Annotated in this window: 44 protein-coding genes and 1 tRNA gene (2 of these 45 only partly in view); 42 read left to right on the top strand and 3 right to left on the bottom strand. The window is 59.7% G+C overall.

The genetic code is table 11. From position 1 onward, the window contains the following. The 38 genes from V3C40_RS10695 to V3C40_RS10510 form a co-directional block, all read left to right on the top strand. On the top strand, positions 1 to 3,632 hold the 3' portion of the coding sequence (locus V3C40_RS10695) for a hybrid sensor histidine kinase/response regulator (RefSeq protein ID WP_331777403.1). Its footprint begins 532 nt before the window's first position; the window shows 3,632 of its 4,164 coding nt (coding positions 533-4,164); its start codon lies beyond the left edge, outside the window; its stop codon occupies positions 3,630 to 3,632. A gap of 86 nt (positions 3,633 to 3,718) precedes the next feature. Next, on the top strand, positions 3,719 to 4,429 hold the full coding sequence (locus tag V3C40_RS10690; RefSeq protein ID WP_331777402.1) for a response regulator: 711 nt from the start codon (positions 3,719 to 3,721) through the stop codon (positions 4,427 to 4,429). A gap of 93 nt (positions 4,430 to 4,522) precedes the next feature. Next, entirely contained in the window at positions 4,523 to 6,139 is a 1,617-nt protein-coding gene (locus V3C40_RS10685) for an AMP-binding protein (RefSeq protein WP_331777401.1), read from the top strand. After that, a complete protein-coding gene (locus V3C40_RS10680) occupies positions 6,136 to 8,517 on the top strand; it encodes a bifunctional salicylyl-CoA 5-hydroxylase/oxidoreductase (RefSeq protein WP_331777400.1) in 2,382 nt (793 codons plus the stop codon). The genes V3C40_RS10685 and V3C40_RS10680 overlap by 4 nt, the downstream gene beginning before the upstream one ends. A gap of 1 nt (position 8,518) precedes the next feature. Next, positions 8,519 to 9,319 carry an SDR family NAD(P)-dependent oxidoreductase gene (locus V3C40_RS10675; RefSeq protein WP_331777399.1) on the top strand — a complete coding sequence of 267 codons (801 nt, stop codon included), beginning with the start codon at positions 8,519 to 8,521 and terminating at the stop codon, positions 9,317 to 9,319. 13 nt (positions 9,320 to 9,332) lie between these two features. Further along, entirely contained in the window at positions 9,333 to 9,845 is a 513-nt protein-coding gene (locus tag V3C40_RS10670) for a MarR family winged helix-turn-helix transcriptional regulator (RefSeq protein WP_034751704.1), read from the top strand. A 2-nt stretch (positions 9,846 to 9,847) separates the two neighbouring features. Further along, positions 9,848 to 10,702 (top strand): enoyl-CoA hydratase family protein, encoded by an 855-nt coding sequence (locus V3C40_RS10665; RefSeq protein ID WP_331777398.1) that lies wholly within the window; start codon positions 9,848 to 9,850, stop codon positions 10,700 to 10,702. Between the two features lies 1 nt (position 10,703). Continuing rightward, positions 10,704 to 11,855 (top strand): acyl-CoA dehydrogenase family protein, encoded by a 1,152-nt coding sequence (locus tag V3C40_RS10660; RefSeq protein ID WP_331777397.1) that lies wholly within the window; start codon positions 10,704 to 10,706, stop codon positions 11,853 to 11,855. A gap of 35 nt (positions 11,856 to 11,890) precedes the next feature. Further along, entirely contained in the window at positions 11,891 to 12,283 is a 393-nt protein-coding gene (locus tag V3C40_RS10655) for a RidA family protein (RefSeq protein ID WP_070303994.1), read from the top strand. A gap of 123 nt (positions 12,284 to 12,406) precedes the next feature. Next, entirely contained in the window at positions 12,407 to 13,141 is a 735-nt protein-coding gene (locus V3C40_RS10650) for a PEP_CTERM-anchored TLD domain-containing protein (protein WP_331777396.1), read from the top strand. A 65-nt stretch (positions 13,142 to 13,206) separates the two neighbouring features. After that, positions 13,207 to 13,281: transfer RNA gene (locus tag V3C40_RS10645), tRNA-Arg, on the top strand. Between the two features lie 172 nt (positions 13,282 to 13,453). Next, positions 13,454 to 15,346 (top strand): ATP-binding cassette domain-containing protein, encoded by a 1,893-nt coding sequence (locus tag V3C40_RS10640; RefSeq protein ID WP_034751693.1) that lies wholly within the window; start codon positions 13,454 to 13,456, stop codon positions 15,344 to 15,346. 151 nt (positions 15,347 to 15,497) lie between these two features. Further along, positions 15,498 to 16,187 carry a CAAX prenyl protease-related protein gene (locus V3C40_RS10635; protein WP_235194221.1) on the top strand — a complete coding sequence of 230 codons (690 nt, stop codon included), beginning with the start codon at positions 15,498 to 15,500 and terminating at the stop codon, positions 16,185 to 16,187. Positions 16,188 to 16,275: 88 nt separating this feature from the next. Beyond that, positions 16,276 to 17,499 (top strand): XrtB/PEP-CTERM-associated polysaccharide biosynthesis outer membrane protein EpsL, encoded by a 1,224-nt coding sequence (gene epsL, locus V3C40_RS10630; RefSeq protein ID WP_331777395.1) that lies wholly within the window; start codon positions 16,276 to 16,278, stop codon positions 17,497 to 17,499. 8 nt (positions 17,500 to 17,507) lie between these two features. Further along, on the top strand, positions 17,508 to 18,890 hold the full coding sequence (locus V3C40_RS10625) for an undecaprenyl-phosphate glucose phosphotransferase (RefSeq protein ID WP_034751688.1): 1,383 nt from the start codon (positions 17,508 to 17,510) through the stop codon (positions 18,888 to 18,890). A 618-nt stretch (positions 18,891 to 19,508) separates the two neighbouring features. Beyond that, positions 19,509 to 20,492: an EpsD family peptidyl-prolyl cis-trans isomerase gene (locus V3C40_RS10620; RefSeq protein ID WP_419177876.1), complete on the top strand. Its 984-nt coding sequence runs from the start codon at positions 19,509 to 19,511 to the stop codon at positions 20,490 to 20,492. Between the two features lie 55 nt (positions 20,493 to 20,547). Continuing rightward, positions 20,548 to 21,336, top strand: a complete 789-nt coding sequence (gene epsE / locus V3C40_RS10615) for a polysaccharide export protein EpsE (protein WP_034751685.1) — start codon at positions 20,548 to 20,550, stop codon at positions 21,334 to 21,336. A gap of 59 nt (positions 21,337 to 21,395) precedes the next feature. Further along, complete coding sequence (gene epsF, locus V3C40_RS10610; RefSeq protein WP_034751682.1) at positions 21,396 to 22,805, top strand: chain length determinant protein EpsF; 1,410 nt, start codon at positions 21,396 to 21,398, stop codon at positions 22,803 to 22,805. Between the two features lie 14 nt (positions 22,806 to 22,819). After that, on the top strand, positions 22,820 to 23,692 hold the full coding sequence (gene epsG, locus V3C40_RS10605) for a chain length determinant protein tyrosine kinase EpsG (protein ID WP_034751679.1): 873 nt from the start codon (positions 22,820 to 22,822) through the stop codon (positions 23,690 to 23,692). After that, a complete protein-coding gene (gene xrtB / locus V3C40_RS10600; RefSeq protein WP_034751676.1) occupies positions 23,692 to 24,588 on the top strand; it encodes an exosortase B in 897 nt (298 codons plus the stop codon). Before epsG ends, xrtB begins: the two co-directional genes overlap by 1 nt. Next, positions 24,585 to 25,268 (top strand): exosortase-associated protein EpsI, B-type, encoded by a 684-nt coding sequence (gene epsI / locus V3C40_RS10595; protein WP_034751674.1) that lies wholly within the window; start codon positions 24,585 to 24,587, stop codon positions 25,266 to 25,268. The genes xrtB and epsI overlap by 4 nt, the downstream gene beginning before the upstream one ends. 118 nt (positions 25,269 to 25,386) lie before the next feature. Further along, positions 25,387 to 26,982: a hypothetical protein gene (locus tag V3C40_RS10590; protein ID WP_331777394.1), complete on the top strand. Its 1,596-nt coding sequence runs from the start codon at positions 25,387 to 25,389 to the stop codon at positions 26,980 to 26,982. Then, positions 26,979 to 28,247 (top strand): lipopolysaccharide biosynthesis protein, encoded by a 1,269-nt coding sequence (locus tag V3C40_RS10585; RefSeq protein WP_034751668.1) that lies wholly within the window; start codon positions 26,979 to 26,981, stop codon positions 28,245 to 28,247. Before V3C40_RS10590 ends, V3C40_RS10585 begins: the two co-directional genes overlap by 4 nt. Further along, on the top strand, positions 28,244 to 28,990 hold the full coding sequence (locus tag V3C40_RS10580) for a glycosyltransferase family 32 protein (protein ID WP_072454473.1): 747 nt from the start codon (positions 28,244 to 28,246) through the stop codon (positions 28,988 to 28,990). Before V3C40_RS10585 ends, V3C40_RS10580 begins: the two co-directional genes overlap by 4 nt. 41 nt (positions 28,991 to 29,031) lie before the next feature. Beyond that, entirely contained in the window at positions 29,032 to 30,225 is a 1,194-nt protein-coding gene (locus V3C40_RS10575; protein ID WP_331777393.1) for an acyltransferase family protein, read from the top strand. Between the two features lie 202 nt (positions 30,226 to 30,427). Beyond that, complete coding sequence (locus V3C40_RS10570) at positions 30,428 to 31,570, top strand: acyltransferase family protein (protein WP_331777392.1); 1,143 nt, start codon at positions 30,428 to 30,430, stop codon at positions 31,568 to 31,570. A gap of 412 nt (positions 31,571 to 31,982) precedes the next feature. Next, on the top strand, positions 31,983 to 34,241 hold the full coding sequence (locus V3C40_RS10565; RefSeq protein ID WP_331777391.1) for a DUF4962 domain-containing protein: 2,259 nt from the start codon (positions 31,983 to 31,985) through the stop codon (positions 34,239 to 34,241). A 266-nt stretch (positions 34,242 to 34,507) separates the two neighbouring features. Then, positions 34,508 to 35,731, top strand: a complete 1,224-nt coding sequence (locus tag V3C40_RS10560; RefSeq protein WP_331777390.1) for a glycosyltransferase — start codon at positions 34,508 to 34,510, stop codon at positions 35,729 to 35,731. An 85-nt stretch (positions 35,732 to 35,816) separates the two neighbouring features. Beyond that, positions 35,817 to 36,806, top strand: coding sequence for a hypothetical protein (locus V3C40_RS10555; RefSeq protein WP_331777389.1), 990 nt, complete (start codon positions 35,817 to 35,819; stop codon positions 36,804 to 36,806). Between the two features lie 46 nt (positions 36,807 to 36,852). Beyond that, the gene (locus V3C40_RS10550) at positions 36,853 to 38,202 is read left to right on the top strand and encodes a phenylacetate--CoA ligase family protein (protein WP_331777388.1); all 1,350 of its coding nucleotides are present in this window, start codon (positions 36,853 to 36,855) and stop codon (positions 38,200 to 38,202) included. Between the two features lie 44 nt (positions 38,203 to 38,246). Then, a complete protein-coding gene (locus V3C40_RS10545; protein ID WP_331777387.1) occupies positions 38,247 to 39,317 on the top strand; it encodes a glycosyltransferase family 4 protein in 1,071 nt (356 codons plus the stop codon). Then, complete coding sequence (locus V3C40_RS10540; protein WP_331777386.1) at positions 39,314 to 41,323, top strand: heparinase II/III family protein; 2,010 nt, start codon at positions 39,314 to 39,316, stop codon at positions 41,321 to 41,323. Before V3C40_RS10545 ends, V3C40_RS10540 begins: the two co-directional genes overlap by 4 nt. Positions 41,324 to 41,334: 11 nt before the next feature. Beyond that, positions 41,335 to 42,645 carry a UDP-glucose/GDP-mannose dehydrogenase family protein gene (locus V3C40_RS10535; protein ID WP_331777385.1) on the top strand — a complete coding sequence of 437 codons (1,311 nt, stop codon included), beginning with the start codon at positions 41,335 to 41,337 and terminating at the stop codon, positions 42,643 to 42,645. Next, positions 42,626 to 43,888, top strand: a complete 1,263-nt coding sequence (locus tag V3C40_RS10530; protein WP_331777384.1) for a glycosyltransferase family 4 protein — start codon at positions 42,626 to 42,628, stop codon at positions 43,886 to 43,888. The genes V3C40_RS10535 and V3C40_RS10530 overlap by 20 nt, the downstream gene beginning before the upstream one ends. Positions 43,889 to 44,000: 112 nt before the next feature. Beyond that, positions 44,001 to 45,455 (top strand): mannose-1-phosphate guanylyltransferase/mannose-6-phosphate isomerase, encoded by a 1,455-nt coding sequence (locus V3C40_RS10525; protein ID WP_331777383.1) that lies wholly within the window; start codon positions 44,001 to 44,003, stop codon positions 45,453 to 45,455. A gap of 180 nt (positions 45,456 to 45,635) precedes the next feature. Then, positions 45,636 to 46,193, top strand: a complete 558-nt coding sequence (locus V3C40_RS10520; protein ID WP_331777382.1) for an FxDxF family PEP-CTERM protein — start codon at positions 45,636 to 45,638, stop codon at positions 46,191 to 46,193. A gap of 87 nt (positions 46,194 to 46,280) precedes the next feature. Next, a complete protein-coding gene (locus V3C40_RS10515) occupies positions 46,281 to 46,859 on the top strand; it encodes an FxDxF family PEP-CTERM protein (RefSeq protein ID WP_331777381.1) in 579 nt (192 codons plus the stop codon). 132 nt (positions 46,860 to 46,991) lie between these two features. After that, positions 46,992 to 48,020: a TIGR03790 family protein gene (locus V3C40_RS10510; protein ID WP_442907242.1), complete on the top strand. Its 1,029-nt coding sequence runs from the start codon at positions 46,992 to 46,994 to the stop codon at positions 48,018 to 48,020. Between the two features lie 60 nt (positions 48,021 to 48,080). Here V3C40_RS10510 and V3C40_RS10505 read toward each other — a convergent pair whose 3' ends face one another. Further along, complete coding sequence (locus tag V3C40_RS10505; protein ID WP_034751634.1) at positions 48,081 to 48,809, bottom strand: PEP-CTERM sorting domain-containing protein; 729 nt, start codon at positions 48,807 to 48,809, stop codon at positions 48,081 to 48,083. A 453-nt stretch (positions 48,810 to 49,262) separates the two neighbouring features. Here V3C40_RS10505 and V3C40_RS10500 point away from each other — a divergent pair, with 453 nt between their 5' ends. From V3C40_RS10500 to V3C40_RS10485, 4 genes are all read left to right on the top strand, one after another. Then, positions 49,263 to 52,256, top strand: a complete 2,994-nt coding sequence (locus tag V3C40_RS10500) for an ExeM/NucH family extracellular endonuclease (RefSeq protein ID WP_331777379.1) — start codon at positions 49,263 to 49,265, stop codon at positions 52,254 to 52,256. A 10-nt stretch (positions 52,257 to 52,266) separates the two neighbouring features. Then, positions 52,267 to 52,905 (top strand): NF038129 family PEP-CTERM protein, encoded by a 639-nt coding sequence (locus V3C40_RS10495; protein ID WP_331777378.1) that lies wholly within the window; start codon positions 52,267 to 52,269, stop codon positions 52,903 to 52,905. Positions 52,906 to 53,094: 189 nt separating this feature from the next. Beyond that, positions 53,095 to 53,808, top strand: coding sequence for a winged helix-turn-helix domain-containing protein (locus tag V3C40_RS10490; RefSeq protein WP_331777377.1), 714 nt, complete (start codon positions 53,095 to 53,097; stop codon positions 53,806 to 53,808). Continuing rightward, positions 53,805 to 54,476, top strand: coding sequence for a LuxR C-terminal-related transcriptional regulator (locus tag V3C40_RS10485; protein ID WP_331777376.1), 672 nt, complete (start codon positions 53,805 to 53,807; stop codon positions 54,474 to 54,476). The genes V3C40_RS10490 and V3C40_RS10485 overlap by 4 nt, the downstream gene beginning before the upstream one ends. On the opposite strand, the gene V3C40_RS10480 is transcribed toward V3C40_RS10485, so the two are convergent. Beyond that, a complete protein-coding gene (locus V3C40_RS10480; protein ID WP_331777375.1) occupies positions 54,473 to 54,889 on the bottom strand; it encodes a protease inhibitor I9 family protein in 417 nt (138 codons plus the stop codon). The two genes, V3C40_RS10485 and V3C40_RS10480, sit on opposite strands and share 4 nt — an antisense overlap. Positions 54,890 to 54,965: 76 nt before the next feature. Further along, positions 54,966 to 57,671 carry the 3' portion of a S8 family serine peptidase gene (locus tag V3C40_RS10475; RefSeq protein WP_331777374.1) on the bottom strand. It continues 447 nt past the right edge of the window, so the window shows 2,706 of its 3,153 coding nt (coding positions 448-3,153); its start codon lies off the right edge, out of view; it ends in the stop codon at positions 54,966 to 54,968.

Genomic DNA, 57,671 nt, shown 5'->3' with positions numbered 1-57,671 from the left:
CGGTGACGGGCCTGGACATGCTGGCGCCGGGCAGCGAGCGCTTCGAGCATTTCGCCGTCGATGCGACGCCCGGCTCGAAGTACAACGTGATCCAGTCGCTGCTGATCGACCGCCAGCAGAACCTGTGGATCGGCACCATGGCCGGTGCCGAGCGCTGGCGCCTGGGCGCGGCCGGCCAGCCGCCGCAATCGAGAGTGCGCTTAGGCGAGAAACATGGCTTCTCCGCCATCCGCGTGGCCAGCCTGTACCAGGATGTCGACGCCACCGTCTGGCTGGGCAGCAATGCCGATGGCCTGTTCCGCTGGCTGCCCGAAAGCGACACCTTCCTGCAATACCGCCACCAGACGGGCGACAAGTTCAGCGTGGCCGACAACCAGCTGTCGTCGTTGTACCGCGACCGCGCCGGCACCTTCTGGGTCGGCTCCTGGTACAACGGCGTGAGCCGGGTCGACCTGGGCAGCGGCGGCTTTTCGCGCATGGCGCGCGCGCCCGGCGACGTGGGCGCGCTGGCGGACAAGAAAGTGCGCGCCGTGGCCGACGCGGGCAATGGCAAGCTGTGGCTGGCCACCAAGGGCGGCCTGAAACTGTACGACACGCGCGACGGTAGCTCACGCCTGTTCGACCTGCGCAGCGCGCCCGGCATGTCGCGCGACGAGCAAGTCACGACCCTGTACAAGGCGCCGGACGGCGTGCTGTGGGTGGGCGGCTCGACGGGCTTGCACCGATTCGATCCGGCCTTGGGGCGTTTCTTCACCATGCGCTTTGCCGCCGGCGATCCGAACAGCGACACCATCCGCAATATCGTCAGCGACCGCAGCGGCATGCTGTGGGTCTCGACGCGGGGTGGCGTGCACCGCTTCGACCCGGCCAGCAAGCGTTTTACCACGTACCGCCACGACCCGGCCGACCCGAACAGCCTGTCCGACAACATGGTGCGGCCCGTGCTGGAAGACGGCAAGGGGCGGCTGTGGATAGGTTCCTTCCACGGCCTGGACTTGCTGGACCGCGCCAGCGGCCGCTTCCGCCATTTCCGCCACGACCCGCAAAACCCGCAGAGTCTGAGCCACGACGAAGTGCATTTCCTGCACGAGGACAAGCGCGGCGTGCTGTGGGTGGGCACGGCCAATGGCCTGAACCGCATGGACATCGACGCCAAGGGCGAGATCCGTTTCCGCCGTTTCCTGCGCAAGGATGGCATGGCCGACGATGCCGTCGCCAGCATCCTCGGCGACGACAACGAGCAGCTGTGGCTGAGCACGAATAGCGGCATCACGCGGCTCGACATGCGCAGCGGCCTGTTTCGCAACTACGACAGCGCCGACGGCACGGTGGAAGGCTCGTACTTCGATGGCGCGGCCCTGCGCGCGTCGGACGGCACCATGTATTTCGGCGGCTTCAACGGCATGACGGCGTTCATACCGCAGGATATCCACGACAACCGCGTGCCGCCGCTGGTGGCTGTCACGGAACTGCAGATCTTCAACAAGCCGGTGGGCATCGGCCGCGGCGAGTTCGCGCATGTGCTCAAGACGGCCATCGACCATACGCGCGAGCTGGTGCTGACCAGCCGCGAAAGCGTCTTTTCGCTGGAATTCGCGGCCCTGCATTTCGCCGCGCCCCAGCGCAATATGTTCGCCTACCGGCTTGAAGGCTTCGACCAGGACTGGGTCATGACCGATGCGGGGCGGCGCTTTGCCACCTACACCAACCTCGATGCGGGCAACTATGTGTTTCGCGTCAAGGCGGCCAACAAGGACGGCGTGTGGAACGAGAGCGGCACCACTTTGGCCATCACGATCTTGCCGCCGTTCTGGAAAACCTGGTGGTTCCGCACCCTGATGGCGGCGCTGCTGCTGGGCGCCGTGTATGGCGCCTACCGCCAGCGCGTGCGCACGCTGCGGCGCCAGCAGAACGAACTGGAAAAACTGGTCGGCGAACGCACGGCCGAGTTGCAGAGCAAGGAAATCGAAGTGCTGGCCCAGTCGGAAAAGCTGGCGCAGGTGAACAGCAGCCTGACGAAAAACGAGGAAAGCCTGCGCCAGGCCAAGCGCAAGGCCGAGGATGCGACGCGCCAGAAGTCGGAATTTTTGGCCAACATGAGCCACGAGATGCGCACGCCGCTGGCCGGCGTGATCGGCATGCTGGGTTTTGCCCTGCGCGACGAGCAGCTGCACGACGCCACGCGCGAACAGATCCTGCGCGGCCAGGCCAATGCCCAGTCGCTGCTGGTGATCATCAACGACTTGCTCGATTTCTCGAAGATCGAGGCGGGCAAGCTGAGTATCGAAAACATCGACTTCGCGCTCGGCGCGGCGATCGAGACGGTCGTCACCCTGTTCGAAGAGCAGGCGGCCGCGCGCAGCATCGGTTTCTCCATCGATTTCGCGCCCGACCTGCCGCCCTTCGTCGTGGGCGACCCGACCCGTTTGCGCCAGGTGCTGGTCAACCTGGTCGGCAATGCCTTCAAGTTCACCCAGCGCGGCGGCGTCAGCGTGTGCGTCGAGCGGGCCGGCGTGGCCAGCGGCAGGGGCGGGCGCCGTGTCAACCTGATCCGCTTTACCGTCAGCGACAGCGGCATCGGCATCGATGCCGATGCGATGGCGCGCCTGTTCCAGAAGTTCGAGCAGGCCGACGCCAGCACCACGCGGCGCTACGGCGGCACGGGGCTGGGCCTGGCCATCTGCCGCCAGCTGGTCGAACTGATGGATGGCGAAATCGAGGTGGCCAGCACGCCGGGGCAGGGCAGCACGTTTGCCTTCACCTTGCCCCTGGCCGATGGTGTGGCGCCGCCGCTGGTGCCGCAGGTGGCGCTGGCGCCGCACAGCCACCAGCTGCGCGTGCTGTGCGCGGAAGACTTCCCCACCAACCAGATCATCATCCGCGTCATGCTCGAGGAACTGGGACACCGGGTCGACGTGGTCGCCAACGGCGTGCTGGCGGTGGCGGCCTGCGTGCATACGCGCTATGACCTGATCCTGATGGACGGGCGCATGCCGGAGATGGACGGCGCCACGGCGACGCGATTGATCCGCGTGGGCGGCTGGCCGGACCAGCCCGTGCGCGACCAGGAGCTGATGATCGTGGCCCTGACGGCGAACGCCAGCGAAGAAGACCGCAGCCGCTATCTTGGCGTCGGCATGGATGATTTCCTCAGCAAGCCGGTGGACGAGGCGGCGCTGCATGGCTTGCTGGCGCGCGCCATCGAGCGCCAGCTGCAGCGCGGTTTCATGCTGCCGCGCATGCCGTCGAACGCGCCGCGCGGCGCCGCGCGGGGGCAGGCCGAACTCGATGCCCTGTTCGGCATCGCGCCGGCAGTTCCTGTTCCGGCGCCTTCCCAGTCCATCCGCAGCGGCGAGCTGCAACGGCGCATCCGTGTCGCCTTCGTCGCCGACCTGGAAGGGCGCTTGCGCGAACTCGACGACGCCCTGGCGGCGCAGGACCGCGATAACGCCGGGCGCCTGCTGCACGGCTTGAAGGGCAGCGCCGCCTATCTCGATGAAACGCAGCTGCACATGCTGTGCACGGAAATGGAAGAGGCGGCGGATGGCGGGCGCTGGACGCAGGTGGCCCTGCATTTGCCGCAATTGCGCGCACTGTTGGCGCAAATAGCCGTTTCGGGTCAAGAAATGTAAAATAGGCAATGCCGGCCTTCGGGCGCGCGGCGAAACTGGGTAGAATACGGCCAGGCACCTTGACGCTGCCGCCAATGGAGAAAGCAATGAAAGTACTGGTGGTTGACGATGATGTCGTGTCGCGCATGGTATTGATGCATTTGATCGACAGCTGCGGCGTGCACGATATCGTGGAAGCCGAGGATGGCGCGGCGGCGTGGGAGCAGCTCGAAGGCGGCTTGCGTCCCTCGCTGTGCTTTTGCGACTTGCGCATGCCGCGCCTGTCCGGCATGGAGCTGCTGCAAAAAGTCCGCTCCGACAGTGCACTCGACGCCATGCCGCTGGTGCTGGTCTCGTCGGCCAATGACCAGGACACGGTGCGCGACGCCGTGCAGGCCGGCGCCGCCGGCTACATCGTGAAACCCTTCCAGCCGGAGCAGGTGCGCCAGCATATCGACGCTTGCTTCGACGTTTCCGCCTTGCCGGCCGAGGCGCCGCGCGATACCTTGCAGCGGCTGGGCATCGACGGCGAACGCCTGCTGGCCTACTTGACGGGCTTTCAGGGACAGATCGGCGCCGCCAGCGAACAGGTCGACGCCTTGCTGGCACGCGGCGAACCGGCCCAGGCGCGCCAGCAGCTGGAACGGCTGCACCTCGGTTGCCGCACCTTGGGACTGCATGGCGCGGAAGCCGGTATGAGCGCGCTGCTGCAATCGGCGGTGCTTGACGGCGGCCAGATGCAAACGGCCCTGGCCGCGCTGGCGCGCAGCGTGGCACAGCAGGCGCGTTTGCTGCAGCAACAGGACAGAGGCGACTGAATCTGCTGTTTTTCGCTTGCCGGAAAAATACTTTAGGTTTAAAGTATCTGCTTCCGGGCCTTGTGCACGCGCCCGCTACCCGCCAGGATGAGCATGAGCAGCGACCCTTCGCCTACCACAGCATCTCCCCAGGACGACTTTGCGCGCACGCATTTGCCGCCGCGCGCACTCTGGCCGCAGCTGTGCCTTGATTTGCCCGAGCTCCAGTATCCGGCGCGCCTCAATTGCGTCGCCGCGCTGCTCGATGCGGCCGTGCTCAACGGCAGCGAGCGTACCGCCATCCTTGCCGACGGCCAGCGCTGGAGCTACGCCGAGCTCGCGCGGCAAGTCGACCGCATCGCCCACGTGCTGCGCAGCGAGTTACGTCTGATCCCCGGCAACCGCGTGCTGCTGCGCGGCGCGAATACTCCCATGATGGCCGCCTGCCTGCTCGCCGTGCTGAAAGCCGGCTGCATCGCCGTGCCCACCATGCCGCTGCTGCGCGCACGCGAACTGTCCATCATCCTGTCCAAAGCTGAAGTGAATGCCGTGCTGTGCGCGCAGAGCTTGCGCGCGGAACTCGATGGCGTGCCCGGCTTGCCGCCCATGCTGTGCTTTGGCGCCGCCGACGCGGAACTGGAACGGCGCATGGCGGCCCACGCTGCGCCATTTTCCGCATGCGACACGGCGGCTGACGACGTCTGTCTGATCAGCTTTACCTCGGGCACGACGGGCATCCCCAAAGGCACCATGCACATGCACCGCGATCTGCTGGCCATCTGCGACTGCTTCCCCCGCTCCATGCTGCAGGTACGTGCCGGCGACATCTTCATCGGCACGCCGCCGCTGGCGTTCACCTTCGGCCTCGGTGGCTTGCTGCTGTTCCCCCTGCGCTTTGGCGCGGCCACCGTGCTGCTGGAAAAACTCACGCCCGACGGCCTGCTGCGCGCCATCGGCGCCTATCAAGCCACGATCTGCTTCACGGCGCCCACCTTTTACCGCCAGATGGCACCCCTGGCAGCCAGCCACGACTTGCGCAGCCTGCGCTTGTCCGTGTCGGCCGGCGAAGCGCTGCCGCTGGCCACGCGCGACGCTTGGCAGGCGGCGACCGGGCTGGCCATGACGGACGGCATCGGCGCGACCGAGATGCTGCACATCTTCATTTCCGCCACGGGCGAGGGCATCCGCCGCGGCGCCATCGGCAAGGCCATTCCCGGCTACCAGGCATGCATCGTCGACGATGCGGGCGTGCCGCAGCCGCCCGGCGTGACGGGCCGCCTGGCCGTGAAAGGCCCCACCGGTTGCCGCTATCTGTCCGACCCGCGCCAGCGCGATTACGTGCAGAACGGCTGGAATCTGACGGGCGACACCTTCGAGATGGATGCGGACGGCTATTTTTATTACCGCTCGCGCAGCGACGACATGATCGTCTCGGCCGGCTACAACATCGCCGGCCCGGAAGTGGAAGAGGCGCTGCTGCGCCACCCTGCCGTGGCCGAATGCGGCGTGGTCGGGCGCGCCGATGCCGAGCGTGGCCAGATCGTCGAGGCGCACGTGGTGCTGAAAGACGACAGCCAGGCCAGCGCTGCGCTGGCGGCCGAACTGCAGGACTTCGTGCGCCAGCAGATCGCCCCGTATAAATATCCGCGCGCCATCCGCTTCCTGCCTTCGCTGCCGCGCACGGAAACGGGCAAGCTGCAGCGCTTCAAACTTCGCACGGACACCCCATGAATATTGTCTGCATCGGCGGCGGCCCCGCCGGCCTGTATTTCAGTCTGCTCATGAAAAAGCAGAACCCCGATCACCGCATCACCGTCATCGAGCGCAACCGCCCGTACGACACGTTTGGCTGGGGCGTCGTGTTTTCCGACCAGACTCTGGGCAACCTGGCCAACGCGGACGAGCCGACTGCGCGCGCCATCCTGCAGGCGTTCAACCATTGGGACGATATCGAAATCCACTTCAAGGGCCAGACCGTGCGTTCCGGCGGCCATGGCTTTTGCGGCATCGGCCGCAAGCGCCTGCTCAACATCCTGCAGGCGCGCTGCGAGGAGCTTGGCGTACAGCTGGTGTTCGAGACGGAAGTGCAGGACGATCAGGCCATCGCGAAGCAGTACGGCGCCGACCTGGTGATCGCCAGCGATGGCTTGAACAGCCGCATCCGCATGCGCTATGCGGCCAGCTACCAGCCCGAGATCGACCAGCGCCATTGCCGCTTTATCTGGCTGGGCACGCGCAAGAAATTCGAGGCGTTCACGTTTGCCTTCCGCCAGACGCCGCACGGCTGGTTCCAGGCGCATATCTATCAATACGATGGCGACACTTCCACCTTCATCGTCGAGACGCCCGAACACGTGTGGCGCGCCGCGGGCTTGGACAGCATGAGCCAGGAAGCAGGCATCGCCTTTTGCGAAGCCCTGTTTGCCGAGGAACTCGACGGCCAGGGTTTGCTGAGCAATTCGCCGCACTTGCGCGGCTCGGCGCAGTGGATCACCTTCCCGCGCATCGTCTGCCGGCAATGGGTGCACCGGCAGGATGGCGTACCCGTCGTGCTGATGGGCGACGCTGCCCACACGGCCCATTATTCGATCGGCTCCGGCACCAAGCTGGCGCTGGAAGACGCGATCGAGCTGGCGCGCTGCTTCGGCCAGCATGGGGATAGCGACACTGCGCTAGCCGCCTACCAGCAGCTGCGCGCCATCGAAGTGCTGAAAATCCAGAGCGCGGCGCGCAATTCCATGGAGTGGTTTGAAAACGTCGAGCGTTACAGCGCCATGGAAGCGCCGCAGTTCGCCTATTCCATGCTCACGCGCAGCCAGCGCATTTCGCATGAAAACCTGCGCCTGCGCGACCCCGCGTATGTGGCCGATTATGAACAGTGGCTGGCGCGGCGCGCGGGCGAGCAGGCCGGCGTGGAGATGGGGGCCGAAGCCTTGCCGCCCATGCTCACGCCCTTCCGGCTGCGCGGCGTGCTGCTGAAAAACCGCATCGCCGTCTCGCCGATGGCGCAGTACAGCGCCGTCGATGGCGTGGCGGGCGACTACCATTTGATGCACCTGGGCGCGCGCGCCATGGGCGGTGCGGGCCTCGTGTTTGCCGAGATGACGTGCGTGTCGGCCGATGCGCGCATCACGCCCGCCTGTCCCGGCATGTACAGCGAAGCGCACACGCAGGCGTGGCGCCGCATCGTCGATTTCGTGCATGCGAACAGCGATGCGAAGATCGCCCTGCAACTGGGCCACGCGGGCGCGAAAGGCTCGACGCGGCCCATGTGGGACGGCATCGACCTGCCGCTCAGCGAGGGCAACTGGCCCTTGATCTCGGCCTCGGAACAGCAATACCTGGCCGGTGTGTCGCAGGTGGCGCGCGCGGCCACGGAAAGCGACCTGGCGCGCATCGAGCAGGACTTCGTGCGCGCCACCCTGGCCGCGGCCGTCGCCGGTTTCGACTGGCTGGAACTGCATTGCGCGCACGGCTATCTGCTGTCGAGTTTTATCTCGCCGCTGACGAACCGCCGCACGGACGAATATGGCGGCAGTCTGGAAAACCGCTGCCGTTATCCGCTGCGCGTGTTCCGCGCCATGCGCGCCGCCTGGCCGCAGGATAAACCAATGAGCGTGCGCATCTCGGCCCACGACTGGGTCGAAGGCGGCATCACGCCCGACGATGCAGTCGTCATCGCGCGCCTGTTCAAGCAGGCCGGCGCCGATCTGATTGACTGTTCCTCGGGCCAGGTCAGCAAACTCGAACAACCCGTGTACGGGCGCATGTTCCAGGCGCCGTTCGCCGACCGCGTGCGCAACGAGGCGGGCATCGCCAGCATGGCCGTCGGCTCGATCTTCGAAGCCGACCACGCCAACAGCATCATCGCCGCCGGGCGCGCCGACCTGTGCGCCGTGGGCCGCCCGCATCTGGCCAACCCGGCCTGGACCTTGACGGAAATGGCGCGCATCGGCTACAGCGGCGCCGGGGCAGGCGCAGCGTGGCCGAAACAGTACCGCCCTGGCCAGCAGCAGCTGGAACGCAATCTGCAGCGCGAACGCCAGCTGGCCGCCGCCAATACGGGCCTCACCCCGCAACAGGTGGCCGCGCGGCTGCTGGAAGGATGACATGAGCAAGGATCAACTGGATGGCGCATTGGCCGACAAACATGCGCTGGTGACGGGCGCCGGCAGCGGCATTGGCCTCGCTTGCGCGGGCGCCTTGCTGGACGCGGGCGCCAGGGTTACCCTGGCCGGGCGCGATGGCGCGCGGCTGGCGCGCGCGCGCATGCAGCTGGAAGAGGCGGGCCACGCGGGCAGGGTGGCCATCTGCGTGCTCGACGTGGCCGTGGAAGCGTCCGTGCAGGCAGGGTTTGCGCAGGCGGCCGCGCATTTCGGCCGCGTCGATATTCTGGTCAATAACGCGGGCCAGGCGCATGCGGCGCCTTTCGGCAAGACGGACGCCGCCATCTGGCTGCAGATGCTGGCCGTGAACCTGACGGGTGTGTACCACTGCTGCCAGGCGGCCATGCCGGCCATGCTGGAAGCGGGCTGGGGGCGCATCGTCAACGTGGCGTCGACGGCGGGCTTGAAAGGCTATCGCTATGTCAGCGCCTATGTCGCGGCCAAGCATGGCGTGATCGGCCTGACGCGCGCACTGGCGCTGGAAGTGGCGCCGCGCGGCGTCACCGTCAACGCTGTCTGCCCCGGCTACACGGAAACGGACATGGTGGCGCAGGCCGTGCAGAACATCGTGCGCAAGACGGGGCGCGGCGAAGAGGCGGCGCGCGCGGAACTGGCGGCTGGCAATCCGCAGCAGCGGCTGGTGCAGCCGCAGGAAGTGGCCGATGCGGTGGCGTGGCTATGCCTGCCCGCGTCGTCCGCCATGAATGGACAATCGATCGCCGTCGCCGGCGGCGAAGTCATGTAACTGAATGAAGACCATGGATAAAGAACCCGAAAATTTGCACGACGAACCCGTGCTGGACCTGGCCAGCCGGCTGACGCAGGACCACCACCAGTCGCTGAAATTGTGGCTGCGTATGCTCTCGTGTACGGTCAAGATTGAAAACGAGGTGCGCACGCGCTTGCGCGCCACCTTCGGCATCACCTTGCCCCGCTTCGACTTGATGGCGCAGCTCGAGCGCTTTCCCGATGGTTTGCGCATGGGCGAACTGTCCAAGCGCATGATGGTCACGGGCGGCAATATCACGGGCATCACCGACCAGCTGGAGCAGGAAAAACTCGTGGTGCGCGTGGTCGATCCGAAGGACCGCCGTTCGTACAGCGTCAAGCTGACGCCAGCGGGCCGGCGCGCCTTCGACGAGATGGCGCGCGTGCACGAAGGCTGGATCGCCGAACTGCTGCACGGCGTGACGCCGGACGACAAAACCCAGCTGATTGACCTGCTGTCGCACATGAAGCAGCAACTGAATGACACCTCGATAAAGGACTGACCATGCGCCATCTACCCGGCCAGCCGCAAGACCTGCCAGGCAACCGCGCCAGCCTGGCCCATTACGCCGCGCGGCATTTTCTGTTTGCCGTCGACGCAGGCGTTGCCACACTGACCCTGCACCGCCCCGAGCGCAAGAATCCGCTCACTTTTGACTCGTATGCGGAATTGCGCGAGCTGTTTCGCGCGCTGGCCCATGCGGACGACGTCAAGGCCGTCATCATCACGGGCAGCGGCGGCAATTTCTGCTCGGGCGGCGACGTGCACGACATCATCGGCCCGCTGACGAAGCTCGACATGCCTGGCCTGCTGGCGTTTACCCGCATGACGGGCGACGTGGTGAAAGCCATGCGCGCCTGTCCGCAGCCCATCATCGCCGCCATCGACGGCATATGCGCGGGCGCCGGCGCCATGCTGGCGCTGGCTTCCGATATCCGCATCGGCACGGCGCGCAGCAAGACGGCCTTTTTGTTTACCCGCGTGGGCCTGGCCGGCTGCGACATGGGCGCCTGCGCCTTGCTGCCGCGCGTGATTGGCCAGGGCCGCGCCGCCGAGCTGCTGTACACGGGACGCTCCCTGGCCGGCGCCGAGGCCGAGCGCTGGGGCTGGCTCAACCGCTTCGTCGAGCCGGAAGAATTGGCAGAGGCGGCGCAGCTGTTCGCCGCCGGCCTGGCCAGCGGCCCCACGTTCGCGCACGGCATGACGAAAAAAATGCTGCAGCAGGAGTGGAACATGGGCGTCGATGAAGCGATTGAGGCGGAAGCGCAGGCGCAGGCCATTTGCATGGCCACCAACGATTTCCACCGCGCCTATCACGCTTTCGTGGCGAAGGAAAAACCACAATTCGAGGGTAACTGACATGCGTGACATGAGCTATCTGGACTGGCCATTTTTCGAAGCGCATCATGCAAAGCTTGAGTCCGAGCTCGATGCGTGGGCGACGCAGCACCTGGACGATGCCCATGATGCCGATGTCGATGCGGCTTGCCGCGCGCTGGTGGCGCAACTGGGGCAGGGAGGCTGGCTCGCGCATGCCACAAGCGCCGATGGCAAGATCGATACGCGTGCCATTTGCCTGATCCGCGAAACCCTGGCGCGCCACGATGGCCTGGCCGATTTCGCCTTTGCCATGCAGGGACTCGGTTCGGGCGCCATCGGCCTGTTCGGCAGCTTGGACAACAAGGCGCGCTATTTGCCGGACGTAGCCAGCGGCAAGCGCATCGCGGCCTTTGCCCTGTCCGAGCCGCAGGCCGGCTCCGACGTGGCGGCCCTGGTCTGCGCGGCGCGCCGCGACGGCGACGACTACGTGCTCGAGGGCGAAAAGACGTGGATCTCGAACGGCGGCATCGCCGACTTTTACGTGGTGTTTGCCCGCACGGGCGAGGCGCCCGGCGCGCGCGGCATCAGCGCCTTCATCGTCGACGCCGACAATCCCGGCCTGGAAATCGCCGAACGCATCGCCGTGATCGCGCCGCATCCGCTGGCGCGCCTGCGCTTTGCCAATTGCCGCGTGCCCGCGTCGCAGCGCCTCGGCGAAGCGGGGCAGGGCTTCAAGGTGGCTATGGCGACACTCGACGTGTTCCGCACATCGGTGGCCGCCGCCGCCCTGGGCTTTGCGCGGCGCGCGTTCGACGAAGCGCTGCGCCATGCGACGGCGCGCCAGATGTTCGGCCAGACCCTGGCGGACTTCCAGCTGACGCAGGCGAAATTGGCGCAGATGGCCACCGGCATCGACTCTGCCGCCTTGCTCACCTACCGCGCCGCCTGGCAGCGCGACCAGGGCCGCAAGGTGACGAAGGAAGCGGCGATGGCCAAGCTGACGGCCACGGAAACGGCGCAGCAGGTGATCGATGCGGCCGTGCAGCTGTTCGGCGGCATGGGCGTGGTGAGTGGTCATCCGGTCGAGCGCCTGTACCGCGAAATTCGCGCCTTGCGCATCTACGAGGGCGCCAGCGAAGTACAGCAATTGATTATCGCGCGCGAACTGCTGCGCGAGGCGGGAAACGCATGAGCAGCCTGAAGCGCATGAACAACGAGGAAAACAATATGCAAGTGTTACAACCAGCGGGCTGGGCCAGACCGCGCGGCTATGCGAACGGCATCGCCGCCAGCGGGCGCACGGTGTACGTCAGCGGCATGATAGGCTGGGATGCGCAGGGGCAATTCCACACGGACGATTTTGCGGGGCAGGTGCGCCAGGCCTTGCAAAATATCGTCGCCGTGCTGGCCGAGGCGGGCGCCTTGCCCGAACACATCGTGCGCATGAACTGGTATGTACTGGACAAGAAGGAATATGTGGCGGCATATCCACAAATTGGCGTTGCCTACAGGGAAATCATCGGCAAGCATTTCCCGGCCATGACGGCGGTACAGGTGGCGGGACTGATCGAGGACAGAGCGAGAGTTGAGATCGAGGTGACGGCGGTGTTGCCTGGTTGAATTCTTTTTTGTTAATATTGCACTTTTTGCGATAAAATAAGGAATATAAAAACATTATCTGTTATGTTATATTTAGCAACCGGAAAATACACCGGTTCCAAATACTGACAGTCGAGGTAGCAGATGCAAAACAAATTCAGAACGGCAAGTGCCTTCCTGCTGGCGGTGGCTGGCGCGGGTTTCTGCTTGAGTGCGCAGGCCGCCTCTGGGCCTTCGCTGCTGTCTCCTACCTATCAGGGACAGCTGGAAACCTGGCTGGGCGAAGGGCACTTGAAGCTCGATGCGATCTATACCAAGTCGGCAGGCGACACGTCGCTCGACTTTCACAAGGCGTCCGATGGCAAGGGGCGCACTTTTTCCGTCATGGAGGCCACGAATTCATCGGGCAAGACGTGGCTGGTGGGCGGCTATAATCCGCAAAGCTGGAGCTCCACCGATGGCACGCATGTCACCATGGACGACAGCCAGCGTACCGCCTTTCTGTTTAATTTGACGTCAGACTTCATGCTGCCGCAATTGAAGCAGTATTTCAACGGCGACGGTATCGGCAAGGACCAGACCTACAATCAGGCCAACTACGGACCTACTTTTGGCTATGGGCATGATTTGTATGTGCCGCAGGACCTCACGCATGGAGGCAGTTCCTTCCTCTATACCTATAATTATCTGGGCCAGCCATCGACCGGCGTCAGCCTGCTCGACGGTTCCATCTGGCATAGCAATGATGTGACCTTCGGCGCCATCCAGGTATTTTCCATCAGCGCCGTACCGGAACCGGCCACCTATGGGCTGATCCTGGCAGGATTGTTTGTATTGCTGATGCGCCAGCGCGGCAGGGCCACGTCACGCGTTGTGTGAAGTGGCGCCGCCCGCTTGCCACGCTGTCAATGGCAGGCGCTTGCCTGTATAATGCCGCTGCGCGTGTCGCCATCGTACAATGGATAGTACAAGGTCCTCCTAAGACTTAAATGCAGGTTCGATTCCTGCTGGCGACACCACGTTTCCACGCAACGCGCGTCGGCAGCCTGTGATATTCCAGGCGGTAGTTACTGGTCGATGGCGATTGAAGTCCGAGTTATCGGTACAATGCGTGCTTCATTCATCCAATCGGCGGCTGTTTTGCACACCACGCGGTGTGCGCGAGACGGCGCCCGAGCACTCTTACTCATTATGGCTGTCATTTCTCTTTCATCGGCGCAACTTGCGTTCGGTCACGTCGCGCTGCTCGATCACGCGGAATTTTCACTGGAAACCTCGGAGCGGGTCGGCTTGATCGGCCGCAACGGCACGGGTAAATCGTCGCTGTTGAAGGTTATTTCGGGCAAGTTCAAGCTCGATGACGGCTTGTTGGTGATGCAGCAAGGCATCAAGATCGCGTATGTGGAGCAGGAACCGCAATTCGACCCGGAGATGTCCGTGTTCGACGCCGTCGCTTCCGGCATGGGTGAATCGCAGGCGTGGCTGAAGGAGTACGATGCGTTGACCGGTCAGTTTGGCCAGGGCAATGACGACGAACTGATGGAACGCATGCACGACATCCAGGTCAAACTCGATGCGGCCGATGCGTGGAGCTTGCCGAACAAGGTGGAAACTGTGCTCGACCGTTTGAACCTGACGGGCGATATGCTGATGAAAACCCTGTCCGGCGGGATGCAAAAGCGCGTGGCCCTGGCGCGTGCACTGGTGTCGGCGCCCGACGTGCTGCTGCTCGATGAGCCGACCAACCATCTGGACTTCAGCTCCATCCTGTGGCTGGAAGGCTTGTTGCGCGACTTCAAGGGCAGCGTGCTGTTCATTACCCATGACCGCTCCTTCCTCGACAACGTCGCCACGCGCATCATCGAACTCGACCGCGGCCGTTTGCTGTCGTATCCGGGCAACTTCACGGCTTACCAGACCCGCAAGGCGGAGCAGCTGGAAATCGAGGAAGTGGAAAACGCCAAGTTCGACAAGTTCCTGGCGCAGGAAGAAGTGTGGATACGCAAGGGCGTCAAGGCCCGCCGCGTGCGCGACGAAGGCCGCGTGCGCCGCCTGGAAGCGCTGCGCCTGACGCGCAATGCGCGCCGCGAACAGCAGGGGCAAGTGAAACTGGACGTATCGGCCGGCGAACGCTCGGGCAAGATCGTGGCGGACCTGGAAAACGTCTCGAAGATCTATGGCGACAAGGTCATCGTCAAGGATTTCAGCGCCACCATCCTGCGTGGCGACAAGGTCGGCCTGATCGGCGCCAACGGCGCCGGCAAGACCACCTTGCTGAAGATGATCCTGGGTCAGGAAGAGTCGGACACGGGCACCATCCGCCTGGGTACCAAGCTGCAGGTCGCGTATTTCGACCAGATGCGCACGCAGCTGAACGAAGAGGCGAACCTGATGGAAACCATCGCGCCAGGCAGCGACTGGGTCGAGATCAATGGCCAGCGCCGCCACGTGATGACGTATCTGAACGACTTCCTGTTCGCGCCGGAACGTGCCCGCTCGCCCGTCAAGTCGCTGTCTGGTGGCGAGCGCAACCGCTTGCTGCTGGCCCGTCTGTTCGCCAAGCCGGCCAACGTGCTGGTGCTCGATGAGCCGACCAATGACTTGGATATCGATACCCTGGAATTGCTGGAAGAGTTGCTGGAAGAATACACCGGCACCGTCTTCCTCGTCAGCCATGACCGTACCTTCCTCGACAACGTTGTCACGCAAGTGATCGTCGCCGAAGGCGAGGGCAAATGGCGCGAATTCGTCGGTGGCTACACGGATTGGGAGCGCGTGCGCACCTTGCCGATCGCCACGGCGCCCGCCAGCAAGCCGGCCGTGAAGGTCGAAGCCGCCGCGCCGGCCGCCAAGCAGAAAAAGCTCAGCTACAAGGAACAGCGCGAGCTGGAAGAGTTGCCGAAACTGATCGCCAAGCTGGAAGACGAGCAATCGGTGCTGGCCGCCGAACTGTCGCATCCGGACTTCTACAAGAAGACGCCGGCCGAAGGCAAGCGCCTGAACGCGCGCGTGGCCGAGATCGAAGGTGAGCTGCTGGAAGCGTTGGAAAAGTGGGAGCAGATCGAGGCGCGCAGCAATGCCTGATTAGTTTCTTGCATCCTCTGTTGTAATTTAAGTTAGGATTACTTGCCACGGCAACGGTTCTGCTTGATATAATTATATAATTATATTTTTTACATCGGAGGATGCATGTTTGACATCGAAAACACGCGCTCCGGACCACTGCGTCCGGCGCGTGGTTCCACCTCCGGTGCGCATCAGCATGTTTGACCGCGCCGCCTTGCCCCGCGTAGCGCCGTTCCTGGCCTACCTCTCCTTTATCTTTATCGCCGACATGCTGGGCCGGGCGGGCTATGCCGCGCACGATTTGCGCTGGCTGTACGCCGTCAAGATCGGTGTCGTGCTGGGCATGTTGTTGTACTGGCGCCGCAGCTATACGGAACTGGCCTGGGTGCCATTGGGTGCGCGCGCGCTCGCCGTGGCGCTGGCGACCGGCATTGTTGTTTTTCTGCTGTGGATCAACCTGGACGCAGGCTGGATGACGATCGGCAGCGCCGACGGCTTCGATCCCCGCGATGACGGCCGCATCGAGTGGACGCTGGTGGTGCTGCGCATCGCCGGCGCGGCGCTCGTGGTGCCTGTGATGGAAGAGCTGTTCTGGCGCTCCTTCCTGTTGCGCTGGATCGATGCCCCTGACTTTCTGCGGTTCAACCCGCGCCTGGCGAGTGCGAAGGCCTTTGTTATCACCGTGGTACTGTTTGGCTTCGAACACAATTTGTGGCTGGCGGGTATCGTTGCGGGCGCCGCCTATAGCTTGCTGTACATGCGCAGCCAATCGCTATGGTCGCCCATCCTCGCCCATGGCGTGACGAATGGCGTGCTGGGCCTCTGGATTGTTTCCGGTGGACACTGGACTTACTGGTAATATTACCAACTAACTGTTTGCTCTTTCAAAGACAATACCCATGTTGAATTCCTTGCCTCATAGCCCAGCGTCTGCCGGGCAACCCAGAATGCAACGCAACCGATTGGCCCTGGCCATGGTGCGCATCTTGCCCACCTCGCTGATGCTGCTTGGCGGCGCGACCTGCAGCGTACCGGTGTGGGCGGCGATCAGCGACACGATTTCCCCCTTCATTGCGACAACTTATTCATATGATAATAACTTGTTCCGGCTGGACGACAGTGCTGCCGGGTTCGACGGTACGCGTTCCGATACTTCGCGCCAGGTGCAAGCGGGATTTCTGGTTAGGCGGCCGATCGGGCGGCAACTGTTGACGGGCCAGGTAAAGTGGTCGCGCGTCTATTTCGATCACTTTGATCAGCTCGACTATACGGGCAAGGATTATCTCGCCGATCTGGAATGGCATATCGCCAACCATCTCGAAGGCCATGTCGGCGGCAGTTATTCGCAGACCTTGACGCCGTTCAGCGACTTGCAAAGCACGGAGCGCAACCTGCGTACGATACGCCGTGAATATGTCAATGGCGGCTGGCGCTTCCATCCCAGCTGGCGCGTGCGCGGCGGTTTTTCGCGTGACAAATATACCTATGATTCCATCGCGCAGAAAATTTCGGAGCGCCAGGAAGATGCGTACGAGCTCGGCCTTGATTACCTGCCGGCCAGCGAGAGCCGCATCGGGGTCCAGTTGCGCCATCTCAAAGGCACATATCCAAACCGGGCCAGCCTGGCAGCCTTTGGGGTGGAGCAAGGGTATGAACAGGATGAGGTCAAGGCCAATATCTATTGGCGCGTTAGCGGCATTACGCAAGTGCAGTTGCTCGGCGGCTGGGTGAAGCGCAAGAACCAGCTGTTCAGCGGGCGCGATTCCAGTGGCGCCAATGGACGCGTGATCGTGTATTGGGCGCCGCTTGGAAAAGTGCGGTTTACTGGCAGCTTGTGGCATGAGTTTGCCGCTGTGGAAAATTCATTGATTACCAGCAGCTTGAATAACGGCGCCAGCCTGGCGGCGGCCTGGGACATTTCCGCGAAGGTCAGGATGGATGCCCAGGTGCGGCGCGAGAAGCGCGATTTTTCCGCCGCAAGCGGCCTGTCCTTGCCTATCGATGTCAGCGATACGACACGGACCGCGACCGTGGGCCTGACTTATGCGCCACGGCCGAATATCCAGCTGGGCGTAAACGCCTTCCGCGATGCACGCAGAGGCGCTCCGCTCATCAATACCAGCAGTTATCACGCCAACGGCATTTCCTTCAATGCCAGTGCCCAGTTCTGAAGAGCATCATGACGGTTAATGATATACCCTTGATTTCGTTTTTCCAGCGCATACTCGACCCATTGATCATCATGGGCACGCTGTATCTGCTGGCCGCCTTGTCAGGTTCGCCATTTACCGGTTACTCGCTGGTATTGATGATCCTTGCATTCTTTATTTCATCATCCGTATTCCAGTATGTCGATCCCTATCGTACCTGGCGCAGCGGTCGCATGCTGGCCTATGCCCGCGATATTTTTGTCAGCTGGGGCATCACGGCCCTGATCCTGGTATTCCTGGGCTCGGCGACAGGACTGGCGTTTCATTTTGACCGCGAGCTGGTACTGGCCTGGTTCCTGTTGACGCCGTTCATATTGCTGCTCAGCCATCTGGCCGCGCGGCGCATGGTGGCCGATCCCGGGCGCGACAGCGAAGTGCGCTCCGTCGTCATCATCGGTGCCAATGACGCCAGCCTGAAGTTTGCCGCTACCGTCGAGCGTAATCCGAACCTGTTCATGAGCGTGCGCGGTTTTTTTGACGACCGCACCGATGACCGCTGGCCTGAGACGATGCGCGAGCCCATGCTGGGCAGGATGGCCGATATCGCTGCCTATGTGCGCGAACACAATATCAAGATGATATTCATCAGCCAGCCTATTTCAGCCCAGCCGCGCATCCGCAAGATGCTCGATGAACTGCAGGATACGACGGCATCCGTGTATTTCTTGCCGGATATTTATATCTTCGATTTGATGCAGGCGCGCTTCGACAATGTGGGCGGCATGCCGGTGATCGCCATCCGCGAGTCGCCGTTTACCGGTTTTAACAGCATGGTCAAGCGGGGCAGCGACATTGTGTTGGGCTTGTTGATCCAGATCATGCTGCTGCCAGTAATGCTGCTCATCGCCATCGCGGTCAAGGTAACGTCGAAGGGGCCGGTGATTTTCCGCCAACGGCGCTATGGTCTGTATGGCGAAGAAATCATCGTCTATAAATTTCGCTCGATGACGGTCAGCGAAGACGGCGACAAGGTGGTGCAGGCAACCAAGAATGATCAGCGTGTGACGCGCATTGGCGCTTTTCTGCGCCGTAGCTCGCTCGATGAATTGCCACAGTTCATTAATGTTTTGCAGGGACGCATGAGCATAGTCGGCCCCCGCCCACACGCGGTCGCCCATAATGAGCAGTACCGCAAATTAATCAAGGGTTACATGCTGCGCCACAAGGTCAAGCCCGGCATTACGGGCTGGGCCCAGGTCAACGGTTTGCGCGGCGAGACGGAGACCCTGGACAAAATGGAAGCACGCATCCATTTTGACCTCGATTACCTGCGTAACTGGTCGCTGTGGCTCGATTTGTGGATCATCATGCGAACGGTGAAAGTCGTGCTGAAGCGTGACAATGCGCATTGAGTGACAGGCGGAGGGAAAATGATCTGCAATTTAGTTTGCGCTCAATCAATACGCGATAAAATATGTGTAATAGGTAGCGTTGGGCGCAGTCAGGTATAACCCAGGTGGAAGGAAGCTCGGTGATACGCAAACCGTACACGGCAGAGTGCGCTGGCGATGCATGCTCCTGGCAGCTATGGCTACCCATTGGCGGGCAACCTGCCCCATCACTGTTGCTCAGCGGACGTTGTTTGCGACCTGTTGGGCTCTTTAATCGGCCTCATCCTCGCCGTCATACACTGTTAGCGGCCGTAAGCTCAGCCGCTTGTCACCAAGATATATTACGAAGGCCAAGGCGCTATCGCTCTTAAACGATCCACATTGAAGAACATTTTCTTAGTGCAACTTATTTTCTAGTCGACAATGGAAATAGTTGTATTAAAAGCTTCTTAATAGATTTTTAAGCAAATTGTTTCCATTTTGGCTTGCATCTTGTGTATCATATTTACAATATTAATAATTGTTTGCATGGCTTGCTAGTCGCTGGTGGCTTGTGTCATTTTGGTAAAAAATATCTTTTTGCCATCGCGCTGCGTTGCAGTAAATTGCATTTTAAATAATGAATCCGAAGGAGTAATCTTGAATCATTTTCGCAACTATCGTTTGACCATGCCCAAACCGGCCGCCAACACCCGATTGTTGTGCGCGGTGCTGGTCCTTTTTGCTGCTGCCGGATTGTCCGCTTGCGGAGGTAAGGAAAAAAAGGCCGGTCAGGCATTGGCGAGCGTCAACGGCGAGGAAATCACAGTGCTGCAATTGAATGAAGAATTGCAGCGTGCCAATGTTCCTGCGGTACAGCAGGAAGCGGCAAGCAAGCAATTGCTGGAATCGTTGATCGACCGCCAATTATTGCAGAACGAGGCGATCAAGGACAAGGTCGACCGCGATCCGAAGGTCGTGCAAGCCGTTGAGCGGGCCAAGGCGTTGATCGTTGCCCAAGCCTATATGCAAAAACGTATAGGCACCATCAACAAGCCCTCGCCGGCGGAAGTGGAAGATTACTTTAACAAGAATCCACAGTACTTTACCCAGCGCAAGCAGTTCGACATGCGTGAACTGATTATTGCCTCGGCCGACATGAACGACGACTTGAAAAAAGCGATGGATGCGGCGAAAACGCTGGAAGAGGTTGCGGTATGGCTAGATGCCAACAAGGTCAAATATGCCCGTACGCAACTGTCTCGCACCAGTGCTGATCTCGCTCCTGAATTGAGCAGCAAACTGGCCGGGATGCCAAAAGGCCAGTTGTTCATTATCCGCGAAGGTGATCGCACCCTGCTGATTTCCCTGGCCGACATCAAGGATAACCCGGTGACGCTGGCGCAAGCGGCGCCACAGATCGAGCAGTTCCTTTTCAATAAGAAGAACAAGGAAGCAGCGGACGCCGAGTTGAAGCGTTTGCGCGCCAGCGCCAAGATCGAGTATCTGAACAAGACGGACAAGCCGGCTGCGGCGTCCGCCTCAGCCGCTGTTGCCGCTTCGGCGCCAGCGGTGGCGGCGCCAACGGCACCAGCGGCCGACAGTAGCGACGTGAATGCGCGCGGCGTGGCAGGCCTGAAATAAGAGCGGGCAGGGATCTTTCGGATTAACAGAAGTTTTTAAAAGGATAGAGCAAATCATGAAACGACTTGCGATGTGGGCAGCCGCAGTACTGATGGCTTGCAGTGTTGGTGTGGCAGGGGCCGCCGAAGTGTTGCTCGGCGCTGGCGATGTATTGAAAATTTCCGTGTATGGCAGTCCTGACCTGGGTTTGGAAACGCGTGTCAGCGAGGCCGGCAGCATAACCTTCCCGCTCGTTGGCAGTGTTGCCGTAGGGGGGTTGTCCGTTGCCGCTGCAGAAAAGAAACTGGGGCAGGCACTGGAGAGCGGTGGTTTCCTGCGCAAGGCGCAGGTCAATATCATTGTCACTGCCTTGCAAAGTCAGCAAGTTTCCGTGCTGGGGCAAGTAAATCGCCCGGGCCGTTATCCGATTGAAGGCAAGCGCAGTCTGCTCGATATCCTCGCCATGGCTGGCGGCCAGAACACGGATGGAGGTGATGTCGTTAGCCTGATCCGCAAGCGCGGCGGCACAACCACCAAGGAAACCATCGATATCGTCGACATGATGCGCAGTGCCGATCTGGCCCGCGACTTCGACCTGACCGGCAACGATGTGCTGTACGTCGAACGCGCACCGCGTTTCTACATTTACGGCGAAGTACAGCGTCCCGGGGCATTTCGCCTGGAACGTTCGATGACGGTCTTGCAGGCTCTGTCCGTTGGTGGTGGTTTGACGCAGCGCGGTACCGAACGTGGCGTACGCATCAAGCGCCGTGATGCGGCAGGTGTCATGCAAATACTCGACGCCAAGCATGACGACATCATCCAAATCGATGACGTGGTGTATGTCAAAGAAAGCTGGTTCTAAGTTGAGTAGTGCCAGCGCTATGGCCAGGCTGGCTTTGTTTATTAATATGAGAGTTGACCATGAATTTCCACCAGTTTCTACTCGTCTTGCTTGCCCGCAAACGGATTTTACTATTCACTTTGCTTATCACAGTCGGGGCGACGATGGTGGTGAGCCTGTTGTTGCCCAAGACGTATAAAGGCACGGCATCCCTGCTGATCAACTACAAGGGCGTCGATCCCGTCACGGGTCTGGCATTGCCGATGCAGTTGTTGCCAGGTTATATGGCGACGCAAATCGATATTATCAGCAGCAAGAATGTGGCGCTGAAGGTAGTGGATAATCTGCGTCTGGCGGAAAATCCTGCGGTCGTTGCCCAGTTTAATGAAGCCACGCAAGGTAAGGGTACCGTGCGCGATTGGCTGGCGGATCTGCTGCTGGCGAAGCTCGAAATCGTACCGTCGCGCGAAAGCAGCGTGGTCGATATCAGTTTCAAGGGTAACGATCCGCAGTTTGTCGCCGTTATTGCGAATGCATTTGCCGATGAATACCAGAAAACCAGCATTCAGCTGAAAGTCGATCCCTTGAAAAAGGTGGCTGTGTATTTCAATGAGCAAACGAAGCTGCTGCGCGACAGTCTCGAAGTGGCGCAAAGCCGCTTATCGAAGTACCAGCAGGAACATGGCATCGTCAGCGTCGATAACCGTCTTGACGTCGAATCGAACCGCTTGAATGACCTGTCGGCACAGCTCGTGGCTGCACAAGGCCAGGCGATGGAAGCATCCTCGCGTCAGCGCATGGCCGAGGGCAATGCCGGTTCCGATTCGCCGGACGTGGCGTCGAACCCGTTGGTGCAGAATCTGAAGCTGAGTTTGGCAACGGCCGAATCGAAGCTGGCCGAGATGGCGCAGCGCTTGGGGCGCAATCATCCCCAATATGAAAGCCTGAACGCCGAAGTCGAGCGCATGCGCCGGGAACTGGCGGATGGCACGCGCGTGACGTCCAATTCGGTCAGCAAGAATGCCGGGATCCTGCAACAGCGCGAAGGTGCCGTGCGTGCGGCGCTGGCGGCGCAAAAGGACAAGGTTCTGGAATTGAACCGTACCCGCGACGAAATGGGCGTCTTGCAAAAAGATGTGGAAAGCGCACAGCGCGCCTTCGATATCGCCTCGCAACGCTTCTCGCAAACCCGTATTGAGGGGCAATCGGAGCAATCGGATATCTCCTTGCTCAATCCTGCCGTGGCGCCGATCAGGCCGGCCGGCCCGAAAGTGATGTTGAACACGCTGTTGGCCTTGTTCCTGGGCGGCTTGCTGGGCGTGGGGTTTTCCTTGCTGGCCGAGATGCTGGACCGTCGCGTACGTTCAGAAACCGATTTGAGCGATTTGTTGCAGTTGCCTGTACTCGGCTCTATCGACTGGAGCGCGCCGACACGCCCGCGCTTGAACCGCTTCAAATCGTTGTTGCCTCGCAGCTTGCGTCTTAATTAAGTATTGGAAATAATATGAATCCAGCATTGCAACCGCTAGTATCCGCGGCGCCGCGGACAGCCGATTCCAGCATCGGTGGGCTTTTGCTCGCATCAGGCAAGATCACGCCGGAAAGTGCCGAACGTGTTCTGCGCATGCAAAAGGAATTGGGCATCCGTTTTGGCGAAGCTGCCCAGCGCCTCGGTCTGGTGACGGAGGCGGATATCCAGCAAGTCCTCGCGCGCCAGTTCGACTATCCCTATCTGCAACAGGGGGAGGGCAAGTATTCCGACAAGCTGATCGCTGCTTATCAGCCGTTCAGCCCGCAAGTGGAAACGCTGCGCGCCATCCGCAGCCAGCTGATGCTGCGCTGGATGGCGTTGGGCCGCAAATCGCTGGTGGTGGTTGGCGTCAACGATGGCGACGGCACCAGCCTGTTCGCGGCCAACTTGGCCGTGGTGTTTTCCCAATTGGGCGAACAGACTTTGCTGGTCGACGCGAATCTGCGCAACCCGAGCCAGCACGAGATCTTTGGCCTTGCGGGACGCCAGGGCTTGTCGGATATCCTGGCTGGACGTGCCGAGCGCGATGTGATTACGCGCATTGAATCGTTCGTCGACCTGTCCGTGCTGGGCGCCGGCACCTTGCCGCCGAATCCCCAGGAACTGTTGAGCCGTCCAGCGTTTTCTTCCTTGCGCACGGAACTTGAGTCGTCATATGACGTGGTGCTGTATGACTCGGCGGCATTTTCGCTGGGCTCCGACGCTCTGGCGCTTGCCGCCCGGACCGGCGGCGTCCTGCTGGTGGCACGCAAAAATCACACGCCTGTCGGCGACATCAACGCCATGACCGAGCAGATGCTGCACAGCGGTGCACAGGTGATCGGCTCGGTACTGGTCGATTTCTGATGAATACCAGCACTCGGCTGAACCTGGCATCTGCCTTGCCGCGGCGCGACCAGTTGCTGGAATGGTTGCCTATTGTTATTGGTTTTGCGGCGCTGTATATCCCATCATTTTATACCTTGTTTACTGGTATCTGGATGACCGAAGAGCAGGCGCATGGTCCCATTATCCTGGTACTGTCGGTTTGGCTCATCTGGCGCCAACGCGAGCAGATATTGGCTGCTGCCGAGCATGATCGTGCACCTGTAGCCGGCTGGCTGCTTTTTATCGCCGCGCTGCTGATTTATATCGCCGGTCGCTCGCAGCAGATTCTTGCCTTCGAGATTGGCTCATTCGTCATGCTCACGGCATCCATCCTGGTGCTCAAGCTGGGAGTGGGCGCGCTACGCGCCGCCTGGTTCCCATTCTTCTTCATGCTGTTCATGATTCCGTTGCCAAGCTCGGTCGTCAGTACCTTGACGTTGCCAATGAAGATGGCCGTGTCGTATGTGTGCGAGCATATCCTGTTTTGGGCAGGCTATCCGATAGCACGTACAGGTGTGATCCTGCAAATTGGCCAGTATCAGCTGTTGGTCGCCGATGCTTGCGCTGGACTACAAACCTTGCTCACGCTCGAAGCCTTGGGGTTGTTTTACTTGAACCTCGTGCGCCATACCTCGGCTATCCGCAATATCGGTCTGGCGATCCTGATTATCCCTATTTCCTTTACGGCCAATGTCATGCGCGTCATAGCATTGACGTTGATCACTTATTATTTTGGCGATGCGGCAGGGCAGGGTTTCCTGCATGGTTTCGCGGGCATGGTGCTGTTCGTGAGCGCCTTGGTGCTGATATTGAGCCTTGATTCTTTACTGCAATGGATAGCGCGGCAGTGGAACGCCCGAAAGGTGGCATTATGAAGAAGCGTTCGATAATTGGTCTTACCATGGGTGGCCTGATGCTGATCGCTGCCTTGTGCACCAAGGCGGTCACGCCAACATTGCGTCTATCCGATACCCGTCCAAAAATCATTCTCGGCACGGCGATTCCAACGAAGTTTGGCGATTGGCAGGAAGATGCAAGTCAGGTCGCGGCAGTGGTCAATCCCACCACCGTGGCTGAACTTAATAAAATCTACGCTGAAACGTTGTCGCGCACTTATGTTAATCGGCAAGGTAATCGCATCATGTTGTCGATTGCTTATGGCACCGACCAGCGCGATAACTTGTCCGTACATTTTCCAGAAGGTTGTTATGGCGGCCAGGGCTTTGCAGTCGGCCAAACCAGTCAAGTCGTCTTGCCGACGGTCGCAGGAGGTATTGCGACGTCGCGTACAGTGGCAACGCTTAATTCTCGCGTCGAACCTATTACATATTGGGTTGTCGTTGGCGATAAGGCCGTGCCCAATTCGTGGGAAGTCAAAAAAGTCAAACTCGCTTACGCATTGCAGGGGATGATTCCTGATGCGACATTGATGCGCGTGTCGAGTATCGGCGAGGATATCGAACAAGGCTATCAACTGCAGCAATCATTTATAGATCAATTGTTGCAATCCATGCCCCCCGACTTGCGCGGCCATTTTTCTGGTACCTCGCACTAAGGTAATCCTGGCATAGACGCTGTACGCGATTGGCTGGCATAGCTAATCGCTACAGCAGACAGTACTTCTAACGGTTCACATTATTGAGTCCAGCGTACGCGCTGTGTATGGAACACATATGAGTTTTTCTATCCATAAACTGGGGTTGAGGACAGGTAATGCGCGGAATGCGCAGTCCCAGCGTCGCAAGGCCAGGCAGGGCATGCCTGTCTTTACTGCTGTCCTGTTGGCCCTGGCTGGATTAGCGACGGCGCTTTTGCTTGGAATGGTCATCGCCCTGGGAGCGATTCAGCTAACTATCATGTTGGCTGGCTTGCTAATCTTTATACCGATCCTGCTGTTTGTCGATACTAAAAAACTATTGCCGCTATTGTTTATAGTTGTGTTCTTTGTCTCTGGCACGGCACAATATTTTTTCAATCTGCGTCTGGCGACCTGGATGGCCAGTGGCTTGGCTGCGCTCTTCTTCGCCCGGACGATTCTGGAAAAAACACTGGCCAATCATTTGGTCAAGGATCAGTTCGGTGACAGTTTTTCCGGCGCCACGCGTATTGTTGCTGCAGCCTGGATTTATCTGGCGTTCTATGCGTTTAGTATTTTTATGGGCCATGCGTCCACCGTTCAGTTAATTTCCGTCCTACGCTTCTGTTTGCCCATGTTTGGCGTTCTTTTTGCCATGTACTGGTTTCAATGGTCTGATCGGCGTTTGCTTGTACTGTGGGGAGCGATCGTGGTGATTGCGGTGGCACAGTTGCCATTGGCTCTGTACCAGCATTTTTTTAATATAGCGTCCATGGGCTGGGATAGCGTAGTGGGTTCTTTCGGTGGCAACATGAGCCCAGTACTGGTGCTGTTTACAGTTGTGGCGATGCTCTACGTGCTAGCGCGGTGGGTACAAGGCATCACTCCGGTTTCGCATGTGGTTGGCATGTTCATCATTGGCCTGGCTATTATTCTGCTGGGCGAAGTGAAGGCGGTCTTTATTTGGTTGCCCCTTGGCGTGTTCTGGGTGGTGCGGCGTAAGGTTTTGAAAAATATCCTGGTTTTCGTTATGTTCGTGGCGTTGATGTGCAGTATTAGCTCTGGCATCTTCATGGCTTATCACGCCTTGTACTGGGGGAGCCATACGAAAACCGACACCATGGAAGAAAAGGTCAACAGTGTCGGTGGCTATGTGGTGGATCCCAATGGCATCAATTATGTTACAGGGGAAATTAGTCGCGGCGCGTCGTTGGCGCTGTGGTATCAGGATCCGGTTCCGACTATCCAGGAACGCTTGATTGGTTATGGCCCCAGCGCAAGTTCAACGAGTCAGAACGTTGGGCGTGGCTATGTCGCGGCACGTTATCGTAATTTGCAAATTGGCGCAACTGGACTGGCGAGCTTGCTTTGGGATGTGGGCATACTGGGAACTTTGGTTTATCTTTCCATTTTCATATTGGGGATACGGCAAGGCGCACGGTATGTGGCGCACAGCCAAGCCGGTCCCGAGCGCCTGGCGATGGCTGATGCCAGTACTGTGACCCTGATATTGCTTGTCAGTACGCTGATCTACAATCGGACCATGATTGATGAACCCTCCATACAGTTGCTGTGCTATTTTTCGCTAGGCTGTATCGTTCAATTTTCTCGGTATGGCAAGCCTGCAGCTGATTCGGCGAAGCTGCCTCCCCAGCGCACCCCGGGCCACACCCCGCATGGCGTTCTGGCATGACTGTATCGAGCAAGGTATTTAATAACCTGGTCAAAAATAGCTCCATGATGTTCTTGCTGAATGTAGCTGGAGCCGGAGTGAGCGTTATTACCATTCCTGTCATGCTTGCCATTGTGGGCGTGGAGTCATATGGTCATTTGGTACTTGTGCAATCGATCGCTCTGGCGGTATTTACCGTCTGCGGATTTCAGTACTGGCAAGGCATGCTGGTAGCCATGCCGGGGCATAAAATTGATGCCGCCACCTTGCGTGTTGCCGTTGTAAGAAGCCTACGCTATGAAATGCTCGCGATGGCTGCTGTAATACTGGTGGTGGCGGGGCTGACTCTGTTTTCCTTGCCCCAATTGAAAGAGTTTTCCACTGTAAATTTATTGTTACTATCCCTGGCTGCGGTTTTTCCCGTCATTGGTACCCATACCGCATACTTCCGGTTGGTCAATCAATACAAGGTGTTGATGTATGCGGGTTTCCTGGCCAATTTACTCAAGCTACTTGTATTGGTCGTAGTGTCCCGGTATCAGCCCACGCTGTCGAGTATGGTGCTGGCCTATACACTGCCGGAGGTCATTCGGTGTGTGGTGTTGTTTGTGCTGATTTTTCGCAATCGTAGCGGCATTGACGGTGCCTTGCCCTGCACTGATTTGCGCCCGGCACGCCTGATCGAGGCGGGGAAATGGGGTACCTTGCAGGCGATCTGTGATTTACCTGTGGCGCAACTCGACCGTATCATCATTGGATTGACACTGCCGGGTTACAACCTGGGCGTTTTCAGTATCTTGAAGCGTATCTATTCGCTGGTCAATATGGCCACGGCGCCATTTTATTCGACATCGATTCCCGAGTTTGCTGCCTGTGCCAATGCAGGCGATCTGAAGGGGGCGTTCGAATTGTGGATCAAGACGATGAAGATGCTGTTTGTGGTAACTGCTTCTGCTGGTGCCATCTGTTATTTGAGTAAATTTATCTGGATGCCATTGGTCTTTCCTGTACTGCAAGATTATGTGCTGGAGTTCGCAGTGGTTCTCTTGACGGCTGTGATGGCTGGCACTTTCGTGACAACGCATTCGTTTTACTGGGCGTTGGGAAAGCTGCGCCAATCGACGATTATCTCAGTAGGCACAAATCTTCTGTATTTGTTGGAGTTGTCAATATTGACGATGTATTTTGGCCTGTTTGGTGCGGTACTTTCCTTTCTGATTCACGTCACATTCGTCGCTGCAATCAAAATTATCTTGCTACGAAAAATTGCTCTGAGAAATCAATGATTCCTAAAGTTATACATTACTGTTGGTTTGGCCGTGGTGAGATGAGTGTACTGCACCGTCGCTGTGTTGAGTCATGGAAAAAATATTGTCCAGAATATGAGTTGAAATTATGGAATGAGGACAATGCCAATATCGACAATGATTATTGTCGAGAGGCCATCATTCAAAAAAAATGGGCTTTCGTTGCCGATTGGGTACGTTTTGACGTATTGTCCAAATATGGTGGTATCTACCTCGATACGGATCTGGAGTTGATTACTTCACTCGATCTTGTGCTGAACTTGCATGGATGCCTGATGGCCCGCGAAACCTGCAAGGACGTGGGGGCGGGTTATGGTACCGGGTTTCTCGCATGCGAAGCCGGCAATCCTGTGATGATGACTGCCCGTGAACTGATTTTGGGTGAATTGATAAAACAGCGGCTCTTTGCCACATCACCGGTGGTGCTGAAAAAAGCGGTGGAGCTTGATCTCGGCGGGAATAGCACGCAATTGGATCCAGTTACTTTTTATCCGTTTAATCCATATGATCGCAGTAATTCGCAGAACGCCATGCAGTTGATGTACAGCGATATTACCGCTCAGACTATTGGCATCCATCACTATGGTTTGAAAGCATCATGGGTGGACAGCCGCGTTAAACGGCTGATCTTCAAGATAGTCAAACGCATGGCGCTGCAGCGTCGTTGGGATATTTCCTTTAAGCCATTTGACCACGTAAACAGTATTACTCATACAGCTTAACGACACTAGGCCATATTTCTATATTTGTTCTGAAAGTAATAATGGACGTTGTAAGTTTTTTGCCTGCCGTGGCGAGTCTGCTGCTGGCATTATTTTGTTGTGCTCTCATTGTTAAAAAATGGGGGGCACCACCACTTGCCGGACGCTATGGAGCGATCGACGGCTTGCGTGGTTACCTGGCATTTTTTGTCTTCCTGCACCATGCTTGCATATGGTACTTTTATGTGCGCTACGGTGCATGGAACGTACCGCCATCACCGCTCTATACAAATTTTGGACATGCCAGCGTTGCCATGTTTTTCATGATTACTGGTTTCTTGTTTTATGCAAAACTACTCGCTGCACGTGGTCGGGGAGTAGACTGGGGGAAACTGTATATTTCCCGGATTTTGCGCCTGACACCGCTGTATCTGTTTGCCATGGTGCTCTTGTTTATAACGGTCGCTTGTCTTTCTGGTTTTCGCATGCAGGAAACATTGCCCACGTTATTGAAGCATGCCGCACAATGGTTGATGTTTACCGCGCTGGAGGCGCCAGACCTGAACGGTATTAAAAATACCACTCATATTATGGCTGGCGTCACATGGTCGCTGCCATACGAATGGCTGTTTTATCTTCTGTTACCATTATTGGCCTTACCCCTGCGCATCATGCCGCCGTGGCCGTATTTGCTGGCAAGTATCTTGGTATTTTTGACTGTGCTGGCAGCTGCGATAATAAGGCAGGCCCCTGTACATCACTTTTTGGCATTCTTGGCGGGAATGATTGCTGCCGTGTTAGTTCTTTTACCTACCTTTTGCCGATTTTGTGCAAGCCGGCTTGCAAGCATTCTCACCGTTGTATGTATCGGAACCGCTTGCCTGGCCTTTGCTTCCGCGCATGAAATTGGATCATTATTGCTTCTATCCATCGCCTTTGCCATGATTGCGGGCGGGACCAGCATATTTGGCACGCTGCATACTGCCGTATCACGCACTTTCGGTGAATTCGCATATAGCATTTACTTGCTGCATGGTTTGTTGCTGTTCGTGACGTTTCATTTTGTAATCGGTCGCGAACATGCCATGACATTTTCTCCCTTGTTGCATTGGTCGGTCATCTTGTTGTTGACTCCGGTACTGATATGTATTTGCTTCATGACATTTAAACTCATCGAGCAGCCGGGTATGCGACACGTCAATGCAGTGGCAGCATATTTTCGCCGGGTATCCCGTCATGCCAAATCAAGTGTCTGAGGCGCTTACCGCAAAAGCACGGCCGACGCCCGCTACCAATTGAATCGCGTTTGACCCGTCTTGGACAAAGCAGTTGGCCGATAGTGGGTGGCGTGCCGCCCTGATGGCCAACGTATCGTTGCCGATGTCCCTGCTTGCAAGGCTCGGAATGCCTGCAGCTTGAGAGGCGAATTTTTTTAACCTTCGTTAGTCGAGCTAGTCTATGCAGAGAATTCCTTCGAATACGTCAATTTGGCTCAACGTAATGCGTGCGTTGGCTGCCCAAGCTGTTGTTATCGGGCATGCCAATTACCTCTTCTTTGACCATGCGGAAGGCACAGGTGGTGCGCTTGCATGGCTGGTGGGCCTGTGCAGTTCCGGAGCCCACAAAGCGGTCATCATGTTTTTTGTCATGAGTGGTTTCCTGATTGGCGGGCCAGTCATCGAGGCAATGCGATCACAACGCTTCGATTCGTTCAAGTATTTCATCGATAGATTGACCCGATTGTGGATAGTGATCCTTCCCGCCTTATTAATGACAGCCTTGCTCGATGGACTGGCCTTCAGCTACGGTGGAGGAGAAGCTTTGCTGGCCAGCCGCACTCCATTTTTTCCTGAGTGGTGGAGCAGCTTGGAACCGGATTCTATCAAGACATTTGTACTAAATGCATTCTTCATGCAAATGATTATCGGTTTTCAGTATGGGACGAATCTTTCGCTATGGAGTATTTCCAATGAATTCTGGTATTACCTCTTATTGCCGGCGGCCTTCGGTATATTTGTTTTCAAGAGAAATACAAAAGTTTTATGCGTGCTTTTGACTCTTTTTATCGGTTTTCTTTTTATTTATTCGACAAAGCCAAATGATGAGGGGAGGCCGTTGACTTATTTTATGATGTTTGTAATTTGGATGATGGGGGCGGCTGCTTATTGTTTTTACGAAAATATACGGCGGCGTTACCTCGCGGCTTTTTTTCTTGTTGTCGCATTTTTTATGTTTATTGTTTTTAAACGTATTTACCCAGACGCCCTTGGTTATGATTTTGCGCTTGGTTTTTTTACGGTTTTTCTTATTATGATATCAAAGGATATTCCTGCAAATTATCTGAAAAGAATATCCGATTTTTTTTCCGGCTACAGCTTTTCTTTGTATGCACTACACCTGCCATTGACTTTTTTCCTCATGAGTTTCGATCCTCAGCTGGCGTTGCCACAGCCTATTCGCTACGATACGGTGCTGCGTTTCACGCTGTATCTGTTAGCCATTAATGGTGCATCGATTCTCCTATGGGCCCTAACCGAGCGGCACACGGCTGCGGTGAGACGGTTTGTGTTTGCAAAACTGATAACCCCGCGCGTTGCCTAAGATTGGATATGTGCTCTTTTCATATTTTATGCTCTCAGAGTATGTGGTTAGTCGCTGTGGAATATGTGGTGAAATATGTAAACATTTTCATTAAGTTATCATTTTCCATTCGCCGCATTTAATTTATCTTGAAATATTTCATCAGAAATAAAATTTTCTTATAATGTTTTGTTTGTTGCAATTGTTGTGCTGAAGTTTTTTATTTTATCCCTTGTTATGACTATTGTTGGCTTCGGACAACGCCATAATCTTATATCCGGTGTATAGTTGGGCGATTAAGAAGCAGGTGAAATAGCGCTTAGATGCTAATGCATGAAGATTATGCGGTTTGTATTTTATGCGGCAGCCTGACAGGCCCGATGCGGCGATATCGCTTCCTGTAGCATCCGATTGTTTTTTGTAGGAGCCAATAATGGTTAATCATAAGTTATTTTTTTCGGTTGGCCTTGGGCTGGCGCTGAGTGTGATGGCTGGATCCAGCCAGGCTGATTGGGCCGAGTCGAAAGAGGTGTTCATTGTCCGGCCTGCGCCTGTCGATCGGCAGATACAGGCGCAAAACCCGCCTGCGTTTGCGTGGGCACAATATCCGGGTACAACTGCGCCCCCGTCCTATGTTGTTGAAGTTCAAAAGAGTGGTGTCGTGTTTGCCACTTACACGACCAAGCGTACCTTTTACCTGCCTGCGACGGCATTTGGTGCCGGCCAGTACAGCTGGCGCGTGCGTCCCAGTACCAATACCGATTGGTCGACGCCACGCACCTTTTCGATTGATAGCACTTCACAAACGTTTGAAGTACCTGACAACGAGTTAATCAGGAGCAAAGTGCTGGCGCATCCTCGCCCTCGCCAGCAGCGCGCAGATTTCCTGCCGTTGAGTGCATGGACGCCGGCCATGCGCACAGCGCGCGGGGCTGCCCTGACTCGGCTTACGGCACAGGTCAACAGTCTCATGCCGGGTGGCACCCGTGCGCTGGCCGCGCCATCGGATTCACTTTGGCCAGTGACGACAAGCACGCCATCCGCGGCGCGCACGGCGTATGTCACTCAGGTTTCTCAAGCCATAGGTAGCGCAACCAACCAAATGTTGGGTGCGGCACTGTTGTATCAACTGACAGGTGAAAACAAGTATCTGCAGGAAGCACTGACACGTGGTGATCAGTTGGCAGTACTTGATCCTGCGGGCATGACCAGTTATGTCAATCATGATATGGCGACACGCAGCATCATGTTGACATTGGCTAAGTCCGCGGACTTGCTATCGGTCGAGCTGAACAAGGATCCGCAGCGTAAAGCACTCTGGATGGCGGCCATTACTGCGCGGGTCACTCCCATGTATGCTGATCTGATCAAAAATAATTACAGATTAGATCAAACCCCCTTCGATGCTCATGGCGTGATAGCGCTCGGCTATCTGGCAGTGATTTCCACGCTCACGATGGGTGATATCCCTGCTGCAACTACCTGGTTTGATTTCTCTTTCCGTTCCTATGTCAACGCGGTGTATGCCTGGAGTGGTCCCGAAGGCGGCTATGCCAATGGTACCTCCTACGCAATGTTTAATACTGAGTATGCCCTGCAGTTATGGCAGCCGATGGCTGAAGCGACTGGAGTGAATATTTTCACCAAGCCGTGGAGTAATGGTTTTTCGCGTTATCTGATGCATTTCCTGCCGCCAGGTGCGCCAGGACAGGTATTTGGCGATCAGCATGAGGGTGATATCTATAATTTTGTATTGAAGGGTTTCGCATCGCGCTTCAAGACACCTCAGGCTGCCTGGTATGTCAAGAATATCGTTGGCGAAGAGGCCGATCTGACTTTGTTTCAGGCGCCTTATCCTCTGCCTGTTGAAACAGTGACTGAGGCGCCTGTGCCGCCACCCAATGCCGCCCTGTATCCAACTATCGGTTGGGTAGCCATGCATAGTAATCTGGCGGACCGTGCTCGTACGTCCGTGTACTTCAAATCCAGTCCCTATGGTTCGTATAATCATGGCCATGGCGATCAGAACTCGCTGGTGATCGATAGTGGCGGGCGCCGTCTGCTGATTGAGTCCGGATATGAGGACTTTTATTATTCGCCGCTGGTCATGTCTTGGTATCGCCAGACCAAATCGCATAATGCCATTACGTTCAATAATGGCGTAGGCCAGCTAATCAACGATAACGTCAATAACCTGAGCCGAAATGGCAAGATCACGGCATTTTCGACGACCCCGACGTTGGATTATGCAGCCGGTGATGCGACACCAGCTTATGGTGGAGCGTTGACTTCGGCGGTGCGCAAGGTATGGTATTTGCGTGGACAAGACGCGGTGGTGGTGGTGGACAAGCTATCCGCGCCAACAGCGTTGTCCTTCGAATGGAATCTGCATGCGGGCGGACCGATCGCCAAGGAGAGTGCAACCGCCGTGAAGATTACCAAAGTTGATCGTACCCTGTGCATTACTTCATTGGGCGGCGAGGCCAATAGCTACCAGCCACGCTCGGGGCCACCGCCAGCCCCAGGTAAAATCGAAGATCATGGTGCCTTTGTGAAAACGGGTGTTGCGCAGACTGGCGAATTCATTGTTTTGCTCGATGTCGGCTGCAAGCGTCCGAAGACTACTTTAACCACCACGGCCACTGGCAAGCAGTTGGTGGTTGGAGGACAGACGATCATGATTACGAACTAAGAAGTCCCGGTTATAGGCCAAAGATCCTTTATTCGTTGTAAAAAAACCTGCTGCGGCAGGTTTTTTTTTATGTGCGAATGAGGAATGGTAATGCAAGCGAAAGTGGGGAAGAGGCGAGATTTTTTTGTCAATGAAACTAACTTTTTTGTTAATTATTTACCTTGGCGCGGGTATGATATGCCTGTTCTTTGAGATCGATGGCCGCGTAGCTGCCATCGATCTTTCTTCAGCGTCTTTCATTGACGGGCTTATATGGGATGTTTGCCTTGAAATCACACAAAGTATTTCGATTATTGCAACTTGTACCTGAACCCTTGCCAACCTTCCGTGTCGATGTGGCCACCCTTTTCGGTAAATACCTGCCGCTTCATGGCGTGATATGTGACATTGTTGGGCGGGCTGGCAAGGGGGAGCTGGTGGAAGGTGCTTATATGACACAGGTGCGCCCCGCCGAATATTCCGGTCGCTTGCGCCGGGAGTGGGCATTTTTCAAGCTGTGCCTCGGCCGTGTATTGGCGACCAGTAAAAAGCAGTGTGACTTGATCCAGGTGCGAGATATGGTCTCCATTGGTCTGCTGACGATGCTTATGGCCCGTTGCAAGGGTATCCGGTTTGCATATTGGGTATCATTTCTGATGAGTGAAGGACGCATCGCGCGTGCCCGATCCTCAATTGCCGCTGGCAGGGGCAAGCGCTACTACATCGTGTTGCTGAAGGGGCTGGTTGAACGCTTTCTGCTGTACAAATTTGTGCTGAAATGGGCAGACCATGTTTTTGTGCAAAGTGAAGCGATGAAGCAATTGATGGTGGAACGAGGTATTGCTATAGATAAGATCACGGCCGTACCGATGGGTGTCGACATGGAAATGCTGCATGCGGATGCATTGGCGCCACGCCGCCTGGCCGGCTGGGAAGACGTCCCCGTGCTCGCTTATCTCGGCACGCTGGACAGTTCGCGCGAGCTGACTGTGCTGCTCGATGCGCTGCTGCTTCTGCGCCGCCGCCAGCCATCGGCACGCTTGCTATTCATCGGCGATTCGCCGACGGCATCCGATGTGCCCGCCTTGATGGCTTACGCGGCGCGCCTTGGTATTGCCGATGCCGTTCATGTAACGGGCTGGCTGCCGTCGCTGCAGGCGCTGGCCCTGCTGCGTGGCGCCGACGTGGCGCTTTCCTATGTGCCGCGCGGCGCGCTGTTCGATTACAGTTCGCCAACCAAGCTGCTCGAGTACCTTGCGCTGGGCATGCCTTGCGTGGGCAATGACAGTCCGGATCAGGAAAATGTGTTGCGCGCCAGCGGTGCCGGCTACCTGGCGGCCAGCACCGCCGAGGCGATGGCGGAGCAGATCGGCGTCATTTTTGCCGACCTGCCTGCCGCCCGTCTGCTTGCGGCCGCTGGCCCGGCCTTTATTGACGAACAGCGCAGCTACCGGGTTCTGGCCAGCCGCCTCGCCGCCGTGTACAAAGAAGGCGTTGCTCAAAAGCCATAATATTGTAACAATTCTGTGCACTGCAGCAAAATGCTAGGCGATGTCGCTATGCTATGTGATAATGTTTTTTTGAAAATGTTTTCTGATGATTCAAATAATCCTTTCTCAAGCTGGCGGCTACCAGGACGTTGTCGCCTATCTGCAGCAGCAGGGGGCCCACGTCAGTAACATGGGGCCGGAACGTGGCCGTGGCTCGTCGTTTCGCGGAAAACTGTCGATCCTGGCAGCCATGGTGTCGCCCAAGCTGTGGGGCGTGCGCAAGCTGTGGGGCAGCGATGATATCGTGCTGCTGATCGGTTGGCAGGCGCTACCCATCCTGGCGATGATACGCTGCGGCCTGGTGAAGCGCCCGCGCAAACTGCTGGTGATGGCGTGTTTCGTCCATTCGGTGCGGGCGCGCCGTGGTCTCAACCTGCTCTGGCGCGCACTGCGCTTCCCCGGAATGGGCTTTATCGCCTTCTCGAAAGGGGAGGGGGATAATTTGATCCAGGCCGTCGGCATGGCGCCGCAAGACGTGTATTTTCACCTGTGGCGGCAGGAACTCTATGGTTTTGGCGGCGCTGCGGCAGCGGTCGAGGGCGACTATGTGTTCGCCGGTGGTTATTCCAACCGCGACTATGACTTGCTGTTGCAGGCCATGGCGGGCGTCAGCGCCCCGCTGGTGGTGGTGGCTGCGGAACGCAATCATGTCGCCGTGCCGGCGCAGTCGCGCATGACCCTGCACCTCGATTTGCCGGAGGCGCAGTTCGAGAGCCTGCTTGCCGCCAGCCGCGTGGTTGCGATGCCCTTGAAAAGCCAGGGCGAGGCCTGCGGGCAAAGCGTGCTGTTGCGGGTGTTACGCAACCGCAAACCGCTGGTGGCGACGCGCCATGAGGCGATCGAGGCCTATCTGGGCAGCGATTATCCGGGCTTCGTCCCGCATGACGATGTCGAGGCCATGCGCGCGACCCTCGAGCGTGCCGTCGAGGACGCCACATTCCGGGAAGCATTGAGCGATGCGATCGTGCAAGCCGAATCCCGCCTGGCCAAGGTCGGCAGTCCAGGTGAAGAAATACATCGTTTCCTGCTGAGCTGATGCCTTCCATTCCACTCCTATCGGATACCCCGTTGCGGGAGCCATTGTGACTATGTCTTCAATCAAGAACGAACTGCGCTTCGGCATGCGAGCCATGTTGCGCGATAATTTTTTGTTGCGGCGTGCCATGGACCGCCTCGCTGTACATGAGCGCATGAGCGTCGACGAGCTGTCGCACTATTCCCAGCTGCGCCTGCATGCGAGCATGCGGCACGCCATACGAACGCTGCCGCATTACGCGGCCATGCCGGCCGGTTTTACGCCAGCCCAGGCGGCACAGGTATTGCGCGAGTATTTTCCCGTGATCGAGAAGGCGACGCTGCTGGCGCACCGCGCCGCGCTGTATCCGCATCTGGGCCGCAAACGGCCGTGGCAGGCGGCTGGGCAGACCAGTGGCACGACCGGCACGCCGCTGACGATTTTTCGCAGCATGCAGTCGGTGCTGATGGAAAATGCCTTCATCCAGCGCCACTGGAGCTGGTCCGGCTACACGCCCCAGGTGACGCGCGCCACCCTGCGTGGCGACATGGTGGCCGGCATCAACCAGACCAGTCCGCCATTCTGGTTCTGGAACCGCTATAACCGCCAGTTGTTGCTGTCGTCGCGGCACCTGACCGAGGCGCATGCCGATGCGATCATCGATCGCCTGGAACAGGCGGCGCCTGCCATGTTGCAAGCCTATCCATCGACTGCCTACACGCTGGCCGGCTTCTTGCAGCGGCGAGGACGCCGGCTATCCATTCCGTATGTCTTTACGGCATCGGAACCGCTGTATCCGCATCAGCGTGCATTGATCGTCGAGCGCCTGGGCGCCACCATCATGGATATGTATGGCATGGCGGAGCGCGTGGCGTTCGCTACCGAATGCGAACATGGAAACATGCATTTGAACAGTGATTACTCGCATGTTGAAATCCTGGACGAGCATGGCGAGGCGACGGACGGAGAAGGCTTCGTGGTGGGAACGACCTTTCATAATCTGGCCATGCCGCTGCTGCGTTACCGGCTCAGCGACCGGACCCGCTGGAAGCCCGGCCGCTGCGATTGCGGCAGGCCCTTTCCCATGATCGAGCCCGTTACCGGCAAATTTGAGGACAGCATCACCGGCAGCGGCGGTGCGGTGATCAGCCCATCGGTCCTGACGTTTGCCTTCAAGGGCGTCGACAACATCCTCAAGTCGCAAGTGGCGCAAGTGGGTGCTGCGCGCTGGGAAGTGCGCCTGCTGCCCGGCCCCGCCTTTTCCGACAGCGACAAGCGCAAGCTGCTCGACAATATCCATACCATGGTCGATTCCGGCGTCAGTGTGGATGTGGTACTGAAGGCGGACTTGCCCAATACGGCGGCGGGGAAATTCCGTTGGGTGGTCAATGAGACGAGTGCCCGGGCAAATGGCTAGCGCCCCGCCGGCTGGCGGAAAATGACAAAATTACCGGATTCGACATGAAAAAAATTCTGATGGTCGGCACCAGCCTGAGCACCATGGGCGGCATTGCCGCCGTGGCGCGCGTGTACGAGGGCGCCGGCCTGTTCGAGCGCTATCGTGTGCATTACCTAGCCACGCATTGCGATGGCGGGCCGATGGCCAAACTGCGCATCATGCTCTGCGCCTATGCGCGCTTCCTGGGCATGCTGCTGAGCGGGCAGGTAGGCCTGATTCATGTGCATGTCGCCTCGCACGCGAGCTTCTGGCGCAAGTCGGGATTTTTCCTGCTGGCCTTCCTGTGCCGCGTGCCCAGCATTGTGCACTTGCATGGCGGCGGCTTTGCCGCTTTTTACGAGCGGCAGTGCGGTCCCTTGCGGCGCGCCTATATCCGCTACATTTTCAATCATGCGTCGCGCGTGCTGGTATTGTCGAGCGGCTGGCAGGCCTGGGTGCGCGGCATGAGCCGCAATCCGCATGTCGAGATCATGTTCAATCCGGTGTCGCTGCCGCCCATTGCCGCGCCATGGTCTGCGCGGCAAGCGGGAAGCGTGTTGTTCCTGGGTAAACTAGGCCAGGCCAAGGGGGTAGATGACCTGCTGCAGGCATGCGCCGAATTGACGCAGCGTTGTCCATCGCTGCACCTGGCCTTAGGCGGCGATGGCGATCGTAGTGCCGTGCAGCAACAGGCCGATGCGCTGGGGGTGGCGCCGCACGTCGACTTGCTGGGCTGGGTACAGGGCGAGCAAAAGACGCGCCTGCTCAATAGTTGCCGCATCTACGTCTTGCCTTCGTATTTTGAAGGCTTGCCGATGAGCATTTTGGAGGCGATGGCCTGCGGCGTGCCCGTGATTGCCACGGCGATCGGCGGCATTCCCGAGGCAATACAAGATGGGGTGGAGGGATACCTGCTCGCGCCCGGCGACGTCAAGGGACTTGCCGAGCGGATCGCACGCTTGCTGGAAGACGATGCGCTGGCGCAAAGAATGGGCGCCGCGGGGCGCAGCAAGGTGGAACGTCAGTTTTCCACGGCGGCGGTTTTGCCGCGCCTGGAACAAATGTATACCGACTTGGGGTTGAATGCCGTATGACATCGTTAGCATGGAAAATCAACCGTTTGAAATTGATGGGCGCCCCCGAAATTGCCTGGCGCGTGCAGCAATTGCTGCAAAAGAAGGCCAGCAAGTTTGGCATCGGCTTGCTGCGCAGCGTGCCGGCGCCGCAATTGAAGCGTATGGGCCTGCCATTCCTGGCTGGCGATGGCCGCGATATCGATAGCGTCGCCTTGCGCGCCGCGGCCGATGCCGTGCTGGCGGGCCGCTGGAATGTGTTTGCCCTGCGTGGCGCGGCACTGGGTTTCCCGCCGCAATGGAACCGCGACCCGAAGACGGGTACCGTGGCGCCGCTGACCCTGGGCAAGCAGATCGATTACCGCAGCGAAAAAGTGGTCGGCGATATCAAATACTTGTGGGAACCGAACCGGCACCTGGAACTGGTGGCGCTGGCGCAGGCATGGAAAGTGACGGGCGAGCCGCGCTACGCCGATGGCGCGCGTACCTTGCTGCAGTCGTGGTTCGAGCAATGTCCGTATCCCATGGGCGTGCACTGGACCAGTTCGCTTGAGCTGGCGCTGCGCCTGCTGAACTGGGCCTGCGCCTGGGAATTGCTGGGCGGCCTGGCGTCGCCGCTGTTCCAGGGCGAGGCGGGCCAGCGTTTCCTGCAACAGTGGCTCGCGGCAATCTACCAGCATGCGCACTTCATCGCCGGTTATTTTTCGCGCCACTCGTCGGCGAACAACCATCTGTTCGGCGAATACATGGGTTTGTTTGTGGCCAGTAGCGTGTGGCCTTGCTGGCCGGAAAGTACAAAATGGCAGGCGCTGGCGCGCAAGAGGCTGGAAGAGGAGGCGCTCAGGCAAAATACGTCCGATGGCGTGAACCGCGAGCAAGCCGTCTATTATCAGCATGAAGTGATGGACATGATGCTGCTGTGCCAAAGGATCGGGCAGGCCAACGGCGCCGGCTTTTCCGCGGCGTACTTGCAGCGCCTGGAGCGCCTGGCCGATTTCATCGCCGCGTTGATGGACGTGGACGGCAACGTGCCGATGACGGGCGATGCCGACGATGCGCAGATGGTGCGCCTGGCGCACGACGATGGCTGGCATCGCTACCGCTCGCTGCTGGCCAGCTGTGCCGTGTTGTTTGGCCGCGCCGACTTCAAGCGCAAGGCCGGCCATTTCGACGACAAGAACCGCTGGCTGTTCGGTGTGGCGGGTTTGCGACAGTGGCAGGCGCTCGACGCCAGTGGGGCCGAAGCGCCCGTGATGGCGTTTCCCGAAGGCGGCTATTTCTTGCTTGGTAGCCATTTCGGCACGCCCGATGAAGTGCGTTTGGTGGCCGACTGCGCACCGCTTGGCTATCTGTCCATTGCCGCACATGGACATGCCGATGCGCTGGCATTTACCCTCTCCGTGAGCGGGGAAGAGTTGCTCACCGATCCAGGCACCTACGCCTATCACACGCAAAAAAAATGGCGTGACTACTTCCGCAGCACACCCGCGCATAACACGGTAGCCGTCGACGGCCTGGACCAGTCTGAAATCGGCGGCAATTTCATGTGGCTGAAAAAAGCCAATGCGCGCATGATTGCTCATGAAACGGATTCCGAAGTGCAAGTTTTCGAGGGCGAGCACGATGGCTACGGCCGCCTGGCCGATCCCGTGCTGCACAGGCGTCGTATCGAGTTCAACTTTAATAATAAATGCATTGTTGTAAAAGACATATTACAATGTACAAATGTACATGATATTTCCGTGCATTGGCAGTTCGGCGACCACTGCGTGGTGACCGTTGACGAGGGGCAATTGCGGGCACAGGGATTGCGGTCCGGATTGCGCATGCGCTGTTCGCATGGAACGCTGGACGTATTGCGCGGTAGCGACACACCGCCTGGCGGCTGGATATCGCGCCGCTTCGACGAGAAATCACCGATTGCCAGTGCCGCCTGGCGCATGAGGGTGCAGGGAACAACTGAAATCGTGACGCACATCGAGCTGATGCCGCAGGCGTCGCTGGCTGATTCGCCGGCTAATTATTAAGGGAGCATATTTTGAAAATCAGTATTTTTGGCCTCGGCTACGTGGGTGCGGTCTCTGCCGGTTGCCTGGCAACGGATGGGCATGAAGTGATCGGCGTCGATCCGAACAGGACCAAGGTGGAGCTGATCAACCAGGGCACTACACCCATCATCGAAAAAGACATCGGCGAGATGATCGCCGCCACCGTGAAAAGCGGCCACTTGCGCGCCACGTTCGACGTGCGCGACGCCGTCTTCAGCTCGGACATGTCGCTCATCTGCGTGGGCACGCCTTCGCAGCTCAATGGCAACCTGGACCTCAGCCACGTGCGCAAGGTGTGCCAGGAGATCGGCGCCGCCATCCGCGAAAAAGACAGTTTCCACGTCGTCGTGGCGCGCTCGACCATGCTGCCAGGCTCCATGCGTTCGCTCGTCATTCCGACCCTGGAAGCGGCCTCGGGCAAGGTGGCCGGCGTCGATTTCGGCGTGTGCAACAATCCGGAATTCCTGCGCGAAGGCACGGCCGTCTACGATTACTACAATCCGCCGAAGACGGTGATTGGCGAGTCCGATGAAAAGGCTGGTGCGCTGCTGGTGCAGCTGTATGAAAAGATGGATGCGCCGCTGGTGCGCACGGACGTGGAAACGGCCGAGATGGTCAAGTACACGGACAACACCTGGCATGCCGTCAAGGTGGCCTTCGCGAACGAGATCGGCAACATCTGCAAGGCGGTCGGCATCGATGGCCACAAGGTGATGGAAATCTTCTGCCAGGACACCAAGCTGAACCTGTCGCCGTACTACATGAAGCCGGGCTTCGCCTTCGGCGGCTCCTGCCTGCCGAAAGACGTGCGCGCGCTGACCTACAAGGCGCGCAGCCTGGACCTCGATTTGCCTCTGCTCAATTCCATCCTGCCGTCGAACCAGCGGCAAGTGGAAAAAGGCATCAAGATGATCGTCGACAAGGGCGCGCGCAAGGTGGGCATCCTGGGCTTTTCGTTCAAGGCCGGCACGGACGACTTGCGCGAGTCGCCGCTGGTCGACGTCATCGAATACTTGCTGGGCAAGGGCTACGAGCTGAAGCTGTACGACAAGAACGTCAACCTGGCCGCCTTGACGGGCGCCAACCAGGATTACATCCTCAACCACATCCCGCACATTTCCAAGCTGATGGTGACGAATATGCAGGACGTGCTCGATTTTGCCGACACCATCGTCATCGGCAATGGCGCGGCCGAGTTCAAGGCCGTGCCTGGCAGCCTCAAGCCGCACCAGCACATCGTCGACCTGGTGCGCATCAGCAAGGATCAAAGTGGAGAACAATATGACGGCATCTGCTGGTAATCACGTGGCAGGGCAGCCGCGCCGTGTGCTGATCCTGGTGGAAAACCTGCCGTCGCCGTTCGACCGGCGCGTGTGGCAGGAAGCGACCACCCTGCATGCGAATGGCTACGAAGTGTCGATCATCTGCCCGACGGGCAAGGGCTACGAGTCGCGCTACGAAGCCATCGACGGCATCCATATCTACCGCTACAACCTGCCGCTGGAAGCGGAAGGGGCGAAGGGGTACCTGGTCGAATATTCGCTGGCGCTGTTCCACACTTTCCGCCTGGCGTGGAAAGTGCACTTCGCGCGCGGCTTCGACGTCATCCACGCCTGCAATCCACCCGACCTGCTGTTCCTCATCGGCGGCTTCTTCAAGTTGACGATGGGCAAGCGTTTCCTGTTCGACCACCACGACATCAATCCGGAGCTGTACGAAGCCAAGTTCGGCCGGCGCGATTTCTTTTATAAACTGATGGTGCTGTTCGAGCGCTGGTCGTTCCAGAGCGCCGACGTGTCGATCGCCACCAACGAGTCGTACAAGAAGATCGCCATTGAGCGGGGCGGCATGAAGCCCGAGGATGTCTACGTGGTGCGCAGCGGACCCAAGCTGGACCGCTTGCGCGTGCTGCCGCCCGTGCCGGAACTCAAGAAGGGGCGCACCTACCTGGTCGGCTATGTGGGCGTGATGGGCGCGCAGGAAGGCATCGATCTGCTGCTGCAGGCGGCGCAATACATCGTGCAGACCTTGAAGCGCGAGGATGTGCATTTCGGCCTGGTCGGCGGCGGCACCTCGCTGGAACAGATGAAGCAGATGGCGCAAGACATGGGCATCGCCGACTACGTGACGTTCACGGGACGCGTGCCGGACCAGCAATTGCTGGAAATGCTCAATACGTCCGACGTGTGCGTGAACCCGGACGTGGCCAACGACATGAACGACAAGTCGACCATGAACAAGATCATGGAATACATGGCATTGGGAAAACCGATCGTGCAATTCGACCTGGTCGAAGGCAAGGTGTCGGCGCAGCAGGCGTCGCTGTATGCCTTGAAGAACGACCCTATCGACATGGCGCGCAAGATCGTCGAATTGCTCGACGACCCGGCCCGCCGCGAGCAGATGGGCGCGTTTGGCCGCCATCGCGTGATCAACGAGCTGGAGTGGGAATATGAAGCGCCCAAGCTGCTGGCCGCGTATGCGCGCCTGTTTCCCGCCGCCGCGCCCGCCGTTCCCGTGACCTTGAGCAAGGATGGCGGCTGATAGCGCCGGACAAAAGCGCCGCGTGCGGCGTGCTGGGTGGCATGCTGATCGCCTGAACGATTATAGTGTCGAGCGTGCATGCTCCTCAATAAACTGCTTTTGAAATGAAACCATGAAAATTTACCCAGTCATCCTGTCCGGCGGTTCGGGCACCCGTTTGTGGCCGCTGTCGCGCGCCGTGTTGCCCAAGCAACTGTTGCCGCTGGTAACGGACAAGACCATGTTGCAGGAAACGGCGCTGCGCGTGAGCAGCCTGTCGAACCGCCGTGCCGGCGACAGCGCGCTGGCCGAGTTTGAAGTCATGCCGCCGCTGGTGGTGTGCGGCAATGAGCACCGCTTCATGGTGGCCGAGCAGCTGCGCGAGATCGGCTTGCCGCCGCTGGGTATCTTGCTCGAACCGGTAGGGCGCAACACGGCGCCTGCCGTGGCCGTGGCCGCGCAATACCTGCTGGCCATCGACCCGCATGCGCTGATGCTGGTCTTGCCGGCCGACCATGTCATCACTGACGTGGCCGCGTTTCACAAGTCCATCGCCGAGGCGGCGCTGCTGGCGGCCGACGGCGCGCTGGCCACCTTCGGTATCGTGCCGACGGCGCCGGAAACGGGCTATGGCTATATCCGCAGCGGCACGCCCGTGAGCCCTGGCGCCATCGGTTGCAAGGTCGAGCGTTTCGTGGAAAAGCCGGACCTGGCCACGGCGCAGTCGTTCCTGGCTGCCGGCAATTATTTCTGGAACAGCGGCATGTTCATGTTCCGCGCCGAACGTTATCTGGGCGAACTGGGGCAATTCCAGCCCGCCATGCTGGCCGCCTGCGAGGCGGCCGTGCGCGACGGCTACCGCGACCTCGATTTCTGCCGCCTGGAAGAGAAGGCCTTCGCCGCCTGTCCGTCCGATTCGATCGATTATGCCGTCATGGAGCATACGGCGCATGCGGTGGTACTGCCGGCCGCCATCGGCTGGAGCGATGTCGGTTCCTGGTCGGCCCTGTGGGAAGTGCAGCACGGGGATGCCAACGGCAACGTGGTGCGCGGCGACGTGTATCTCGACGGCGTGAGCAATTGCCTGGTGCGCGCCGAGCGCCGCATGGTGGCCGTGCTGGGCGTGCAGGACTTGATCGTGGTGGAAACGGACGACGCCATCCTGGTCGCGCACAAGGACCAGGTGCAGCGCGTGAAACAGGTCGTCGATCACTTGAAACAGGCGGGGCGCAGCGAACACGTGCAGCACCGCAAGGTGTACCGCCCATGGGGCAGCTATGAAGGCATCGATATCGGCGAGCGCTTCCAGGTCAAGCGCATCACGGTCAATCCGGGCGGCAAGCTGTCCTTGCAGATGCACCATCACCGCGCCGAGCACTGGGTGGTCGTCAGCGGCACGGCCAGCGTCACCTGCGGCGAGAAGGTGACTTTGCTGACGGAAAACGAATCGACGTACATTCCCATCGGTATGACGCACCGGCTGGAAAACCCGGGTAAATTGCCGCTGCACCTGATCGAAGTGCAATCGGGCAGCTATCTGGGCGAAGATGACATCGTGCGGCTGGAGGATGTCTACCAGCGCGCCTGATGCGCGGTTTTTACGATATCTGCACTGTGAAACTATTGGCTTAAAGAATGATGCTATAAAGTAACTCATCATTAAACAATAGTTAACATAAAAAATTGCTTTATGCTATGATTCTGCCTGGTTTGATTAGATAAATACATGCGGGTGCAACGCTACCCGCAGTTACGTTGGTGGAATCGCATGAAGAAAAATATTTGCTCGGTGCTCGCAATGCTGGCGTTTGCCGGTTCAGCTGTATTCTCGCAGGCAGCTTTTGCCGCGCCGGTGGACATCAGTTCGCTGCCAGGTGCCGTGAAGCTGTCCACGGGTGGTTCATTGACGTTCAGCGACAAGTTCAAGAATAATCAGAAAAACAATTTCTTCAATGATTTGTTTACGTTTGACGTGGCGCACGCCAGCGATCTGAGCCTGGTCTTGACGTCGCGCAGCAGCAGCGCCTTGAATGGCCTGAATCTGACGGGTTTTGGCTTGTACAGCAGCGTCAACAATGCGCAATTGCTGGGAGGTGATCAACTGCTGAGCGGCATAGACGACAAGTGGACCTTGTCGTACGCGAATCTGGCAGCCGGTTCCTACTACCTGAAAGTCAGCGGCAATGTCGTGTCGAACACGGGCGCCGCTTTCAGTGCCAACGGCAGCCTGGTGTCGGCCGTGCCTGAGCCTGGCACGTATGCCATGCTGCTCGCTGGCCTGGGTCTGCTGGGCTTCATGGCGCGCCGTCGCCAGAACGCCGGCTGAGCAAGGCGAACGGCGTCCGTTTGCCCCTCCATTCGCATTTTATTCCGCGGCCAGCCTGAGCTGGCCGCAGCACTCTTGGTGAAAAGTATGAAAAAATTTCTTCAATCCCTGTTTGTGGCAGCCATGTTTGCCGGCAGCAGCCTGGCGGCCCACGCCGCCCCAGTCGATATCAGCCACGCACCGGTAGATCTGACGCAAGACTTGCTCGACTACTCGAGCGCTGAATTGCTGGGTTCTTTCTCGCTGGCGGCAGGCCAGTTGGCTGGCGCGCAAAATAACTTTTTCAGCGACAAATATACCTTTAGCGTAACGGGTTTCAATGACCTGAGCGCACTGGCGACCTCGCTCAAGCCCAGCGCCAATTCCGGCCTGACCTTGACCGGCTTCAGCCTGCGCAATGCCGGCGGCGTACTGTTTCAGGGTACGCTCGATCTGATCAACTATACGGTGCAGGACCAGGCCTGGAGTTTGGCATCGGGCGGCACGCCGCTGGCGACCGGCAATTACTTCCTGCAGATCGATGGCTATGTGGCTTCGTCCGCTGGTGGCAGCTATAGCGGCAACCTGGCGGTGACGCCGGTGCCGGAACCGGAAACCTACGGCATGCTGCTGGCCGGCCTGGGCCTGGTCGGCTTCGCGGCGCGCCGCCGCAAGCTGCAAGCCTGAGCGCGTCTGTTGCATTGATGAAATGGAGGCTGCGGCCTCCATTTTTTTCGCCTGTCGATTGCTGGGCGCTATAATCATCGGGCATAGCTGGCGGCCGCCACATGGCGGCTTCGATCTTCTTCAACGGCGATATTGACCTTGCATAAATCTCTCTTCCTTTCGCTGGCGCTGGCTGCCGGCATCGCCCATGCCGATGCACCATCCATGCCGCCAGGATTGAATGCGCTGCAATTGGCAGTCGTGATCAATGACGCCGAACCAAACAGTATCGTGGTGGGTGAATATTACCGCCAGGCGCATGGCATCCCGCCTGCGAACGTTGTGCACGTGAATATCCCGAATCGCCCGCGCAAGCTCAGCATGAATCAGTTCGCGCAATTGAAGGAGCGCATTGACGCGCAATTGAAGCCCCATATCCAGGCCGTGCTGATGGTGTGGAGCGCGCCTTACGCGGTCGAATGCAATTCCATCACTTCCGCCTATACCCTGGGCTACGATGCGGGGCAATGCGCCAAGACGTGTGACGCCGGCAAGCCCAGCACGTATTTCAACAGCAATGTGCCGCAGCCATTTACGCAGATGGGCATGCGCCTGTCCATGTTGCTGCCCATCGATTTTGTGGAAGAGGCCAAGGCTGTGGTGGATCGCGGGACGGTCAGCGGTTTTTCCGTGCCCGCCGCCAGCGCGTATTATCTGACCACCAGCGAAAATGCGCGCAACAGTCGTGCCGCTTTTTTCCCGCCTGCCGGGATCGTTCGCCAGCGCAAGCTGACGGTCAAGAATCTGAAGGCTGATGTGCTCGACGGTGCACAGGACATCATGGTCTACCAGACCGGCATGGCCAAGGTCGCCAAGCTCGATACCTTGCGCTTTCTGCCAGGCGCCCTGGCGGATCACCTGACTTCGTTCGGTGGCGATCTGCAGGGGACGGCGCAAATGAGCAGCCAGCGCTGGCTGGAGGCGGGCGCGACGGCCAGCTACGGTACCGTCAGTGAACCGTGTAACTATTGGCAGAAATTCCCGAATTCGACAGTCTTGTTGCGGCGCTACCTGACGGGCATGACGGCGTTGGAAGCGTACTGGGGAAGTGTGGCGTGGCCGGCACAAGGATTGTTCATCGGCGATCCACTGGCGGCCCCCTACAGGGCATTCCGACGTTAACAGCGCTCGCTTGCGTTGCTGCCAGATAAATAAAAAAAAGGCTCTTGCGAGCCTTTTTGATTAGGTTTTAGCCGTGCGTTTTCGGCGTCCCATGAAGGCCACCAGCCCCAGGCCGGCCAGCAGCATGGCATACGTTTCCGGTTCAGGAACGGCCAGTACCGGCGGCAATATGGTGTTGGGAGTAACACCGCGGCCTTCGATGCCGCCGCCAGCACCACCGGAGCCAACGCCACCGCCACCGCCGCCGGCTGCCGCGGGAGTGGGCGTGTCGGAGGACGTCAGCAGAGACGCATACTGTTCCGGCATCGCCCGTCCCACACCACGGTAGCCTTCGCTGCCGCTAAACGGTTCCAGTCTTTCCTGCGCAACAAAATCGCGTGTACCCGAACTATAGTCAAAACCATCTTGCTTGATGCCTCTTCCCAAACCCTTGGCGCGCGTACTGGCGTCCGTATCGAACTGGCTCAGATCATGGCCGCGACTGTCGAAATGCGGCTTGCGCAATACTTGCGAAGATTCTTCGCCACCGAATTCGGGCGTGGATCCTTTGCCGTCGTTGGTGCGCCAACCCATGCCAATGGCACCATTTGCCAAACGGCACGCGCTATATGTGCTGTTCATGTCTGCCTCGCTGGCGTTGCCGTTGGTGCCGGCATTGTTTGCTTCGCAGCGTTTATTGTCCGCAGCGGCTGGTGCCGCTGTTTGCGCTGTCGCGTAACCTGCGCTCAATGCCAGGGTGGCGGCAATTGTCAGCAGGGATAGGTGGACGACGGGGGTGAATTTTTTCATGGTTTGATCTCGCTAGGGTTTTCATGCCGACAGGGCGCTGCGCGCTCCATGATCTCGACGCAATAAAATTAGCAGTACATTCAAATAGCGCATCGATTGTGCGTGGCGCAGGGCGTGGACTGGGCCCTTTGCATATCTATTTACTGGCGTGTTGCTACTGACTGGGCAAGCTTTATAAACTTGCAAGGAATAAAACTTATTTAATAGAAATATATCATATTTTTGAGCAATTTGCTGTGCTTGCTGAAGTCTGACGGTCAAATGTTGTTGCCTAGCTACTTGGATGAAGGATGGGCGGCTGGACTTTTACTCCATTCGGCTTAATCAAATGTCATCAAGTCGTCATCCCGGGCCTTTAATATGCAAATAACAAGTCTGAAATACTTTTGTTAATTATGGCGCGCCGGCCGATCATGTGGGGCCGGCGTCATCTATTTACCGACCGGGATCCTCATGCACAACTCGTTTTCCCCCTTGCGCACGCCGCTGCGCCTGACCGTCATGGCCGCCGTGCTGGCCAGCCTGTCCGTGCCAGCCCTGGCCGCTTCCGATATCGTCATCAGCCAGGTGTATGGCGGTGGCGGCAATTCGGGGGCGCTGTACCGCAATGATTTCATCGAAGTTTTCAACCGCGGCGCCAGCCCCGTGAACCTGGGCAACTGGAGCGTGCAATACGCGTCCGCCGCTGGCACGAGCTGGGCCGTGACAGCCTTGCCGGCTATCGATTTGCAACCAGGCCAGTATTTGCTGGTCCAGCAAGCCAAGGGCGCGGGCGGCACGCAGGACCTGCCCACGCCGGACGCCACGGGCAGCCTGGCCATGTCCGGTACTGCAGGCAAGGTGTTGCTGAGCAATAGCAAGACGGCGCAAACGGGCGCCAGCCCCACGGGCGCCGCTATCGTCGACCTGGTCGGTTTCGGCACGGCCAACGGTTTTGAAGGCGCCGTGGCGCCCGCACCATCGAATACCCTGTCGATTGCGCGCGCGAATGGCGGTTGCGGCGACACGGACGACAATAGCGTGGACTTTGCCACCGGCAGCGTGGCGCCGCGCAATACGGCTTCGCCGCTGAATGTGTGCGGCGGTCCCGTCGTGCATCAGATTATTACCAGCTGCCCGGCTAATCTGGCCTTGGCTGTGGGCAATGGCGGCAGCGCCGTGCTGCGCGCATCCGACGTCGATGGCGTCGTGAATGCGGCCACCCTGAGCTCGCCCGCCGTGGCCGGCATCAGCCTGGCCAATTTCAGCGCGGCCGGCGTGGCGGGCGAGAGCGCCAGCGTGAACCTGCTGGTGGCCGCTGGCGTGCCGGTGGGAAATTACCCGGTCATCGTGAATTTCAGCAACGACCAGCAGCAGACGGCGTCGTGCAAGGTTGACGTGGCCGTGCAAGGCCTGGCCGCCATCAGCCATACGATCCCGCAAATCCAGGGCAGCGGAGCCAGCAGCCCCTACGCCAATTCCGTGCAGACGACCGAGGGCGTGGTGACCTTGAAAGTGGGCACCGGCTTCTTTATCCAGGATGCGGCCGGCGACGGCGACCCGTCGACGTCGGACGGCATCTTCGTGTACACGGGCGCGACGGCCACCACCGTGCAGCCGGGCGAACTGGTGCGCGTGACGGGCACGGTGGTCGAATACACGCCATCGGGCGCGAAAAATTCCTATACGGAATTCAAGGACGTGACGGCCATCCTCACGCAAAGCGCGGGCCACAGTGTCGTGCCGGCGAATGTGAGCTTGCCGAACGACAACCTGGCTGCCGTGGAAGGCATGCTCGTGCGCTTCACGCAACCGTTGACCGTGTCGCAAAACGCCTATCTGGGCGCGCGTGGCGAACTGAGCCTGTCGTCGGGACGGCGCGAAGTGCCGACCAACCGCTACCCGGCCGGCTCCGCCGAGGCGCAAGCCTTGATCGCCGCCAATGCGAACAACCTGATCGTGCTCGATGACGGCATTTTCGTGGCGCCGCCAACGATACCGTATATCGGCCAGGACAACACCGTGCGCAGCGGCGACACGGTGGCCGACCTGACGGGCGTGGTGGACTTTGGCGCCATCGGCGGTGGCGGCGCCGCCTACAAATTACAGCCGACACAGACGCCGCAATTCTCGCGCGACAACCCGCGCACGGGCAGCCCGGAACTGCCGTCCGGCAACGTCAAGGTGGCCAGCGCCAACGTGCTGAATTTCTTTACGACCTTTACGAATGGCAACAATATCTTTGGGCAGACGGGGCAAGGCTGCACTGTGGGCACTTCGACCACCAAGAGCAATTGCCGCGGCGCCGACAATCTGGCCGAGTTTGTGCGCCAGCGTGACAAGATCGTCGCCGAGCTGAAAGCCATCGATGCGGACGTGGTGGGCTTGATGGAAATTCAGAACAATGGCGAAACGGCCGTCACCTACCTGGTCGAGCAACTGAACGCGGCCATCGGCGGCGTCACGTATGCCGTGGTGCCGAAGCCGGCCGCCACGGGCACGGATGCTATCCGCGTGGCCATGATCTACAAGCCAGCCAAGCTGGGCCTGGCGGGCGGTGCCTTGTCGGACGCCAACGCCATCAACAACCGTCCGCCGATGGCGCAAACCTTCCGCGCAGGCAATGGCGAGAAATTCTCGCTGATCGTCAACCACCTGAAGTCGAAGGGCAGCTGCCCCTCGAGCGGGCTGGACGCGGACCAGAACGATAGCCAGAGCTGCTGGAACGCCACCCGCGTGCAGCAAGCCCAGCGCCTGATCGGCAGCTTCGTACCGCAGGTGGCGGCCGCTGCCGGCGACGCGGACGTGCTGGTCATCGGCGACCTCAATTCCTATGGCGCGGAAGACCCGATCCAGGTCATCACGGGTGCCGGCTTCGTCAATGAACTCGAGCGTTTCGTGCGGCCGTCCGGCATGCCGTATTCGTACGTGTTTGGCGGCCAGAGCGGCTACCTCGACCATGCGCTGGCCAGCGCCTCGCTGAGCCCGCAAGTGGCCGGCGTGGCCGAATGGCATCTGAATGCGGATGAGCCGGAAGTGATCGACTACAACATCGACTCGGCCAAGCCGCAAGACCTGTACAACGCCTTGCCGTACCGCGCTTCGGACCATGATCCCGTCGTCATCAGCCTGGACTTGCAGCCCGCCTACCGTGATATCACGGCCGGCGTGGCGCAAGCGAGCTCGGGCCTGGCCTACAACCGCGCGACGCAAAAGTACACGGGCACCTTCTCGTTCACCAATACGGGCACGAGCGTTTTGAACGGCCCGTTCCAGGTGGTGTTCGGCGGCTTGCCTGCCGGCGTCAGCCTGGCCAATGCCACGGGCAGCCATGCGGGCGCCGCGTATGTCACCGTCAACGCGGCCAGCCTGGCGCCGGGCGCGACGGCTTCGTTTGCCGTCAGTTTCACCAATCCGTCGAAAGTGACGATCAATTACTCGGCCAGCATTTTCGCCGGCAACTTCTAAGGACACCATCATGTTGACAACGACATTCAACCTCACCTTGCGCCGCGCCGTCCTGGCCGCCCTCCTGGCCGGCAGCTCCAGCCTGGCGCTGGCGGGTCCGCTCGGCTACCACGTGGAAATCGACACGAGCCAGTTCTCGGGCGCCGGTTTCCTCGACTTCGCCTTTATCGCCGGCAACAGTCCGGCACCGGGCGCCAGCGCCGTGCTCAGCAATTTCTCGGGCGCGTTCGGCGCACTGGAATCGATGGAAGGCAACGTCAGCGGCAGCTTGCCCGGCACCTTGACCTTTGGCAATAGCGGCGCCTACAACGACTGGTTCCACAACGTGACCCTGGGTGGCAAGTTCGGTTTCAATATCGTCTTTGGTGGCGACTTCCTGAACACGGCCGGCAACGCGGGCACGACGTTTGGCGTGGGCTTGCTCGACTACACCGGCATGGCTTACCTGGGCAACGTCAATGGCAACCTGGTGCAGTTCGAGCTGACGCCGATGACTGGTGGCTTGCCCGCCAGCATCGCCGGCAGCACGTATGCGAGCATCGCGTCGATCTCGGCCGTGCCGGAAGCGTCGGAATGGATGATGCTGACGGGCGGCCTGGCGCTGATCGGTTTTGCCCTGCGCCGCCGCCAGCCTGTCGCACGCGCCTAATCTTCCCAGACTAAACACAGCGCGCCTACGGGCCGTTGTGTTTTTTTTTCGTCTATTTATTCGCAATAGCTATAAATCAGGAAACTAAATTGTATTAGTCACCGTTTTACGCTTGATGCATAGTAAAAAACTTGTCGGGCAGTCTAGTATTTTCATGACTGCTGCCAACTTTTTTCGGGAGATGCATCGATGCCTGGCCATATCCTGGTGCTGGACCCTGCGCCTGCCATGCAGGCGCTGCTGGCGCATAACCTTGCGGGCGCCGGCTACCGGGTCAGCTGCGCCCTGGATGCGCGCGGCGCGCTGGCGCTGCTGGCGGCCGATCCGCCAGACGTGCTGTTGCTGGAATGGGAACTGCCCGATGCGTCCGGCATTGTGCTGCTGCGCCAGGTGCGCCAGGATGGCGCGCTGTGCGACTTGCCCATCATCATGATCAGCGCGCGCGACAGCGAACAGGACAAGGTGCTGGCGCTGGAAAGCGGCGCCGACGATTATCTGTGCAAGCCTTTCGGTCCCCGTGAAATGCTGGCCCGTGTGCATGCGCTGCTGCGCCGGCGCGCGCCATCAGCCTTGCGCGCAGGCGCAGGCACGGCCGGGGCTGCCGCCTTGCGGCTCGATCCGCACACCCTGCGTGTGACGGCGGGTAAGGTGCCGATCCACCTGGGCCGCGTGGAATTCAAACTGCTGCATTTCCTGATGGACCATCCGGGCAGGGTGCATAGCCGCGCGCAACTGCTGGACCAGGTGTGGGGCCATGCTGCCTACCTCGACGAGCGCACGGTCGACGCCCACGTGGGACGATTGCGCCACGCCTTGCAGCCGGGCGGCTGCGGCCACCGCATTGAAACCGTACGCGGCAGCGGCTACCGCTATCTGGCCTCTGACGCCGCCGTGTGCGCATGATGCTGCTGACGGGGAGGGAGCAGGAATACCTGCTGCACGCCATCCTCGGCGCGCATGGCATCGCCGCGCCCGGCGATTTCTTTCTATGGAGCCAGGGGCCGCTGCAAACGCTGTTGCCGCACGACATATTGATGTGCGCGCAACTGGATGCCGGCGGGGCCGTGCTGCGCAGCGAAGCCTGGCACAGTGCTGCGCCCGATCACGCGCAGCTGCGCGAGCGCCAGGCCCAGCTGGCGCACCTTGCGCTGGCCTGGCGCGCGGGTGGCCAGAAGGCGGGCGTCATCGACGGCGTGCTGGTGCATGGCAGCGTGGGCGACGCCGGCGGCAGCTTTTTTGCCCTCTACGCCGTGAAGCCGGCGGACGCGGCGCGCCAGGCGTATGCGCTGGAGTTGCTGCTGCCCTATCTGCACGTGCACTGGCTGGCGCTGCCAGGCAGCCAGCGTGCGTCCGTGACGGGCCCGGTTGCCGCGCGCGTGGCCAGTGCGCGCGAGCTGGAAGTGCTGCATTGGGTGCGCGAGGGAAAAAGCAATGACGAAGTGGGACAAATTCTCGGCATCAGCGGCACCACCGTGAAAAGCCATTTGCAGCGCATCTACAAATTATTGGGAGTAAGCAACCGCATGCAAGCCGTGTCGCGCGGCATCGCGCTGCGCCTGCTCAGCCACTAGCGCTGGTCCTGCGGCCGGGCCTGACTCTTTTCATTACCGCCATCTTGCGTGTGTTCGATGCTGCCGGGCGATATGCGCGCCACGTCAGGGCTCGTCTGCAGGCGCGCCACTTCGGCCGGTGTCAGCATGGCGGCAAAGCCATTGAAGGCCGCCGTGTAGCGGTATTGCACGGGGGCGTCTGGCACCAGCGCCAGCACGGCGCGCTGCTGCGCTTCCAGCTGGGCCGTGTAGCGCCGCGCGGCATCGCTGTGGGTATCTAGCCCATGCACGCCGTCCGCTTGCGAGGCCAGCGGCGGGGCGCGCAATTGCACCAGATAGGACTGCCGCGCCGCAGCGGCCTGCGCCGCGACAGGCAGGGCATGGATGCTGGCCATGCCGGCCAGGATGGCAATGCAGAGGCGAAAGGTGGACATGCACCGATTGTACGCGCCTCGCGCATAAAAAACGCGCCCCGCAGGGCGCGCCGTGTTACTGCCTGGAGCGATACCGTTACAGCTTGGCGTCCGCTCTCACGTTGCGCTGGCTGGGGACGGCCAGCGGCAACGGGTTGTTGGTCTCCACCGACAGCACGGTGGTGGACGCCGCCGCGCTGTTGCCATCAAGGAAGACTACGCCGCCCAGGTAGCGTTTGCCCGTTTCCAGCCCCGACCAGCTGACGCCGGCCGTGGCGCTGCCGCCCACGTACACTTTGCTTGGCAGGGTGGCTTTCAGGTTGCCGCCCTTGTCGGCTGTCGTGACGACGGCCGACGACAGGCCGAAGCCGGTCGACACACCATTCGCCAGTTCATAGCCGATCACGCACACCTTGTAGCTGCCTGCCGCCGGAGTGGTCAAGGTAATGGCTTCGTTCGAGCCGGCCGTGGCCGAGGTGGCGACCGTCGCGCCGGCGCTGTTGAGCAGCAGCATGTCGAGGTCATTGCCCGCGCCTTCCGTGGTATCGCGGTCGAAGATTTCGAAGCGCGCCACAACGGTGCTGGCGGGAATGCTGACATTGACTGCGCGCACGCCGCTGCCGCCCGCCTTGCATGCGTCGGCCATCTGCGCCAGCGTTTCCACGCTGCCCGGCGCGGCCTGGCTGATGGTTTGCGCGCTGCGCGCCACTTCCTTCAGGCCGCCCGTCGCCGCGCCGACCTTGCCGGCAAAGCCGGTGGACAGGGTCAGCGAACGCAGGCCGCTGACCTTGTCGGCCTGCAGCAATGCCGGCGACTGCACCGCGCGGCCCGAGCGGGCCGTGACGGGGCTGCGCACCGTGTGCACGCCATCGCTCCACACGAGGGCGCCATACTGCCAGGCATTGTCCGGCGCCGTCGTGCGCGCCAAGGTCACGGTGAAGGACTTGGTTTCGCCGGGCGCCAGTGCCAGGGTGGCAGGCGCCACCGTCACGCTGTAACCGCTGAGCGAGGCGCTGGCCGTGTAGGTGGCGCTGCTGCTGCCCACGTTGGTGACGCGGCGCGTCACCGTTTGCGTGCCCAGCACGTTACCGATGGTGATGGACGGCATGTTCAGATTGTAGCCGGCCAGGGTGCCGCCCGCGCATTCGGCCGTCATGCCGACGCCGCACATGTATTTCTTGTAGTCGGCCAGGCTGGCGTCATACACGAGGCCGGGATCGGTTGCCTTGTTCGGCGTCACGTGGCCGGCGCCCTGGCCCCATGGCAGGATGCCGCGCGCGTCGCCTGCCTGGATGTCGGGCAAGGTGGCGCTGCCGGTCGTCATCAGGGCCGACTTGATGGCGGCCGGGCTCCAGTCCGGATGCTGCTGGCGCAGCAGGGCGGCCAGGCCGGCCACGTGCGGGCTGGCCATCGAGGTGCCTTGCAGGAAGATGTAGGCTTGCGCCGGTGCCAGGCTGCCATCCTGCACGGCGTCGCGCTGGGCGCGCGACAGGGCAGGCGTGCCGCCGGCCAGGATGTCCACGCCGGGCGCGGTGACGTCCGGCTTGAGCAGGTTGGCGTCGTACAGGTTCGGGCCGCGCGACGAGAAGTCGGCCACCACGGGGGCGGCGGGGCCGTTGCCGTTGGTGACGAAGCGCGAGATGGCGGCCGTGGCCGCGCCCGTTTGCGCCTGGGCGTTGATCAGCGCGCCATCGGCGGCGCTCACGTGCACGGCCGGCAGCACGTGCGGGTCGGACACCAGGCCCACGCCCGTGTCGACCAGCACCATGCCGGCGCCGCCCGCTTCGAGCACGGCGACGCCCTTGTCGGTACGTGCCGTGGTGCCGCGCAGGCAGCTGACGACCTTGCCGGCGACCTTGGCCGGGTCCAGCAGGGCCACGCCGCCGTTGTCTCCGGCGCGGTAGCACAGGGCCAGTTTTTGTGCATCGGCGCCGGGCAAGCCCGCGTCTTGCGCGCGGATCAGGGTGGTGGCCGGCAGCGGGTTGTAGTTGAGCGAGGCGCCCGTGTAGCTGGCGCCGTTGCTCAAGGTCACCTTGGCCTGGTTGGCGCGGTTGTGCGTCGAGGCGGCCACGGTGGTGATCCATGGGCTGACGTGCGCCACCGTGTTCGCCGGTCCCGCATTGCCGGCCGAAGCGGCAACGAAGACGCCCGCATTCGACGCGTGCAGGAAAGCTTGCTCGACCGGGTCGTTGACGGTGCCGCCGCCGCTGATCGAGTAGTTGATCACGTGCACGCCATCCTGCACGGCTTTTTCAATCGCCGCCACGCTGTCGCCGCCGTAGCAGCCGTTCTTCGCGCCGGTCGGCTGGGTAGCCAGGTTGTATGACCAGCACACCTTGTAGACGGACAGACGGGCGCGCGGCGCTACGCCGGAAATGGCGCCCAGCGGCGAGCCGTTCACGGTCACGGGCACGCCCGCATTGCCGCCCGCGGTGGACGAGGTGTGCGTGCCGTGGCCGCCTTCGCCATTCGGGTCGCCGATGGAATCGCGCGGCGAGGTGAATTCGCTCCAGTGCTGGATCTTGTCCGTCTCGGTCAGGCGCACGGCGTTGAAATATTGCGCGCCCAGCAATTTGTTGTTGCAGTGGTCGGACGTAAAGCCTTCGCCTGCCTGGCAGCTGCCTTTCCAGGCGGCCGGCGGCGCGCCGTAGGCCAGGGTGGCGTTCGGGTCGAAGGTCGGGGCGCCGTTGGCGTCGACCTTGTCCGCATACGACAGGTTTTCCGGCCACACGCCGCCATCGACGATGCCGATGATGATGTCTTCGCCCGCATGCTGCTTGCCGCCCAGCTGGCTCCACAGGCC

The sequence above is a fragment of the Janthinobacterium sp. LS2A genome (assembly GCF_036543145.1).
Lineage (GTDB): Bacteria > Pseudomonadota > Gammaproteobacteria > Burkholderiales > Burkholderiaceae_D > Janthinobacterium > Janthinobacterium aestuarii.
The sequence above is the reverse complement of the archived record's forward strand: the minus strand, read 5'-3'. Positions and strand labels throughout refer to the sequence as shown.

Excerpts from the sequence above, each read along its gene's own strand:
- V3C40_RS10690 (WP_331777402.1), top strand. The coding sequence starts at position 3,719 with ATGAAAGTACTGGTGGTTGACGATGATGTCGTGTCGCGCATGGTATTG.
- V3C40_RS10685 (WP_331777401.1), top strand. The coding sequence starts at position 4,523 with ATGAGCAGCGACCCTTCGCCTACCACAGCATCTCCCCAGGACGACTTT.
- V3C40_RS10680 (WP_331777400.1), top strand. The coding sequence starts at position 6,136 with ATGAATATTGTCTGCATCGGCGGCGGCCCCGCCGGCCTGTATTTCAGT.
- V3C40_RS10675 (WP_331777399.1), top strand. The coding sequence starts at position 8,519 with ATGAGCAAGGATCAACTGGATGGCGCATTGGCCGACAAACATGCGCTG.
- V3C40_RS10670 (WP_034751704.1), top strand. The coding sequence starts at position 9,333 with ATGGATAAAGAACCCGAAAATTTGCACGACGAACCCGTGCTGGACCTG.
- V3C40_RS10665 (WP_331777398.1), top strand. The coding sequence starts at position 9,848 with ATGCGCCATCTACCCGGCCAGCCGCAAGACCTGCCAGGCAACCGCGCC.
- V3C40_RS10660 (WP_331777397.1), top strand. The coding sequence starts at position 10,704 with ATGCGTGACATGAGCTATCTGGACTGGCCATTTTTCGAAGCGCATCAT.
- V3C40_RS10655 (WP_070303994.1), top strand. The coding sequence starts at position 11,891 with ATGCAAGTGTTACAACCAGCGGGCTGGGCCAGACCGCGCGGCTATGCG.
- V3C40_RS10650 (WP_331777396.1), top strand. The coding sequence starts at position 12,407 with ATGCAAAACAAATTCAGAACGGCAAGTGCCTTCCTGCTGGCGGTGGCT.
- V3C40_RS10640 (WP_034751693.1), top strand. The coding sequence starts at position 13,454 with ATGGCTGTCATTTCTCTTTCATCGGCGCAACTTGCGTTCGGTCACGTC.
- epsL (WP_331777395.1), top strand. The coding sequence starts at position 16,276 with ATGCAACGCAACCGATTGGCCCTGGCCATGGTGCGCATCTTGCCCACC.
- V3C40_RS10625 (WP_034751688.1), top strand. The coding sequence starts at position 17,508 with ATGACGGTTAATGATATACCCTTGATTTCGTTTTTCCAGCGCATACTC.
- epsE (WP_034751685.1), top strand. The coding sequence starts at position 20,548 with ATGAAACGACTTGCGATGTGGGCAGCCGCAGTACTGATGGCTTGCAGT.
- epsF (WP_034751682.1), top strand. The coding sequence starts at position 21,396 with ATGAATTTCCACCAGTTTCTACTCGTCTTGCTTGCCCGCAAACGGATT.
- epsG (WP_034751679.1), top strand. The coding sequence starts at position 22,820 with ATGAATCCAGCATTGCAACCGCTAGTATCCGCGGCGCCGCGGACAGCC.
- xrtB (WP_034751676.1), top strand. The coding sequence starts at position 23,692 with ATGAATACCAGCACTCGGCTGAACCTGGCATCTGCCTTGCCGCGGCGC.
- epsI (WP_034751674.1), top strand. The coding sequence starts at position 24,585 with ATGAAGAAGCGTTCGATAATTGGTCTTACCATGGGTGGCCTGATGCTG.
- V3C40_RS10590 (WP_331777394.1), top strand. The coding sequence starts at position 25,387 with ATGAGTTTTTCTATCCATAAACTGGGGTTGAGGACAGGTAATGCGCGG.
- V3C40_RS10585 (WP_034751668.1), top strand. The coding sequence starts at position 26,979 with ATGACTGTATCGAGCAAGGTATTTAATAACCTGGTCAAAAATAGCTCC.
- V3C40_RS10580 (WP_072454473.1), top strand. The coding sequence starts at position 28,244 with ATGATTCCTAAAGTTATACATTACTGTTGGTTTGGCCGTGGTGAGATG.
- V3C40_RS10575 (WP_331777393.1), top strand. The coding sequence starts at position 29,032 with ATGGACGTTGTAAGTTTTTTGCCTGCCGTGGCGAGTCTGCTGCTGGCA.
- V3C40_RS10570 (WP_331777392.1), top strand. The coding sequence starts at position 30,428 with ATGCAGAGAATTCCTTCGAATACGTCAATTTGGCTCAACGTAATGCGT.
- V3C40_RS10565 (WP_331777391.1), top strand. The coding sequence starts at position 31,983 with ATGGTTAATCATAAGTTATTTTTTTCGGTTGGCCTTGGGCTGGCGCTG.
- V3C40_RS10555 (WP_331777389.1), top strand. The coding sequence starts at position 35,817 with ATGATTCAAATAATCCTTTCTCAAGCTGGCGGCTACCAGGACGTTGTC.
- V3C40_RS10545 (WP_331777387.1), top strand. The coding sequence starts at position 38,247 with ATGAAAAAAATTCTGATGGTCGGCACCAGCCTGAGCACCATGGGCGGC.
- V3C40_RS10540 (WP_331777386.1), top strand. The coding sequence starts at position 39,314 with ATGACATCGTTAGCATGGAAAATCAACCGTTTGAAATTGATGGGCGCC.
- V3C40_RS10530 (WP_331777384.1), top strand. The coding sequence starts at position 42,626 with ATGACGGCATCTGCTGGTAATCACGTGGCAGGGCAGCCGCGCCGTGTG.
- V3C40_RS10525 (WP_331777383.1), top strand. The coding sequence starts at position 44,001 with ATGAAAATTTACCCAGTCATCCTGTCCGGCGGTTCGGGCACCCGTTTG.
- V3C40_RS10520 (WP_331777382.1), top strand. The coding sequence starts at position 45,636 with ATGAAGAAAAATATTTGCTCGGTGCTCGCAATGCTGGCGTTTGCCGGT.
- V3C40_RS10515 (WP_331777381.1), top strand. The coding sequence starts at position 46,281 with ATGAAAAAATTTCTTCAATCCCTGTTTGTGGCAGCCATGTTTGCCGGC.
- V3C40_RS10505 (WP_034751634.1), bottom strand. The coding sequence starts at position 48,809 with ATGAAAAAATTCACCCCCGTCGTCCACCTATCCCTGCTGACAATTGCC.
- V3C40_RS10500 (WP_331777379.1), top strand. The coding sequence starts at position 49,263 with ATGCACAACTCGTTTTCCCCCTTGCGCACGCCGCTGCGCCTGACCGTC.
- V3C40_RS10495 (WP_331777378.1), top strand. The coding sequence starts at position 52,267 with ATGTTGACAACGACATTCAACCTCACCTTGCGCCGCGCCGTCCTGGCC.
- V3C40_RS10490 (WP_331777377.1), top strand. The coding sequence starts at position 53,095 with ATGCCTGGCCATATCCTGGTGCTGGACCCTGCGCCTGCCATGCAGGCG.
- V3C40_RS10485 (WP_331777376.1), top strand. The coding sequence starts at position 53,805 with ATGATGCTGCTGACGGGGAGGGAGCAGGAATACCTGCTGCACGCCATC.
- V3C40_RS10480 (WP_331777375.1), bottom strand. The coding sequence starts at position 54,889 with ATGTCCACCTTTCGCCTCTGCATTGCCATCCTGGCCGGCATGGCCAGC.